Below are 57671 nucleotides of genomic sequence, written 5' to 3'. Positions count from 1 at the left end.
GGGATGCAGTACATCCTGACGATGCAGCCGATCGCCGGCGACCGCTTCATGGAGATCATGATGCAGAGCAAGACCACCGCGGAGGACAAGTCGGACGTCAACGTGGGTGGCAATTCGCTGAACGTCAGCCCCCGTGGCGACGCGGCAGAGAATATGAAAAACGCGATGAAGTTCTTAGCCGCGCACGGCTTGAGGGCGGAGCGTATGATCCTGTCGGAGTATATGCCCGAGATCAACAGCCTTGGTAAGGTCACGCCCGATCAGGCTGAGGCGATCCGACAGAATATGCACAAATGCGCCTACTGGAAGATCACAACGATGGATAAGAGCGTCGCGGTCGACTCTGCTGATCTGAGCAGTGAGAGCTTCGATGTGCAGGCGAATGTAGCGAACGAAACCTTGAATTTGTCCTTGAAGGGCAGAGTCGATACCCTCACCGCGCCGAATCTGCTGGCGCTCTATGAGCGGATCAAGGTGGAGCATACGCTCCGAGCCGTCGCTATCGACTGCGGAGAATTGGCATACATCTCCTCGGCGGGCTTACGCGTTCTGCTGATCATGAAAAAAGGCAGTCCGGACGGGGTCAGGCTGACCGGTATCAATGCGACCGTCAGAGAGATACTGGCACAGACCGGCTTTGATTCCATTCTGGACATTGCCGATTGATCTGCCGCCCCTTTTATCTGTTTTGACATATTCAGACTGTACTCTCACCGGGGGTACAGTCTGTTTTTGCGTCAGCGAGGGCGGTAAGGGTATCGGATCCGTCATCGAAAAAACTCTTGTCAAACCGACAATTTTGTATTATATTTTTAGTGTAAAATTTATCAAGGAGGGATCGTAGTATGTTGCGATTCGGTAAAAAACTGTTAGCGATCGTACTGTCCGTACTGATCACGGTATCCGTTTTCGGTATGAGCTTCAGCGTTTCTGCTTTGGAGACCCCGCAGCTCGCCGCGACGGCAGGCGACGGGAGCTTCGGTCAGTACAGCACGGATGAGCTGGAGACTGATCTTCTGATTCCGCATACCGGCAGCTCCAGCGAGCTGGAGGGCAGCAAGGCGCTCGATCTTGTGCAGCAGGGTCAAGAGGATTATGATGAAAACTTCATTTCTCTTTCCTGTGACAGCAGCGTTTATGATTCGTTGAATTTTGACTCCGCCGCTTTGACGGCGCAGGCGAAGGAATACGCGACCAACGCGCAGTACCAGAACCCGATGGCGGGCTTCACCTTCGTCAATCCGAACGAGCTGCTGGTGAGTGATACCGACCACCATGATCACTATGAAGCTTATATCAATACCTACAACGACGTCGAGATCGGCAACGCGTCGGAATTGAACGACGATCTCATCGATCTTGGCAGAGAGACCGAATACACGCAATGGCATGACGACAGCGATGACTGGGATATCCAGACCAGCAACGGCATGGGGATCGACGTCGACGGCGACGGCTTGGATGAGCTGGTTTATTTCAGCCTGTGCTATAAGGAAAAAGATCCCGATAAAGGCTCCTCGATCCGTGTGAAGCTGTTTGACAGAGTGCAGGACGGCGAGAAATACAAATGGAATCAGGTGGATGAATACACCACCTATATGCAGTCGGGCGACTATGTCCGCGATATCCCGGTCGGTGAGAGCAGAGGCTATGTCCCGCTGGCAGTGGGCGACTATGACGGCGACGGCACACAAGAGCTCGCCTATTATATGCCCGACAAGGGGAACGACAGCAACGCAGCCGACGCGCGCGTCATCATCGAAAAGTTCACCAAGGACGGCAACGGCAATTTCTCTCACGCAAAGTTGAAGGAATTCCATCTTACGGATTTCACTTCCGATTACGGCAAGATGGGCGACGATTGGTTTTTGCCTACCGTGGCGCTGTCCACCACCTCGACCCGTCTGGGCGAGGATAAACAATCCTCTACCGGCGCGACCCAGTATCAAACGCACGACGATCTGGTAATCACGGTATCCGTACCGCGTCACTACAAGGACAAAAACCTGGATCTCAACTCTATTACCAAGATCTTCGGCTATGACGGCAGCGACTTCAACGAGCTGTTCAGGTATGAATACCTGCCCTTTGACGAAAATTCCATGCGCATGAACTATATCAACTCCTGTGACGCCGACCTCAACGGCGACGGCTTCAAGGAGCTTGTTGTCGCGGGTCTCAAGGAAAAGGATTTGCAAAAGCCCGACGGCGGGGAGGATATCAACCGCAGCTACGGCTCCTTCGATCAGTCGCACAACTATGTCAATATCATCACCCATAACGGCACGAAGTATGAGATGGTGTGGTTGACGCCGATGGAGGTCGACGCTCCCGGCAATCTCGGTATCGACCATTACAGCGCGATCGAGCCGACGGCGATGTGCGCAGGCCATTATCTCTATGATTCATCCGGCGTCAAGGATCAGCTCTGCATCCAGGGCGTGATCCTCGACTGTCAGAACGCAAAGGTCACCGGCACGCCGGTCTATTCCGAAAGCAACCCGAGCGGCTCGACGCTCTACTATATCACCGACACGCAGCCGGGTCATGACGATAAAAACTTCCCGCGTGATAGCGTGTCCTTCAGCAAGGAGTACTGCTATGATCTGAGCGAGCATGTCTGCGCCGACAAGGATCCCGAAGACAGCACCATGTGGCTGAGCACCTGCACCTCGGGTCATTTCTTCAACAAATCCGCCGTCGATCAGATCGCGATCGTATCCTCCGACCCTGTCGACGCGAACGATGATAACGTCTATATGGATATCTCCATCATCTCGGATACCGATTCTGACGATGAGGATCATTGGTCGTGCAAAGCGTATAACGACTATTTCAGCAAGAGGGACGAGGATGACTACGGCACCACGCTGTTCGTCAACTTCATGAACACGGAGGAGGATACCTTCTACTACCGCTGGGCGGGCTCCTACGCCACCTACTCCGCTCCGGTGCTGTATTCCGTCATGCAGGTTCCTCCCTATTATCCGGAAGTGAACTCGCTCTACAACTACGAGTTCGATATCACGACCGGTTTGAGCAATTATTCCGGCTTGAATGTCGGTGTGGGATTCGCGTTAGGTTATTCCGAATCGGTGGAGTTCAAGATCGGCGGATTGGTCGGCGGAGAAGCCGAGACCTCGATCGCCGCCGGACTCGACTTTGTTTTCAGCCATTCCTGCGCCCACCAGAGGGAGCTTACCAAGAGCATAATGATCGATTCTCCCGAGGACTGCGTGATATGCTATGTCATACCGGTCATCGTCAACGTCTATGAGGTCGTCAAAACCAAAGATCCTGACGAGGTACCCGAGATCGTGGAGTTCAGCGAAGCACAGGATCCTGTCTTCTCCTCTCTGACGATCGATCAGTACAACACGGCGCTTGAGACTGCCATCGACGGTACGCAGCAAACCGAAGACACCCTGCCTCCCGATACCTCCGCCAAGATGATCGACAGAGAGAAGCTTGCCAAATCCTGTTACGGCGATCCCTCTCTGTATGACCACAATCTGAACGACGCGATCGGCAGAACCACGATCGGTGATGTGAGCGATACTGACCGCGGTATGGTCGCCGTTGACGTCGTCAACAATGAACAGGAAGTCATGAAGGGCGCGAGCCTGACCTTCGCGACCGAAAACGATAACTCCGGCAGCGTAACGGGTAACTTTTCGCTGGGGGTCAAATTCGGCTTCAAGGCGAATGCTTTGATCTTCCAGGGCGGCAGCAGTGTTACGGGCAACTTTACGGCTCAGATCGGCGGTACAGCCGGCAGAACCAACTCCGACGGCGTGACCTTCACCACGATCTACAACTCCCCCGTCCGCACCTTGCCCGACGGCGCGGAGTTTTCCGGCAGCGATAAGGATAATATGTATACTTCGGTCAACAGCCAGATCCGTCACTACGATCCCGAAAACGGTACTCTGTACAATTACAGAGCGACCTCAGTCTGCTACAAGATGGAGGGCTTTGAGATCGACCGCGAGGGGATCGACGATGACAATGTCGATATGAGCGCCAACACAGATGTTTTCGCGCTGAGCTACTTTACGGAGAACTATGAGCTCCCGCCCGAACAGCCCGAGAAATTCACGATCCAGTCGATCGAGAAGAACAGCGACGGCTCCGCGGATATCACCCTGATGTGGAAGAGCAAGAACCGCAATCCCGAGCGCATGGCGACCGGCTATAACGTCTATATGTCCGACTCGAACACCGGCAGCAATCTGATCCATCTCCAGAACAAAGAGAATGTGATCGAACCGGATCCAAACTCCGATTACACGCTCTATACCGTTCATCTGGCTAAGAACACCTACACCGACGAGGAAAGGTTCTATCTTGCTCCCGCAAAGAAGCAGACGCAGCAGGACGGCACGTTGATCGTGACCGAAGGCATCCTGACGGATTCGATTTCGACCGGCAGTATCGAACAGAATACCAACGGCGATATCAAAATCACAAAGCAGCCGAAAACCTACTGGATGGCGGAGAATACCGATGATGAGACCGCGACCTTCGGTATTGACGCCGTCAAGACGGTCGACATCGACGACACGATGGATTTCTGCTGGCAGCGCTATGATGAGGCGACGGATAAATGGCAGACGGTCAAAACCGACACGGTGGCTCAGCCCAACAAGACGGTCGACAGCGAAGATGTGTTCCACAGCGAATTCAGCATTGCGATCGACGGTGAGCATAAGGCGGATTATGTCGATCAGGGCGTGCGCTGTGTCGTTATCTGCGGCAATTTCAGCGTGACCTCCGACATCGTCACCATGCGCTATCTCAGCAACAAGCCGTATGTCCTCGGCGATGTGGACGGCGACGGCGAGGTGACGATCATCGACGTATCGTGGATACAGCGCGCGCTTGCCGATATGAGCGTAACGGCATGTTACAACGAAGCGGCAGGCGACGTCAACAATGACGGCAGCACCGACATTACCGACGTGACGTTTATCCAAAGATATCTCGCCGGCATGACCGTTCCGTATCCGATCAATGAAACGGTAACGCCCAATCAAGCATAATCAACATCATCAATTTCATCAACATGAAAACCTCCCCGTTTGCCATCAGCAAGCGGGGAGATTTTCGGTTAACGATAAGAACCGCATGGGTAGGCTTAAAAAAGGCTTATCCATGCGGTTTTTGATGGAGCTAGAGATGGGACTCGAACCCACGACCTATTGATTACGAATCAATTGCGCTACCAACTGCGCCACTCTAGCGGATATTCTGTTGGGTAAGTACGGGGCAACGAAACAACTGTTGCGGTATCGGCTGCTTCATAGCGAGGCTCGTGAAAGCTCTTTCATGTCGCGGAAAGGTGATCTGTCCTATCGAACACGAGTCGGTTGATATGCCGCGCCGAAAACATGAATCCACCATAGTATTGAGGCGGCGGGCGCGTCATTCGATGACCGTCGTTTCCCGTACCTCAGTATTATAACCTACTTTATCGGATTTTTCAAGATATTTTTTTCGGGGCGGGGAAAGCTATCATAAGGATCTTGTTTTCATGAGGATCACGGCTGTCGGATCCAGGGCGCGGATCGGCATAGCTATGCCGTTTTTCGTGCGAAACGCGAGGCGAAATACGGCGCCCAAGGCGGAGCGGATCCGCGATTTGCCTGACGATGAGGATATATCCTGCCGCGGTCAGACAAAAAACCGCACCGTCAAAACTCCGAAGGAATGAAAAATGAGCAAGATTGCAAGCGTGTTTCGGCGCAGAAAGCGCAGGCGGGCTTGAGGTGTTGTCCAAATCTTTGATTTGGTAAAATCATCCATGCAACAACACTCAAAAGTGAAGCGATCGGTTTAGCGTCAATGCCGGCGCCTGCCAAGATCGATAAGATGAAAATTGCCGAAATACTGCCATTTGCGGCAGATTCTGAAATCGATGGTCATGCGGGGGAGAGGGTGAAAAAAACGCACGGGTTAAGGAAAGTGAAGGTTCTTCACGATATACTGAGAGAAAAGCACATTGTACGCGCCCGCGGATCCACCCGATCACGCGGACTAAGACAATGAACATTGAGTAAACGCCGATCCATTCGGTTGAGATCGCTGTGGGCTGACACGCGTGCCGTGCCCTTGCAATGACGCCGTTGTCATGTCGATATATCGGTATTTACCCGAAACGCGGAAAAGGAGGTCGATCCCGTGTCGCCGAAGAATGATAAGGTCGCAGAAAAGCTCCGGCATTATCGCGAGGCGTGCGTTTTGTCGCAGAAGCAGGTCGCCGACGCGCTGAATATCGAGCGCTCGACCTATACCAAATATGAGACCGGCGATACCGAGCCGAACCTGAGAACCATCGTCCGACTCGCCGCGATCTACAACGTGCCGCCCGCGGAGCTGCTGCCGATGGACGCCGCCGACGATCCCGCCGTGCAGGGGTTGAAGGACACCGCCCGCAACAACAGCCCCATCTATCAGCTCAGCAAGGATGAGCGCGGCCTGATCGCCCGATATCGCGCGCTGGATAAGGCGCAGAAGAAGCAGGCGCGGGAACTGATGGGTAATTTGTCCAAAAAAGACAGCTGATATCCGATAAAATAGGAAGAAGTTCTATCCGATTTTTCTTTACATTTGAGAAGAATTGTGGTATGATAACTCTTGGTATCCGCTGAGCGGATGTTCAGCGTGTGCCGATAACGCCCGATATGGTTCAGGGGCTACGCCTCGATGAGGACTTCACCTGCCCTGTACTATGCGGAGCGCAATAAATAACGAAAGGGTGAAAACAAATGCTGAAGGAAGAAAAGATTGCTATCATGCAGGAGTATGCGACTCATGAGGGTGACACCGGTTCTCCCGAGGTTCAGATCGCTCTGCTCACTAAGAGAATCAACGACCTCACCGAGCACCTCAAGATCCACAAGAAGGACCATCACTCCCGCCGCGGTCTGTTCAAGATGATCGGTCAGCGCCGCGCGCTGCTCAACTACCTCACCAAGGTAGATATCGAGAGATACCGTTCCATCATCAAAAGACTCGGTATCCGTAAGTAATCAAGTAGGCATGAGGGCAGACGGAGCTTTCCGTTTGCCCTGCATTTCGTCATAGGCGATTTGCGAAAACAATCCATTCTCGGGATTTTACAGTTCAGCTTAGCGGTAAAACGAGAGGATTTTCTTGCCTTCCCCTCGGGGCGCCCCCGTTGGGGGAATGTCCGAAGGACAAGGGGGGAGCCGCTTCCGGCGAGGAGAAGGTGTCACCGCAGGTGACGGATGAGGGGCTGACTTGTCCTAATGATTATCCTGACAAAGAGTACGAGACATATCCTCGGTTCTCGGTCAGGACACAGTCTTACCGAATCCTGCATCAACCGGAAAGGGACTCCCCTCATCCGACCTTTTAGTCTGACATGCGTCAGCCTAAAAGCCCACCTTCCCCCCGAGGGGAAGGCTTTGGGTACGTCCCTACGATTGAAATCCTTTGGTTTTATTGCTAAACGGCTGTAAAGATCCTGTACCAATTCATTTCACAGGAGGTAACTCTATGGCTAATCAAGCTATGACTTTTGACAAGTACCGCGTGTTCGAGACCGAGCTCGCGGGCAGACCGCTGGTCGTTGAGACCGGCAAAATGACCCAGCTCGCCAACGGCGCGTGTCTGGTACGCTACGGCGAGACCGTCGTCCACGTAGCGGCTACCGCTTCCGCGAAGCCGAGGGACGGCATCGATTTCTTCCCGCTGTCCGTGGACTATGAAGAGAAGCTCTATTCCGTGGGCAAGATCCCCGGCAGCTATATGCGCCGTGAGGGCAGACCCAGTGAGAAGGCGATCCTGACCTCCCGCGTCATCGACCGCCCGATCCGTCCGCTGTTCCCCAAGGATATGCGCAACGACGTTTCTATCGTCGCCACCGTGATGTCCGTGGATCCCGACTGCGCTCCCGAGATCACCGCGATGATCGGTACCTCGATCGCGATCTCCATCTCCGACATCCCGTGGAACGGCCCGATCTCCGGCGTTTCCGTCGGTCTGGTTGACGGCGAGATCGTCATCAACCCCAACGCCGAGCAGCGCAAGGTCAGCGACATGTCCACCACCGTCGCTTCTACCGACAGCCGTATCGCGATGATCGAAGCCGGCGCGAACTGCGTTTCCGACGAGGTCATGTACAACGCGATCATGGCGGGTCATGAAGCCAACCAGAAGATCATTGAATTCATCAAGGGCATCGTAGCCGAGATCGGCAAGCCCAAGTTTGAATATCCCTCTAACGAGCCGGATCATGAGATGTTCGAGGCTATCAAGGCGTTCGCCGAGGAGGACGTCAAGGCGGCTCTCGACACCGACGACAAGACCGTTCGTGATGAGCGCTTAAAGCCCATTTATGAGGCGGTTCATGAGAAGTTCGACGAGATCTATCCCGAAAGTGAAGCGAAGATCGACGAGTGCCTGTACAAGACACAGAAGTTCATCGTCCGCCGCTGGCTCTTAGACGAGCAGAAGCGCGTTGACGGCAGAGGCATGGATGATATCCGCCCGCTCGCGAGCGAGGTCGGTATCCTGCCCAGAGTACACGGCTCGGGTCTGTTCACCCGCGGTCAGACTCAGGTCCTGACCATCGCCACCCTCGGTACGGTCGGCGATATGCAGCTGCTCGACGGTATCGATGACGAGACCGAAAAGCGCTATATGCACCACTACAACTTCCCCTCCTACTCTGTCGGCGAGACAAGACCTTCCAGAGGTCCCGGCAGACGCGAGATCGGTCACGGCGCGCTGGCTGAAAGAGCGCTGCTGCCCGTGATCCCCTCGATGGAGGATTTCCCCTACAGCTTACGCCTCGTCAGTGAGGTCGTATCCTCTAACGGTTCCACCTCACAGGGCTCCGTCTGCGGCTCCACCCTCGCTCTGATGGACGCGGGTGTGCCGATCAAGGCGCCTGTCGCGGGTATCTCCTGCGGTCTGATCACCGAAGGTGAGCGCTGGATGACCATGGTCGACATCCAGGGTCTTGAGGACTTCTTCGGCGACATGGACTTCAAGGTAGCCGGTACCCATGACGGTATCACCGCGATCCAGATGGATCTGAAGATCAGCGGTCTGCTGCCCGAGATGGTCAAGGAAGCGCTTGAAAAGACCCACAAGGCGCGTAACTACATCCTCGACGAGGTCATGCTCAAGGCGATCGCCGAGCCTCGTAAGGAGCTGAGCAAGTACGCTCCCAAGATGTTCACCACCACCATCGCCGCCGACAAGATCGCCGAGGTCATCGGTAAGTCCGGCAAGGTCATCAAGGAGATCCAGGCGCAGTGCGAGTGTAAGATCGACATCGAGGAAGAGGGCGAGACCGGTCAGGTATTCGTCGCGGGTCTTGACGCTGAGAAGTGCCAGCGCGCGATCGAGATCATCCAGACCATCGCTACCGATCCCGAGCCCGGCGCTATGTATCTGGGCAAGGTCACCCGCCTGATGGACTTCGGCGCGTTCGTCGAGATCGCTCCGGGTAAGGAGGGTCTGGTACACATCAGCCAGCTCGACGTCAAGCGTGTCGACAAGGTGACCGACGTCGTCAACGTCGGCGACGTCATCCGCGTCAAGGTACAGGAGATCGACGACAAGGGCAGACTGAACCTCAGCCGCAGAGATGTGCTGATCGAGGTAGACGGTCTGACCCCCGAGAACAACCCCGATGAGGAGCGCAAGCCCCGTCGTGACGGCGGCAGGGGTCGTGGCCCCCGCGGCGGCAGAGGCAGAAGAAACTAAGCAACCGCTCGTTGTTTGATCGATCAATAACAATCATGAAGAAGCCCGTGACAGGTGTGAAAACGCGTGTCACGGGCTATGATAATGTCAAATTGGTAGGAGTTTGAAGCGAATGTCTGAAATGAAATCATGGAACTGTCCGCATTGCGGCGGCACGATCGTTCCCGATGAGAACGGCAAGCCGGTGACAAAATGCCCCTTTTGCGACTCCCTGCTGGAGCTGGATACACGCTCGACAGAGCAAAAGGCGTATGAGGCCTTTAAGGGTAAGTACAAGGCGGAGGCGGAGTTCAACGACGCCGAACGCAGAGCCCGGCAGGAATATGAGCGCAAACAGGCTGAACAGGCTGAGAAAAGCGCGCGAAACAGAAGGGTGAAGGGTCGTGTGATCGGATGCTTAACCCCTGTTTTGATTTTGATCATTCTCATTGCCATCGGCACGATAATCGTCAAAGTTGTGGACGCCAAGCTCACCGATCCGTCGTCCTATATCGACGTATCGTTTGAGGGGCTCGACGGCAGCGGACACATTGTCTATACCTATCATGATGACGCGCCGTTTGATTCGCGTGATATCAAAACACATTGCTATGAGGACGGCAGACTGCGCAACGGTCAGTCCGTCAAGATCGAATTCAGCCCGGTCGATGACAACGCGATGATCAAAGATGTTACCAAGGCATATACTGTTGCGGGGCTCAAGGGTGTGGAGAAGGATCTTGAGAACTTTACCGCCGATGTGATGGCGGATATCGAAACCAAAAGCAAAGATAAACTAAAAGGCGCGCAGGGTCTCACCGATGAAAGGTACCAATCGATGAAACGCCGTTGTCTCTATCTGCGCTATGACCCCGATACCAACGAGAACGTCGTATGGGACGTTTATCAGGTGCCGATCACCAGCCACGGTGAGGATTTCGGCGACCGCTATGTGAGCGTGTATTATGAGAACCTTGTCATAAAGTCCAACGGCGATCTGGTTTATGACGGCTCCGGCAAGGGCGGACACCTGATGTTTTTCAATTACGGCGAGGGCTTCAACGGCTATGATTCCTTCGATGATTTCCTGTCCGTCGTCAAGAACAATAAAATCAACGACCCGCAGTATGATCAGCATGATTTCTGATCGTGAGCGATACAGCAACAGCACCGCTTCGGCGGTGCTGTTTTTTAATGAGGAATTAGGAATTAGGAGTTAGGAATTAGGAATTAGGAGTTAGAAATTAGGAGTTAGAAATTAGGAGTTAACGTATAATGCAACGTCTATTGTAGGGGAGGGGCGTGTGTACTTAAAACTGAAAATTGAAGACTGAAGAATGAATAATGATTATTGTGAGGAAGAGTATCTGCATATATGTAGGGGAGGGGCTTGCTCCTCCCGTCACCTCTCCGATATATCCCATATAAATGCGGAGCAGATCCATGCTTCCGTAGGGTACGGCGCTTGTCGACGTACCGAGAATGACGGGCGTTTTTGTTATCGAAAGCGTGAGATAGGGGAGAAACGTTTCTGCCATACGGTACGTCATGAATGCCGTACCCTACAAAATGTACATCTCCTCAACTAATGTGGCATCTCGACCAACGCCCTACTGCGGGAGGGGCGTTGTTTGGTGAATGGTGAATGGTTGAGGGAGGGTCTCGCCCGTAGGGACGATCATCGATCGTCCGCATGTCAGGAACGTGTATGTTCTATCTATGGCGTTCGATAACAGCAACGCTCGGCATTCTGCGGATGACCAATGGTCATCCCTACGGAAGCAGACATTTGCTTTGCGGCGGGTGAGATCTGTACAGACGTTTCGGCGGGAGCAAGCCCCCGCCCTACGGGATCTTTGTGACGTTGTGCTCTCTGTAACCTTTCACCAAACAAAAAACTGCCGCCTGAGCGACAGTTTCGTATGCCATCATGATTCAAATAGTCATTGCGAGGGGGAAACACGCGTGTTTATCCCCGTGGCAATCTCAACCGAATAAAATGGGGAATCCTTTTTTGTGCTTGTATCGGGGTAGCTTATTGCTCGTCGGGGACGTAATAGTTGATCTCCACCATGCCGTCATCCGAGGAGGATACGCTGTCCGACTGTGCGGATAATCCGCCGGTCGATGATGAACCCGCCTGTGTATCCGCCTGTGTGGGCGCCTGTGTGGGCGCTTCGGTGGCGGCTTCGAGCTGCGCGACCGTGCTCTTGAGGTAATTCGCCCATACGGTACAGCCGTCCGTGTTGAAATGGATGCCCTGATTGTCGGGATCGCTGCAATAGGTGGGGTTCAGCGCGCCGGAGTCGTCGCATACCTGATGGTATACGTCGATGAAGGAATAACCCTGCGCCTCGCAGTATGCCTTCAACTGATCGTTAAAATCCGTGATCTTGTCGTTGTTCAGCCAGCCGCTTTCCTTATCGGCGAGCATGGGGGTGGTGGATTGAAAATACAGCTTGATGTTCGGGGTGTGAGAGAGGATGCGTTCGGCGAGCTGTTTTGCCTGCTCCATCGTGTCATCCGCGCCGTAGGTGCCGATATCATTGACGCCCAGCATGACAAATACCTTTGTCGCGCCGGTCTTTTCGGCGGCGGTCTCGGAAAGGATCGTCTCGCCCTGATAGGTGGGGTGTACCGCGCCCTCGGTATCCAGATCCCACAGCGCGTTGTGGTAGCCCAGACTCTGCGCGCAGACGAACTGCGCATTGCCGAGCAGGGACTTGTCGCCGCTGCAGGCATAATCCAAAGCCAGCGTGACGCTGTCGCCGACGAACACCGCGTCATCGAACCATGACGCGTCCACCGGCGCGGCGGCTTGTGCCGATACCGCCGCGGCTTGGGTAGCGGGAGCCTGAGTCGGCGCCTCGGTCACGGCGGCGGTCGCCTCGGGAGCTTCTGTTGCCTTATCATCCTTTTTATTGGTTTGGCACGCGCCGAGCGCTGTTACCGTCAACATCGCAAGAAGTAAAGCGATCCATTTTTTCATATTGCACACTTCGATTCTATTTGGACTACCAGTATTTTAGCACAGTAGAGCCGCGATGTCTATAGAAAAAAGGAAGAAAAGGGGATAATGAGGAGTGAGGAGTGAGGAGTTAATGGTGGGCTCCGCCCACACCCATTGGTAGATGACACTGTAACGTTTATTGTAGGGGAGGGGCTTGCTCCTCCCGCAACCTTTCCGATATATCCCTTTTAAACGCGGAGCAAATCTCTGTTTCCGTAGGGATGGTCATCGACCATCCGCAGAATGACGGGCGTATCGTATATCGAAAGCGTGAGATAGGGGAGAAACGTTTCTGTCATGCGGGTCGTCGAGGGCGCCGACCCCTACGATTATCAGTAACGTTTATTGTAGGGGAGGGGCTTGCTCCTCCCGCTACCTCTCCGATATATCTCGTCCAAACGCGGAGCAAATCAATTCCTTTGTGACGGTGGGTTTTCGGCGTCGGATATAACAAAAGCCGCCGTCAATAGCATGACAGCGGCTTGATGTTCATATGGTGATTCGGTTGAGATTGCCACAGCTTCTTGAACGTGTGTTCAAAGAGCTTCGCAATGACCGGTTAGATCACGCCTTGCCGACGGAACCGAACAGCTCCATCTTCTCCTTGACCTTTGCCTTGATCGCCTCGGTACCGGGAGCGAGCAGCTTTCTGGGGTCGAAGCCCTTGCCCTGCTTGTCCTTACCTGCCTCGATGTACTGACGGGTCGCCTCAGCGAATACGAGCTGGCACTCGGTGTTGACGTTGATCTTGGAAACGCCCAGAGAGATCGCCTTTGCAATCATGTCGTCCGGGATACCGGTACCGCCGTGGAGTACGAGCGGCATATCGCCGGTTTTCTGCTGGATCGCGTCGAGGGTCTCAAAGCTCAGACCTGCCCAGTTCTCGGGATAGACGCCGTGGATGTTGCCGATACCGGCAGCCAGCATGGTAACGCCCAGATCAGCGACCATCTTGCACTCTTCGGGATCAGCGCACTCGCCCATGCCGACAACGCCGTCTTCCTCGCCGCCGATGGAGCCGACCTCTGCCTCGATGGACAGATCCAGATCGTTGCAGATACCGACCAGCTCTTTGGTCTTGGCGATGTTCTCGTCGATCGGATAGTGAGAGCCGTCGAACATGATGGATGAGAAGCCCGCTTCGATGCACTTCTTAGCGCCCTCATAGGAGCCGTGATCGAGGTGGAGCGCTACGGGAACGGTGATGCCGAGCTCTTCGATCATCGCGGTGACCATACCGACGACGGTCTTGTAGCCGCACATATACTTGCCGGCGCCCTCGGATACGCCGAGGATGACGGGGGATTTGAGCTCCTCAGCGGTCAGCAGGATCGCCTTGGTCCACTCAAGGTTGTTGATGTTGAACTGACCGACAGCATAGTGACCGGCCTTTGCTTTGGTGAGCATTTCTTTCGCGTTAACTAATGGCATAATAATTCCTCCTTGTATGTTTTGTATAAAACACAATTAGTTATTGTATATTATACCATCGATTTGCTCGCTTCGCAATACGTAAAAAGAAAATAATAGCAAAATAATCGCTTGTTTTGGTTGATTCCGGCGGCGGTATGGATTATAATAGAGAAGCTAAGGAAGTTGATTCGCTCCGTTGGCACGAGGAAGAAAAGGCTCCCTTTGGGAAAGGGAGCTGTCGGCAACGCCGACTGAGGAATTGTATGAATGGAGCGAGATTTCTCGCGACCAACCGAATCAGGTCGTTTTCATGGATAGAATACATAATAAAGATAATCTGCCTTTGGCGAGAACGCTGAGAAACAATATGACCAAGGAGGAAAATCATCTTTGGTATGATTTTCTGAAACTGTACCATCAACAGTATCATATTATTTTTCTCAGGCAAAAGATAATCGGAAACTATATCGTAGATTTTTATTGCCCTCAAGCAAAACTGGTAATTGAGTTGGACGGTTCTCAGCATTATGAAGAAGATGCTGAATTATATGATAAAATACGAACCGATTTTTTGAACAGCTTGGACATAGAAGTATTACGATACACAAACCGGGATATCCATACACGTTTTAAAGAAGTGTGTGACGATATTGATTATCACATCAGAATGAGGATCAAAGAGTTGCAGGGATAAGGTATCTCGCTTACGCTCGTTCGCTTGATACAATTCCTCAGTCAGCCGACACGCGTGTCAGCTGACAGCTCCCTTTCCCAAAGGGAGCCTTTGAGATTGGCAACGTAAGCGTTTTCCTTAATTCCTAATTTCTCGCAGTAGCTCTCAGCCAATCATCGTTCACGGACTTAATCGTCCGTTCCGATTCTTGGGAGAGCCTTGCATGGGTGCTGTTAGCCAAATCAAAGATTTGGACAGCACCTCAATTCCTAATTCCAAATAAAAAAGGAGGACACCATGCCTTATATCAACGCGAAGTTTTCCGCATCCGTATCCCCCGACAAGGAGATCGCGCTCAAGAGCGCCTTGGGCGAGGCGATCACCCTGCTGGGTAAATCCGAACGCTACCTGATGGTCGAGATCTCGGACAACCGCCGCCTGTATTTCGGCGGAAAGAACGACGAGCCGATCGCGTTCTTTGACGTCAGCCTGCTCCACTCCGCGCCCCGCGAGAGCTATGAGGCGCTTACTTCGAGGCTCTGTGAGATCGCCAAGGACATCATGGGCGTCGACGGCAGCCATGTCTATGTCAAGTTTGAGGAAACCGAGAACTGGGGATTTGACGGATTTATGTTTTAAATAAGCCTTCCCCTTGAGGGGAAGGTGGGCTTTACGACTCAATGGAGTCGTAAAGGTCGGATGAGGTGGAAGCCTAACCGACCTATCGATAAATCGGATGTAGTGGAAATGTTTCCACCTCATCCGTCACCGCCTGACAAGCGTGTCCGGTCGGCGGCGACACCTTCCCCTCAAGGGGAAGGCTATAAGGAGGTATTATTATGAAAATAGTTGTATTAGCCGGGGGACTCTCCTCCGAACGCGATGTATCGATCTTATCCGGCTCCAAGGTCGCAGCCGCGCTGCGGTCCAAGGGGCATCAAGTCGTTTTGATCGACGTATATATGGGCTATGAGGGCGACGATTTTGACACCGACAGGCTCTTTGCGCAGAACTATGATTTTGCGGGTGACGCGGTCATCGAGACCGAAGCGCCCGATATCGAGGCAGTCAAAAAAAGCCGCAAAAACCAGTCCGCGGGCTACTTCGGCGACCATGTGCTGGAGCTGTGTCAGGCGGCTGACATCACCTTCTTGGGGCTGCACGGCGGCGAGGGTGAGGACGGTACCGTGCAGGCGGCGTTAGAGCTTCACGGCATCAAATACACCGGCTCCGATCACCTCGGCTCCGCGATCGCGATGCACAAGGGCGTGACCAAGGGCGTGTTCCTCAACAGTAACGTCCCGACCCCGATGAGCCGCCTGTATAAGCGCGAGTTCATGGGCGAGGGCTACCTTGACAGCTGGTGCAAGTTCCCCTGCGTCGTCAAGCCCTGCTCCGCGGGATCCTCTGTGGGCGTGCAGATCGTCGGCGATCCCGAGCAGTTCGTCGCTGCGGTAGGCGCGGCGTTCCGTTATGATGACGATGTTCTGGTGGAGGAATACATCAAAGGCCGTGAGTTCTCGGTCGGCATTTTGGGCGGCAAGGCGCTGCCCGTCATCGAGATCATCCCCAGGGACGGCTGGTATGATTATGAGAACAAGTATCAGGAAGGCGCGACCGAAGAGGTCTGTCCCGCCGACCTGGATGAGAATATCGCGAAGAAGATGCAGGCGGAGGCGGAGCACGCCTTTGAGACCCTGCGCCTCAAGGTCTACGGCAGAGTCGATTTCCTGCTCGGCGACCACAACCGCCTTTATTGCTTGGAGGCAAACACCCTGCCCGGCATGACGCCGCTGTCCCTGCTCCCGCAGGAGGCAGCCGCCGCGGGCATCGAATACGCCGACCTGTGCGAGAAGATCATTGAGCTTTCGCTCTTGAAGTAGTATGAGGCTCCCTTTGGTAAAGGGAGCTCCCGCGGATGAGCGGGTGAGGGATTGCATAAATGGAGCGAAGCGACCAACCGTATGAATAATATGTTTCTCGCTGACGCTCAGTCAATGATGCAATCCCTCCGAGTTCGCGTAACGCGAACCCACCTCCCTTTACCAAAGGGAGGCTTTACACGGAGGAATTTATGAAACCGATCACATTACAAGAAGTCGCTATGGCGTGCTGCGGTACGCTGCACGGTAATCCCGACGCCGTCATCACATCCATCGTCACCGACAGCCGCAAGGCGGGCAAGGGGTCGCTCTTTGCCGCGATCAAGGGCGCCCGCGTCGACGGTCACCGCTTTATTCCCGCGGTCGCCGAACAGGGCGCGGTATGCGTGCTGTGTGAGGAAAAGCCCGACACGGACATCGCCTATATCAAGGTCGAGTCAACGCTTGTCGCGCTCAAGGGCATCGCCGAGTATTACCGCTCGCTGTTCACGATCCCGTTCATCGGCATCACCGGCTCGGTCGGCAAGACTTCTACCAAAGAATTCATCAGCGCTGTTTTAGCGCAAAAATACAACGTCCATAAGACCGGCGGCAACTTCAACAACGAGCTGGGCGTTCCGATCACCCTCTTCGGGCTCGAGGAGGAGCATGAGGTCGCCGTGATCGAGATGGGTATCTCCGGCTTCGGTGAGATGACCCGCCTGTCCAAAATGGTGAGACCCGATATCTGCGTCATCACCAACATCGGCTACTGTCATCTGGAGAATCTCGGCGATCGTGACGGCGTTCTACGCGCCAAGACCGAGATGTTTCAATATCTGAGCGCCGACGGTACCATCATCCTGTGTCATGATGACGACAAGCTGCGTACCGTCACGGATTATCACGGCATCCGCCCGACCTTCTACGGCACCGGCAACGATGAATACCGCGCCGAGAATATCACGGAAAGAGGGCTGGACGGTATCGGGTGTACGCTGATCCACCGTTCACGCACGGATGATCCCGATGATAACGCCCGTATCGACGTGACCATCCCCACGATGGGACGGCATAATGTCCTCAACGCCCTGTGCGCGATGGCGGTGGGCACACAGCTCGGGCTCACTCCCGAAGAGATCAAACGCGGGCTTGAGAGCTTTGAGAACGTCGGCTCGCGCAATCATATCATCAAGACCGACACCCTGACCATCATCGACGACTGCTACAACGCCAACCCCACCTCCACCAAGGCGGGTCTGGATACGCTGAGTAAGCTCGGCGGCCGCAGGGTCGCGATCCTCGGCGATATGAAGGAGCTGGGCACGGATGAGATCGCTCTGCACCGCGAGGTCGGCGCCTACGCCAAAGAGGTCGGTATCGATATGCTGGTCGCGGTGGGCCCGCTGAGTGAAGCGACCGCCGAGGGCTACGGCAAGGGCGCGTATTACTACCCCACCGTGGAGCGGTGTATCGACCGGCTCAAGCGGTATTTGCAGCCCGGCGACACCATCTTAGTTAAGGCGAGCCACAGTATGCGGTTCGAGCGCATCGTGGAAGCGCTTTCGTAATTTGGAATTAGTAATGAGGAATTAGGAACGAAGGGAAAGCCTTCGGCTTTTGATTCCTATAGGATGTCGCAAAAACGTGACAACTCCTTTCTTAAGAGAGCTGTCACGAATTGACTGAGGGTTGACATACCTATCAATCAGGTGCGGACAGCGTCCGCCCACAATTCCTAATTCCTAACTCCTAATTCCTCATTATTTACAGTCCGGAGGATCACCATGAAATTCATCTCTTGGAATGTCAACGGCCTGCGGGCTGTTGTCAACAAAGGATTCAAAGATATTTTTACCGAGCTCGACGCTGACTTCTTCTGCTTGCAGGAAACGAAGCTGCAGGAGGGGCAGATCGACCTGAGTTTTGAGGGCTATGAAAGCTACTGGAACTATGCCGAGAAAAAGGGCTATTCCGGTACGGCGATCTTCACGAAGCACACGCCACTTTCGGTCAGCTACGGCATCGGCGTCGAGGAGCATGACAAAGAGGGCAGAGTCATCACCCTCGAGTATGAGGAGTTTTACCTCGTGACGGTCTACACGCCGAACAGTCAGAATGAGCTCAAACGCCTCGATTACCGTATGCGCTGGGAGGATGACTTCCTCGCTTACATCAAATCGCTCGACGAGAAAAAGCCCGTCATCTTCTGCGGCGACCTCAACGTCGCGCATCAGGAGATCGACCTCAAAAATCCCAAGACCAACCGTAAGAACGCCGGCTTCACGGATGAAGAACGCGCCAAGATGACCGTCGTGTTGTCGTCGGGCTTTACCGATACATGGCGCAGCCTCAATCCCGATACGGAGGGCGTGTATTCATGGTGGAGCTACCGCTTCAACGCCCGCAAGAACAACGCCGGATGGCGCATCGACTATTTCATTGTGTCCGACCGTTTGATAGACAAGGTGGAGGACGCGCGTATCCATACCGATATCATGGGCTCGGATCATTGCCCTGTGGAGTTGGAACTCTCCATTTGATTCGGAGTATACAAATCGTCATTGCGAACCCCGTTTACGGGGTGTGGTAATCTCAACCGAATATAATATAAGGCACAGCGGTTTCGGCGCTGTGCCTTTGTTTTATGATTGCGTTTTTGTCAGCTTGCGTTTACGATGGAGCACTGCCGTCATGTAGATGAACAGGATCTCGACCGACAGCAGGGCGAGCGTGCTCAGTGTCACATTGGTCAAATAGCTGCGCAGCTGTGCCGTACCGATGACCGCGATCAGACCGAGTACATAGTCGATCAGCGTAAACAGCATTTCCAGTCCTGTAAAGACGTATACCGGGATTGGACTGCAGGGGTTTTTGGCGCGGAAGAACCGCAATACAATGATGATAAACGCAACATTGACCGCGACAGCTGCGATAACGGCTGATCCGCGCAGCGCTGTATAATTGCGCCAGCTCAGATAATAGCGGAACAGAACGCCCAACAGATTCAGTACAACAATGGACAGCATGATCCGCTTTGCCGCTTGTGGGGTGAATTCGTCCTTGACGGATTTGATGAACCCGTAGAACAGGATGACGGTGACCAATGTCAAAAAGACCATTCTGCTGATCAGAATCGTCGATTCATATACCGTTCGAAACGCCCGGGCGTCGGTCAGATAATAGAATGTATTCCAGAGCGTCAGGATCAGATTGACGGAACACGCCACCGCGAACAAGGCGGTCAGGACGCGCTTGTGTACGGGGTACTCGATCACGGGATTGACCTCGGGATAGGTGCGCATATCGTCGTCCGTGAGCAGGTCGTCGAGCGAGGTATCAAGCGATTTGGCAAGCGCCTTGGCGGTCAACAGGTCGGGATAGCGCGAGCCGTTCTCCCATCGCGACACTGCCTGTCGTGTCACATATAATTTGTCCGCGAGCGTCTGTTGGGTGATACCCTTTTCTTCTCGCGCTTTGCGGATGTTTTCTCCGAATTCAGCCATGGTACTGTTTTTCCTTTCTTTTTATATTCTATGTTCCTTGAATATCGCCTCTGAGGTATCTGTAGGTACCGGAGGCGTATTCTGTCTGTCAGCCCTAATGCCGATGATGATCGACAGGATGAACACCACCAGCAAGGGTCCGAAGATGATGGTCAAGTACCAGTTCCTCGTTGCGAGCCCGATGATCAGTATGATCAGATCGATCGCGGCAAGCACCACTGTCAGCGTCGTGCGTGTAGAATGTTTTTGGGTGCTGTATACGTCCTTGATTTGATTGGCATAGGCGGCTACGGGACGGTTTTTCATAAAGTCAGGTTTGTTGTTTTCCATGTTGCTCATCCTTTTGGTTGCTTTGATTGCCTTCATCATACGACGGCGTTGTTCAAAAAGCAAGCACCACCCTGCAAAACGATGTTGACAGAGCGGTGCGTTCAGGTTTTAAGCCGTTTTTGCGCTTACACCGGAAAAGTTTATTTGATCCCGTAGAGGCGTTTGGCGTTCTCGGTGGTAAGGTCGATCAGCTCCTGCGCGTCCAAGCCGCGGATCTCGGCGATCCTCGCGGCGGTGTAGGCGATGTTGGTGCTGTCGTTGCGCTTGCCGCGATAGGGCACGGGGGAGAGATAGGGCGCGTCGGTTTCGAGCAGGAGTCGGTCGAGCGGTACCGCCGCCGCGACCTCGACAGGGACGCGGGCGTTTTTGAAGGTGACGGTGCCGCCGAGGGAGATACTCATGCCGAGCCTCAACACCTCTTTGAGCATTTCGACACTGCCCGAGTAGCAGTGCATGAGCCCTTTCGGCTGATACTTTCGCACCAATGCCATCACATCGCCGTGGGCTTCACGATCATGGATGACGACGGGCACATCCAGCTCGCGCGCAAGTAGTAGCTGTTCTTCAAAGACACGGTTTTGAACATCCCGCGGGATGTCCCAGTGATAGTCCAGCCCGATCTCGCCGAGCGCGAGCACCCGCGGGTGCTTTAATAACTCAGTTAAACGCTCGAGATAATCGGCGGGCAGTCCCTCGAGGTTTTCGGGGTGGATACCGGCGCAGGCGTATACATGCGGATAGGTCTCGGCATATGAGATCGCTGTTTCGGCGGTCTCGAGATCAACCGCTGCGTTGACGACGTAAGCTACGCCGTTTTGAGGAAGCGAGGATAGGAGCGCGCTCCTGTCGTCGTCAAACCATTTGTCGTCATAATGCGCGTGCGCGTCAAAGATGTTGTGTAGCATGATCATTACCTTTCAAAGGAATGTAGGGTACGGCGGTTCCCGACGTACCGCAGAATGACGGGCGTTTTTGTAATCGAGATCGTACGATAGGAACGAAACGCTGATGCCAAGCGGTACGTCGCAAGCGCCGTACCCTACAATTATTTATTAAACCAGTTGTCCTCCGGGAAGGATGCTGTCGTCGATGGTGACGACCTTGAGTCCGTCGCCGCTCTCGGCGGAGAGGATCATGCCGCAGCTCTCGATGCCCATCATCTTGCGGGACGCGAGGTTCGCGACGTAGGCGATGTTCTTGCCCACGAGCTCCTCGGGATCGTAATACTCCGCGATACCGGAGAGGATGATTCGCTCACCCTCACCGTCGTCAAGGGTGAATTTGAGGAGCTTCTTCGACCTCTTCACTTTCTCGCAGGCGAGCACCTTCGCGACGCGCATTTCGACCTTTTCGAATTCGTCGAACGCGATCTCGGGCTTATGCGCGGGCATATCAAAAGCAGGCTCTTCCTTAGGCTCATTATTCTTGATAATGGCGTTGAGCTCTTCAATCTCCTTGTCCACGTCGATACGCGGGAAGATTGCCTCGCCGCGGTTGACCTTGACGTCGAGCGGCAGTACGCCGAACTTGTCCGCGTTCTCATAGGTTGCGTACTCAGCCGCGCCGATCTGCTCAAATACCTTGGGCATGGTGGTCGGCATGAAGGCGGACAGCAGGGTGGCGGCGATACGGATGCTCTCAAGCAGGTTATAGAGCACGGTGGCTAAGCGCGCGCGCTTGCTCTCGTCCTTGCCGAGGATCCACGGGGTGGTCTCGTCGATATATTTGTTCGCGCGGGATACGAGCTTGAAGATCTCCTCCAGCGCGTTGTTGAGCTGGGTGTTCTCGATGTAGTCGTCGACCTTCGCCTTGAGCGCGGTGGCGACAGCCTTCAGATCGTCGTCAAAGTCGCCGTCCTCACGCTCGGTCGGCAGGGCGCCGCCGAAATACTTGTCGATCATCGCGACGGTACGGCTGACCAGATTGCCCAGACCGTTGGCGAGGTCGGTGTTGATGCGGTTGATCATGATCTCGTTAGAGAACGAGCTGTCAGCGCCCAGCGCCATCTCGCGCAGGATATGGTAGCGGATCGCGTCTACGCCGTAGCGCTCACCGAGGATAAACGGATCGACGACGTTGCCTAAGGATTTACTCATCTTCTGACCGTTGAAGGTGATCCAGCCGTGTACGGCGAGGTGCTTGGGCAGCGGCTGTTCCAGCGCCATCAGCATGGCGGGCCAGATGATCGCGTGGAAGCGCATGATATCCTTGGCGACCATGTGGACGTCGGCAGGCCAGTACTTCTTGTAGTCGTCATACGCGCCGTTCTCATAGCCGAGGGCGGTGATATAGTTGGAGAGCGCGTCGATCCAGACATAGACGACGTGCTTGGGGTCGAAGGTGACGGGGATGCCCCAGGTGAACGAGGTACGCGATACGCACAGATCCTCGAGTCCATAGGTCTTGTTGCCGTTCTCGTCGACAGAGGGCTGTAAGAAGTTGTTGACAAGCTCTGTCGCACGTGTGCGCGGACGCAGGTAGTCGGTCTCGGTCAGCAGCTTTTCGATGCGCTCCGCGAACGGCGCCATCTTGAAGAAATAGGCTTCTTCCTTTGCCTCGATGACTTCTCTGCCGCAGTCGGGGCACTTGCCGTCGACCAGCTGAGATTCCGTCCAGAAGCTCTCGCACGGGGTGCAGTACTTGCCCGCGTACTCGCCCTTATAGATGTAGCCGCGGTCGTACAGCTCCTTGAAGATCTTCTGTACGCTCTCGACATGGTAATCGTCGGTGGTGCGGATGTAGCGGTCGTAGTTGATGTTCATGTACTCCCACAGCTTCTTGAAGATCGCGACGATGTTGTCGACATACTGCTTGGGGGTAATGCCCTGTTCCTTTGCCTTTTCCTCTATCTTCTGACCGTGCTCGTCGGTACCGGTCAGGAACATCACGTCGTAGCCCTGCATTCGCTTGTATCTGGCGATACTGTCACACGCGACGGTGGTATAGGTATGCCCGATATGGGGGTTGCCCGAGGGGTAGTAGATCGGGGTCGTGATGTAAAATGTCTTTTTGTCACATTCCTTGCACATGGGTGGTCACTCCTAAATCTTTTTGTTTTGCGGGGATACGGGTGGATTGTCGGTGGTTTTCTCCCGCAAAATGTCCATACATAATAAGTATATACCATAATAAGGAAAAATGCAATCCCACATTTTGGTTAGTGATCAGTGGTCAGTGGTTAGGAGTTAGTGGTCAGGGGTCAGAAGTTGGTAGTTGAGGAAAAAGGCGCACGCGCCCCGAGGGGAAGACTTTTTCTGCCTCTACAAACGTCGTCGGTGGCAGGGAGATTACCGCGTCGTCGCCATTGGCGGCTTCTTTCAATGATGCTGTTACTGTTAAATGAAGAGTTGGTGGTTGCAAAAAACAAGGAGCCGTCATATGACAGCTCCTGCTCTATCGTCATGATTCCGTTGTCGGTCATCTCTCGGGGGTGAAGGGAGTGATCGTTTCGGGGATGTTGGCGGTGTTGGAATACATCGACCAGTATGTGCTGCCGTCGATCGTTTTCTTTTCCATGACGGCATAGAGGGATTCGATCGTGTTTTTGGAATAGGGGTCGCATCTGTCGTAGGTGACATAATAGTATTGACCGTCGGTCTTGACATCGCGCACATTAACCCCGTATCCGATGAGCCCTCTTCCGTAAATGACAGCGCAGTAGCTTGTTCCGACGGACGCCTCCGCTTTCCAGAGCTTTTGATTGGCATAGCACTGCTCATAAAGCGTCGGAAGATCGCCGGCGTTGACATTGAAGATATTGGTGCAGATCCAGTCGGCGGTGTCGCAGCGATTTGCGACAACGCCCGTCGCGCCGTTGACCATACTTTCATCCACCCAAGGGGCGTCGGATAAAGAAACACCGGTGGTAGTGCTGTCTGTACCCCATCCCTTGACACGCGCATTGACGGAATAAAGATCCCAGTCGACGATTGGAAACTGTTCGCAAACCTTTTCGAGGATGTTCGTACCCTGTCGGTTGGTATAGTCATATTCAAATTCACCGACGTTATAGGCGTAACAACAGACAAAAGTGGTCAGGAATTTCTCCATCGCCTCGTCCGACTGCGCGTCGACGATGGTACGCGCTTCGGTAGGCGCGGCAGTCGGCGCCGCGGTCGGCGGTACGGTCGGCGGTACGGTCGGCGGCAGTGTCTCGCCGGCAGTCAGGCTCTCTTCATCGAGGCGGACGATGTAGCCGTCGACGTCCTCAAAGTCGTTCGCGGTCTTGATCTTGTCATAGGAGATGCTCTCGGTGTGGATCAGCTTATCTCTGTAGGTGGTCTCGATATCGAGCATACGGTCGGGGTCGCGGTAGGTGTACTGCTGTTCATAGGGCTTTTCGTTCGCCTTGTAGGTACACGATAGGATCCGCGCGCGGTCGTCGTATTTGAATTGGATGTCGCTGTTTGAGGGATCCTTTTGCGAGGTGTCGATCGTGACTGCCTGCGCGGGCGGCAGATACTTGTTCTTCGCGTCTCTGAGCTCAGAGGCGCTGACGGTGTTGCGGTTGACGAAGAAGATCACGCCCGCGAGGATCGCGATCACCAACACCAGCGCGATGATCGAGATGATCAGCGCCTTTTTCTGGTTGTTCTTGCGACGTTTGCCGTCGACATTCCGTCTGTCGGGGCGCTGCTCTCTGCGTGCGTCCTGCTCATAGGAGCCCCTGTCGGAGCGGGGGTTCTCACGACGGTTTGAGTCGTGATATCCGTAGCGGGTGTACTCGTCGTCATACCGCGGGCGGCGGTCATAACGAGAACGGTTGTCAAATTGATCCGCAGGCGCATAACCGCGGTATTCGTCGACGAAGCCTTGCTCCTCTCCGGGTTGGAGGGGTACATTCGTTGTTCTGTTCGTATCGGCACGCTTTCTTTCTTCGCGGTAGCGGCGGTGCATGGCGATATTCTCTTCAAAGCGGTTTCGCTCTGCCGTCGGCTCATTTTGCTCGGGGAGCAGCTCGGTTTTGGCGGCGTCATCCTCAACAGGGAATCTGTCTGCCTGCGCTCGTTGCGCGGGTCGTGCCGGGATATCGGAGTCGGGCGTGCCGTTGCCGGGGAGCAATACCGTCTTGGCGTCATCCCCGATGACAGACTCGGGGGTGTGCCGCGCAGCCGAAGCGGGTGCGCTGTCATCGGAGAAAACGCTCAGATCATAGCGGGGATCGACCTCGGTCGTTTTGTCCGCGACCAAGGTCGGCTCTGTGCCGACGGGCTTGCCGCAAATCTCACAAAAACGCGCGTCGTCGGACAGTTCGCGTCCGCAGTTGGTACATTTCATAGGGTTACCTCGTTATCATAGATTGTTTGCGAATAAGGAAAACGGATCAAGCTTTATTCGAAATTGCGGATGTATTCGGTCAGATCGGATTTACCGCATGCGTCGTCCTCGGCGTCGGTCTTTAATCCGTATCCGTCGACGATCTCAAAGTATTCTTCTTCGGTGAGCTGATTGTCATCGATGAAGAATTCATCGTTGCCGAAGGAGAAGGAGTAGCTGTGCTTGGTGGTAACGCTGCTGCCGTCAAAGTAGTAGATCATACCGGTCTGATCATATTTGCCGGATGAGAAGTAACCGCCGTGATCCGTGTAATCCAGACTGTGGCTGTCGGCAGTCTTAAAGGTCTGCACTTTGCTGTTCTTGATATAGCATACATAGTGCGGCACCTCGGCACCGGAGGCGTAGAGAACCAGCTCGGGTGTTTCATCGTCATTGAGGTAGATCAGCACGCCGTAGTCGTAGGAGATGCTCGTGGTGTTGAGGAAATTGATGTAGAGCTTTTTATAGCCTTCGAGCGGCTTTTCGGTTTCCTTGACCTTCACAGTCGGCGCTGGCTTCTCCGTGGGCGTCGGCGGCTCGGTAGGCGCTTTGGGCGCTTTGGGCGCTCTGGGTGTGGTAGGCTCGGGCGCGGCGGTCTCGATCTTCACGGCAGAGGATGAGGAGCTGTTCCCCAGCGAGGTGTCGTCAAGACGGATATAGTAGCCGTCGACAGCGACGAATTTGTTCGCCTCATCGATACGGTCATATTCGATCTCTTTGGTGAAGATGGTATGGCTGCGGTATTTGGTGTCGATCTTGATGATGCGGGATTTATCGTTATAGCCGTAGCTCTGGTCATACGTCTTCTCATTTACCGCATAGGTGCAGGAGGAGATACGCGCGCGGCTGTCATATTTGAATTTGATGTTGTCGTTGGACGGATCATCCAGCGTGGTGTCGATCTCATAAGCCTGTGCGGGCGGCAGGAAGTTTTCCTTCGCCTCATCCAGCTCTTTTGCGCTGACCTTGGTGCGGCTGACATAAACGATCACGCCCGTGAGGATCGCGATCACCAGCACCAGCGCGACGCCCGAGATGATCAGCGCCTTTTTCTGTCCGCTCATGCGCGGCTTTTGATCGCGTGGATAAAGGTTGGGATCGTTGTACCGCGGGTCGTCATACCTTGGGGCGTTGTACCCGGGTGCGTCGCTGTAATAGCGGCGATCATCGGGATAGCGGTCGTCATAGGGGCGGTCGGGATAGCCGCTGTTCACATAGCCACCCTGAGGGATATTGTTTTCGCGGGCGTTGAAGTTGTTGTAATCGTCACGGATATCGTCCTCAGCCAGCTGTGTTTGTTCGATATCGGCGGGAGTGCCGCACATCTCACAGAACTTGGCGTTGGCGGGCATCTCGTGACCGCAGTTCTTACATTTCATAATCTTACCTCTTTGTTTCGTGATCAGTGGTTAGTGGTCAGTAGTTGCGGATATGGTCGGGGAGGGCGTCGATCTTTGTCAAAGTGTTGTCCGGAGCGTACATCAGCTCCCAACTTTTGTATTCATTAAGCGCAGCTTCATATTCTTCCTTTGTGACGTCCTCGTCGTCGATTTTATATTCTTGACCGTTCACAAAGCCGGATCGGTATTTAGTGAATGACGATCCGTCAAATTGCGATACCTGCCATGCGTTGGAAAACTCATAATCATACCGACCCGTATTGATGAATCCGCTTCGTTCTTGATATCTCGGTATTCCTCCGAAGATCTGCTCATGCTGAACAGTATCATCGTTGATCCAGCATATTTCAAAATGAGATACCGCCGAAGGGTATTTGTATTCCAGAAACAGTTCGGGTATATCATCGTCGTTGATGTTGAACAGCCTTCCCGAAGAGAATTCTGTTCCTCCGTTGTTGATGTAATCGATATACAGCTCTCTCCAGTCGGCAGGCGGATCGGTGGGTTCTTCTGTGGGTTCCTCCGTCGGCGGTTCGGTCGGGGGTTCGGTCGCTTCGGGAGCGGCGGTTTCCTGCGGCAGTTCGGTCGCGCCGGTGTCGGCGAGATCTTCCTTGCTCAGGCGGATGTAGTAGCCGTCGACCTCTTCAAAGATATCGGGCTTGGTCACGCGGTCGTAGTCGAGCTCCTTGGTGAAGATCGGATGCGCGCGGTAGGTGGTTTCGACGTTGATCTTGCGCTGAGTATTGTTGTAGGTGTAGCGCTGGTCATAGGTCATTTTGTTGACCGAATAGGTGCAGGAGATGATCCGCGCGCGGTCGTCGTAGGTGAATTTGATCTTGTCGTTGGACGGATCGGTCAGCGTGGTGTCGATGGTGACCGCCTGCGCCGGAGGCAGGTAGTTTTCCTTTGCCTTGGTCAGCTCCTTGGCGCTGACCGTCTTGCGGCTGACGAAGAAGATCACGCCCAGTACGATGGCGATCACGAGCACGAGCGCGATGATCGCGATGATCAGTGGTTTCTTCTTGCTGTGATCCGGCTTTTGATTGTGCCTGCCCGCGCGGCGTTGGGCGCGGTTGCTTTGATAATCTACGGCAGTGTAGTCGTTGTCGGGAATCTCGTAGCGGCGTTCCTCATCGGCGGCGCGAAAGATATCGGCGCTGTTCCCGGGATCGGTAGGGATAAACTCGCTTTCTCCGTTCGTCGAAAGTCCGGTGTTATCGGCGTCGATAGGCATGCCGCATTGGGGACAAAATCTCGCGTTGTCGTTCAGCTCAGCCGAGCAGTTGGGACATTTCATGGTCGTACCTCTTTGGATAGTGGTCAGTGGTCAGTGATCAGATATTATTAAGAATCGTTATTGGGTGGAACTCTCCGCGGTATTTATCAATAGATGATGTGGGAGCTGTAGAAATTCGGGTTATAGTTTTCGTTGGTGACCGTACCGCTTGCGTAATCGAGCGTGCAGCTGTAGTATTCCGAATTGTCGATCATAATGCTGATCGACGCGTCCTTGGGAGAGGCGATGGTAAATTCATAGGTGCCGCTTTGGGTGATAGACTGCGCTTCACCCGAGGCTTCTCCGTCTGCATAGCCCTGCAGTGTCACGGCAGTGTCGAAGCCGTTTTTGACATTCACCCGGATAGTAAAGGTCTTTTCGGGATTCAGCGGCGAGTTGCCGACCGAAGAGGTGACGGAGCGATCCTCCTCCACCGCAACGCTGTCGGCGGAATCGCGGTTGAGCAGGGCGAAGATCGTTACGCCGCCGCCGATGAGCACCAGTACGATCAGGATGATGACGACGGCAAGTCCCGCTCTGATCCCGGAGGGACGGTCGTCATAGTCGTCTTCATAGGCGGGTCGACGGCGGATCGGGCGCTCATATCTGTCATCTACGCGAGATGGATACGGCGCTCTTGACGGCTCCTGATAGGAGCTTTCACGGCGCTGATAGTACGATACGTTCTGCCGCGGCATTTGGGGCGACGGCGCGGGCGTATACTCGTCACCGGGGCGATAGCGCTTTCCGGTATCAGCTCGCAAAGGCATCTCGACTGCATCCGCGCGCTGTGTGAGATAAGACGCGGCGTTAGCTGCCCCGACGGTCGGGAAAGTCGGCTTGGGCGGATCTTGGAGCGCTTTTTTCATTTTTGCGGCGGAATCATAGCGATCCTGCGGCAGATAGGCGCATGCCTTGAGTACCACGCCGACCAGCGCGTCACTGCCGTGAGCGGGTCGGGGGAAGGGATCGCCCATCAAACGCCTGGTCATTGCCTCATCGCGATCCTGTACAGTGACGGGCGTGGGGTAGGGCGGCAAAAACGGATTGCGGTTATCGTTGAGCAGGCGATAGAGCAGGATGCCCAGTGAATAGAGGTCGGCGCGACGGTCGTAGCTCTGTCCGCGGTAGGCCTCGGGCGCCATATAGGAGTTGGTGCCGATGCGGGTGCGCACGTCGGCGGTCTTTTCGACCGTGCGGGCGATGCCGAAATCGCCGAGCTTGAAGGTGCCGTCGTTGGCGACAAAGATGTTATCCGCCTTGATATCGCGGTGCAGGATGTTCTTGCTGTGGCACAGGCTCAGCGCGTCGCATAGATCCATGCCGAGCTTTGTGACCGTATCGTCGGTGAGGGGATGCGTTTCGATCCATTCGGGCAGCGGGGTGAGCAGCTCCATCATGATGAAGATATCGTAGCCTACGCCGTCCTCATGCTCGACGACCTTGTAGTCGTCATAGGTGACGATGTTGGCGCTGCCGCGCAGCTCGGACAAAAAAGCGATCTCTTTGATGAACTCGTTGACGAGGCTGCGGTAGTACGCCTGTGTCGCGTCCTTGTCCATGCCTTCGCCCATCACTTTTTTGACGTCATCGTCGCTTGAGGGGACACGGATGACCTTCAGGGCGCGGTGTTCTTCGATGGAGTAGCGGTTGCGCACGATCTCGTAGACCTTGCCGTAGCCGCCCTCGCCGAGTTGTTTGACGATCTTCCATTCCTGCTTGTTGTTTGATTCTTCTGCCATAACGAATCCCCCTTTTGAGGCACTGTTGATGTCGGTCGGTCACAGGCGTCTGTGACACAAAAGGGCAGAATATCCCTATTTTTTGATATATATCAATATTGTAACATATTATTTGGATGTTTTCCACTCTTTTTGTGAATTATTTTCAGTGCTTTTGATACATAATACCCGAAAGTGACGATTAAAAAATTGACAACAGTGGGGTTTATTGGTATAATCGATATGTATAATGCCCATGGTGTATGCTCCGATCGGATCCCGCATCATGGCTATGAGGAGGTTTGTGATGATAAAATCGCGCAGAACATTCAATCTGTTCACGATCAGTGAAGCCCGCAATGTGATCTTCGGTCTGGCGACGTTGTGGATCGGCTTGTTCCATTCCGATTATCTGTCGCTGGAGCGGTATACCGATAATCAATTCCTGATCGATCTTGTCAAGAATTTCCGCGGCTCGGGCAATATCGGCGTCGATATGTTCCTGTTCCTGTCGGGCGTGGGCTTGTTCTTCTCATTCTCGAAGGACAGCCGTGTGGGCAGCTTCTGGAAGAAGCGCCTGATGCGTGTACTGCCCTCGGCATTTTTGATCGCGGTGGTCTATTTCTCACTGCGCTATGTCCACGGCAGAGAGAGCGGTTTGCTGGCGTATTTCAGCCGCATAACGTTTACCTATTTCTTCATCAAGGGTGAACGCGTATTCTGGTTCATCTCGCTGATTCTGGCGCTGTATATCGTGTTCCCGATCTTCTACAAGATCATCGAAAAATTCCGCCTGTGGGGTATGCTCGGAACGATCGTTGTTATCGTCGGGCTCACCTTCCTGTGCAGAGCGGTCGCGCCCGGCTTCTATACGATGTGGGAGATCGCGCTGTGCCGCGTGCCCTCGTTCGTCATCGGTATCTGGGCGGGCAAGTTCATCAAGGAGAAGAAAGAGATCAACATCAACTGGCTGTGGGCGTTCTTCGCGCTGTTCGTCATCTTCATAACGCTGGTGCTCAACTATACGCCGATCATCAAGGCGTTGGTGCCCGGCTACACCAAGGAGCAGGAGCCGATGTATATCTTCTTCTATCGCTACTGCGGTTCGATCGCGGCGATGGCGCTGGTGGTGCTGCTCAGTTGGATCTGTACCTCGATCCGTCACGCCGGCAGAGGCAATGTGCTGCGCAACTTCTTTGAGTTCGTCGGCATGTATTCGATGGAATACTACATGATCTACCTGAACCTCAACCACTATCTGGAGCGCATCTACAAGATCCCCGCGGAGCATCCCGAACGCCAGATCATGCTGTATTTCGGCAGCTTTATCGCCTCACTGGTACTGTGCGCGCTGACCAGAAAGTTCTGTGATTTCTTCATGGATTATATGCAGAGAAAGCCGAAGAATTATGAGGAACTCAGAGCGGCGAGGAAGAAGAAAAAGGCGAAGGACACGGTTGAAGGTTAACGGAGAACGGAGAACGGTGAAGGGAGGGCTGCGCCCTCACCCATTTATATTTGTCATTGCGAGAAAAAGACGCACGTGTCTGATCTCAACCGAATAAAAACAGTAACGCTCGTGACTTTTCAAAGAGTCACGAGCGTTATTTTCATTGCTATGTTATTTCAATCCAAAACGCGTCAGCGTTTCCCACAACCGTTAACCGTTCTCCGTTAACCGTTAACCATTCACCATTCACCTTAACTTATCCTTATCCACCTGCTGCTGGAACTTCATGATCTCCTCATAGATACGTTCGCAGTTGCTGTGGTCGTCGTAGTGGTAGAAGTCGTCGACGCGGGCGATGTACTCGGGCTTCATCTGACAGCCGTTTTCCATGTATTCGCACAGGGTGTCGACCAGCTGTGCCGAGGTGGTGCAGATCTCGCCGAAGCCCATCGTGTCGTAGAAGAATCCGCCGTCGTCGTAATGCGCGGGCAGCTCGTCGGGATGGAAGTAGACCAGCGGCTTTTTCATGTACGCGAAGTCGAACTGTACGCCGGAGTAGTCGGTGACCATCAGGCTGGATTCGGTGAGGATCTTTTCATAGCTCATGTCGCCGACGGAGGAAATGACGTCCACGTACGGGTCGGGCGTGTAGTCGTCCACCTGCGCACTGAGGATCGGGTGCAGCAGATACTTGATCTTGTAGCCGGTGCGCTTGGCGGTCTCGATGAGCTTTTGGTTATTGATCAGGTCGTTGTAAATGCGGTAGTAGACCGTGTTCTTGAAGTCGGGGTTGTACGAGCGCTGTTCACCCTCGCTGGTGGTGACGGGCATCGCGTTGTACATACGCCATGTCGGGGTGATGAGGATCTGCTTTTGATCGTTGTTGATCAGTCCGTCGTACCTGCCGATACCGGTCATCTTGATGATACCGGTGTCCTTGTAGCCGTAGGCGTGGTTGTTCAGGTTCTTTTCCTCATACTTCGAGGCGATGAAATACATGCGGGTGTTATCGATGATCCGCTGCTGCGCCATCGCGCACTTCTGTACCGAAAGACCGTGCTGCAGGCACATGGTCGGGAAGTTGCACAGGTCGCGGATAAAGCGGCTCTTGTCCAGACTGTAGCCGTTGAAGGGGAAGGTCTGGGAGTTGGTGATCAGCGCGATGTCCGCGTTGAGGAACGCCATCTTGTGCTTGATGGAACCCGTCTTGACGGGATGCAGACCGTCCTGCTTCATCTGACGGTAGTCGGAGGTGTTCTTGTCGATGATGTAGTAGCGGGTGATGCCGTCCTTCTTGTCCTTGCAGAAGCGGTACATATACTCGCTGCTGTCGCCGCCCTTGTAGAGCTTGTCGTACATCAGCCAGATGCGCTTGTTCTTGTAGAACGGACGGGTCAGCCAGTACTCGATACGGGTGATGAAGGTACGCTTGCTCTCCATGAATACGCGCGGCAGATATTTCAACTCGCGCTTGAGGGTCTTGCCCGCGGATGCGTGCTCGATGACCAGTTCACGGTTGTTGTTGATGGTCGCCATGTATTTGTTGAAGCGCCAGTAACCGCCCACGGGAGAAGCGGCGAATTTTGCCCAGTGGTGCAGATAGGAGAACTGCAGCGGCACGCGGGTATTCTTGTACTTTGCGAAGAAACAGAGCTTTTGCGTGGAGCGCTGATCGTCGAACGAAAGCTCCAGATGGAAGGTGAATTTTTTGTAGGCGCTGATGCCGAAATACTTGGTCAGCGAGTAGCGGTCGTTATCCTCCAGATCGATCCGCTCGCCGTTCCATTCGGCGTACAGCTCGATGTTTTTGAGGTTGAATACCTGACGGAAGGAGCCGTCCAGCAGCAGCTTGCCGTCGGTGTAATCCAGTACGTGCAGACCGACCCTCTGCCCCTGCATACGCGCGATGACGACGTCGTTGCAGTCGAGGGTGACGTCCTCGTTGCCTTCGCTCAGATGCTGCGGCATCCGGTAGAGGTCGGTATCGTATTTGAGCATATAGAACATCTCGGCGGCTTCTTCGCTGTAGCCGAGCGCCTTGTACTTGCCCGCGTTGAGGATAATGGTGTCGTCGAGCAGGTCGAGTACCTTTTTGCACGCCTTTAAGAACAGATCCAGCTCTTCTTCGCTCATATTGCGCTTGTTGCGGTTGTTCATGTTGGCGAGGAATCGCGCGGATACCGCGTACATCAGGTAGAACTGGATGAAGTAGGGGAGGGTACCGTCGCTGTTTTTGAAGCGCTCGGCAAGCGGCAGCATAAAGCTCTCGATGCTGTTGCGGTACCAGTCGATGTCGTTGGAGGGGACGAAGTACGCCGAGTCGTCGCTCAGCGGCATGAAGGTGTTGAAGTTCGCCTCTTCCATTGCGAAATACGTGGGATGATCCTGTTGCAGGCGGAGCATCACATCGTGGAAGAATTCATATTTCAGCGAGGTATCGGCGGGGTACTGCTTGAGCACCGCGCTCTCGATGATATTGCCGTCGATCTCCATTTGCAGGAGGTTGGGGTAGCTGCGGATATCCGCCTCCTTGTTGAGCATGAGCGGCGGAACATTGGTGCGGCTGATGTATTTATAGCGCGAGTAGACGGGATTGATGCAAAAACGGTTCGGCGCCGCGAAGCACCACGGCTTGTTCGCGCCTACCGCCTTGAGGGCGTTCATAAAGTAATGACTGCCGAACACATCGCCCGGACGCGCCACGATCGCGTAATCGGCGCTGAGATTCTCCAGCGCGATATTGTATGCCGCCGCTTCACCGCCCGCGCCGGGCTTTTGGATCACGCGCGCGTTCGGATAAGCGCTGAGCTTTTCGGCGGCGTTCTGCGCGTCGGAAACATCGACGACCAGCAGATCGATCTCGCCGGTATTGACGCTTTTCTGATTCTTGACGGAATCGGCTGTTTTCAGGATCAGGTCTGAGCTCTCGATATATGGAATGATAACGGAGACTGACATTTTCTTACCCCTTTCACAGGAACATTCATACGCTCCTTTTCAACTATACATCATACCATATACAAGCCCTTTTTGTCAATAAAAGCACACGTTTTTGAGGGAGGAGTTGAGGATGCGTCTAATCGGAATCAGGAGAGCCTTCCCCTCGGGGGGCGCGTGCGCCCATTTATCTGACTATCGGAAAGGATCTGCATATAAAAGCCTTCCCCTCGGGGGGAAGGTGTCGACCAACGGGAGACGGATGAGGGGACAACCTTTCCTATAGATGCAGGATTCGGTGGGGCTGAATGATTACCGAGAATCGTGAAAAAGCCTTACTCTCTTTGTTAAGATGATCTTTCGGCTGACTCAGCCCCTCATCCGACTCGGCATACACCGAGCCACCTTCCCCCCGAGGGGAAGGCTTTTTATTTTCAACGAAACGTTTCAGTAACACAGAAAAAGGCGCACGCGTCCCGAGGGGAAGGCTTTTGTGTTTTGATGGATCATTCCTCGTGATTATACCTATAATTATGCGCGTAAGGTTACGATTATTTGACTTGATAAATGACGGGAATTTCGCTATAATAGTATACGGATTTTGTCAAGGATGACGGAAAATGCAGAAAGATGAAAAAATATGCAAATAACCCTTGACAAATATGCAGAATGATGTATAATAAGTGCATAAACTTCAAAAATCAACGCATATTCATTCGGAGGTATCACCATGCAAGCTATCAACAAGGAAAACATCAAGAAAGTCGTTCTCGCTTATTCGGGCGGTCTGGACACATCCATCATCATCCCGTGGCTCAAAGAGAACTACAATAACTGCGAGGTCATCGCGGTATCCGGCAACGTCGGTCAGAACGACGAGCTCGAGGGTCTGGAGGAAAAGGCGCTCAAGACCGGCGCGTCCAAGCTCTATGTCCTCGACCAGACCGAGGAGTATGTCGACGATTTCATCATCCCCACCATGAAGGCGGGCGCAGTATATGAGGAATACCTGCTGGGTACCTCGACCGCGCGTCCCTGCATCGCGAAGGGCCTTGTCGAGATCGCTCTCAAGGAAGGCGCCGACGCGATCTGCCACGGCTGTACCGGCAAGGGCAACGATCAGGTTCGTTTCGAGCTGGCGATCAAGCACTTCGCTCCCAACATGCCCATCATCGCTCCGTGGCGTATCTGGGACATCAAGTCCCGTGAGGAAGAGATCGAGTATGCCGAGGCGCATAACATTCCCCTCAAGATCAACCGTGAGACCAACTACTCTAAGGATAAGAACCTGTGGCATCTGAGCCATGAGGGTCTTGACCTCGAGGATACCAACAACGAGCCGACGTATGAGAAGCCCGGCTTCCTCGAGATGGGCGTATCCCCGATCGACGCCCCCGACGAGCCGACTTATGTCACCATCGAATTTGAACAGGGCACTCCCGTCGCGCTCGACGGCGAGAAGATGTCCGCGAAGAATATCATCCTCAAGCTCAACGAGCTGGGCGGCAAGAACGGTATCGGTCTGCTCGATATCGTCGAGAATCGTCTGGTCGGCATGAAGTGCCGCGGCGTATATGAGACTCCCGGCGGCACCATCCTGTACAAGGCACATGAGACCCTCGAGTCCATCTGCCTCGACAAGATGACCATGCACGAGAAGCAGCGCCTGTCCATCACCTTCGCCGAGCTGGTCTACAACGGTCAGTGGTTCACCCCGCTGAGAGAAGCCCTCTCCGCGTTCGTCGACAAGACGCAGGAGAAGGTCACCGGCTATGTCAAGCTCAAGCTGTATAAGGGCAACATCATCAAGGCGGGCGTCGACAGTCCCTACAGCCTGTACAGTGAGGAGATCGCGACCTTCGGCGAGTCCGATTATGACCAGACCGATTCCGCGGGCTTCATCAACCTCTTCGGTCTGCCCATCAAGGTGCAGGCGGTCGTGGACGAGAAGAATAAATAATTTCGGAGAACGGTTAACGGAGAACGGTTAACGGTTAAGGGAAACGCTGACGCGTTTTGGATCGAAATAACGTATATCGTAGGGCGGGGGCTTGCTCCCGCCGTTACGTGTCTATATGACCCTGAGTATGAGGAGAGTTGATTATGGCTAAAATGTGGGCGGGTCGTACCGCCGGAGATACCAGTAAGCTGGCTGACGAGTTCAACAGCTCCATCGGCTTTGATTCGCGGATGTTCAAGGAGGACATCACGGGCTCTATCGCGCACGCGCAGATGCTCGCCAAGCAGGGCATCATCGAGCGCAAGGAGGCTGACACCCTCTGTGACGAGCTGTTAAAGATCCTTGAGGACATCTCCTCGGGCAAGCTCCCGATCGATATGGACGCCGAGGATATCCATATGTTCGTAGAGGAAGAGCTGACCAAGCGCGTCGGCGACGTGGGCAAGAAGCTCCATACCGCGCGCTCCAGAAACGATCAGGTCGCGCTCGATCTGCGTATGTATCTGATGAACCGCGTGGATGAGCTGTGTGCCGATACCAAGCACCTGATCGCCGCTCTCACCGATAAGGCGGAGGTGTACAAAGAGGCGATCATGCCCGGTTATACCCATCTGCAGAGAGCGCAGCCCGTCATGTTCGGTCATCATCTGCTCGCTTACGCGATGATGCTCCTGCGTGACGTCGACCGCATGACCGACTGCAAGCGCAGGATGAATATCTCTCCGATCGGCTGCTGTGCTTTGGCGGGCACTACCTATGACACCGACCGCTATTTTGAGGCGGAACAGCTCGGCTTTGAGGGCATCGCGATGAACTCGCTCGACGGCGTGTCCGACCGTGATTTTGTCATCGAGCTGCTGTCCGATATCGCGATATTGATGATGCACCTCTCGCGCCTGAGTGAAGAGATCATCCTCTGGTCAAGTTGGGAGTTCGGCTTTGTAGAGCTTTCCGACGCCTACACCACCGGTTCGTCCATCATGCCGCAGAAGAAGAACTCCGATATGGCGGAGCTGGTACGCGGCAAGACGGGTCGTGTATACGGCGATCTGATGGGCGCTTTGACGGTGCTCAAGGGTCTGCCTCTCGCCTATAACAAGGATATGCAGGAGGATAAGGAGGGTGTGTTCGACGCGGTCGATACCGCCTCCATGTCCGTGAAGATCTTCATCGGCATGATCTCCACCATCAAGGTCAGAACCGAGAATATGAAGAAGGCGGCTCAGCGCGGCTTTATCAACGCGACCGACCTCGCCGATTACCTGACCAAGAAGGGGATGCCCTTCCGCTCGGCATATAAGATCTCCGGCTCGATCGTCGCCTATTGCATCGAAAACGGCGAGGTGCTCGAGACCCTGCCTTTGGAGAAATACAAAGAATATTCAGACCTGTTCGAGCAGGATCTGTATGAGGATATCGATCTGCTTACCTGCGTCAACAAGCGCAATTCCGTCGGCGGCACCTCGGTGCAGTCGATCGAACAGCAGATCCGATTTGTGAGAGAGAAGTTGTAAATAGCCTTCCCCTTGAGGGGAAGGTGTCACCCGGAGGGTGACGGATGAGGTGGATGCGTTTCTGCTTCCGCCTATGAAATGAATTATCGGTGAGGCTTCCACCTCATTCGACCAATTTGCAAGCAAATTGCCCACCTTCCCCTCAAGGGGAAGGCTCTGATTTGCTCTACCCGGAAGGAATATGACAATGCACAAAATATTCATCGACGGCAGTGCCGGTACCACGGGGCTTCGGATCCGTGAGCGCTTATCCGAGCGCCGGGATCTCGAGCTGATGATCCTGCCCGACGAGCTCCGCAAGGATACCGCCGCGCGCAGTGAAATGCTCAACAAAAGCGATATCAGCTTTCTCTGTCTGCCCGATCAGGCGGCGATAGAAGCGGTATCGTTGATCGAGAACCCCGACACGGTCGTGATCGACACCTCCACCGCCCACCGCACGGCGGACGGCTGGACATATGGCATGCCCGAGCTGACAGGGCTGCGGGAACAGCTCAAAACAGCGACCCGAATCGCCAACCCCGGCTGCCACGCAAGCGGCTTTATCGCCTTAGTCCGCCCCCTCGTTGAGTTGGGGATCATCCAAAAGGACATCGCGCTGTCATGCTTCTCGCTGACGGGTTATTCCGGCGGCGGCAAGAAGATGATCGCGGAATATGAGGCGCAGGATCGTGATCCGCTGTTCGACGCGCCGCGCATCTACGCGCTGGGTCAGTCGCATAAACATCTGCCCGAGATGAAGCGGGTATGCGGACTCGATCAGGATCCCGTATTCAGCCCCATCGTCGCGGATTATTACAGCGGCATGGAGGTCAGCGTCCCTGTTACGCGTGACATTTTATCCGCTTCGCTGAAAGATATCCAAACGGCATATCGGGATTACTACAAGAGCGGTCTGATCCGTTATGACGACAGCACCGAGGGCGGCTTGATCAGCGCCTCGGCATTCAGCGGTCGTGATGATATGGCGGTCGCGGCTTACGGCAACGATGACCGCATCACCCTGATCGCGCGTTTTGATAACCTCGGCAAGGGCGCTTCGGGCGCCGCGATCCAGAACATGAACATCCGTCTGGGTCTGGATGAAGCAGAGGGCTTGATCGTATAGGCTCCCATTGGTAATGGGTCGCGTGCGACACGCTGTCTCTCAAAAAAGGCTCCCTTTGGTAAAGGTGCTCCCCGTTGGGGAGACGTCGCGAAGCGACAGAGGGGGAGCCGCTTCCGGCGAGGAGGCTGTCTCCGAACGGAGGCTGAGGGATTGCATAATTGTTTGAGCGTTAGCGAGTAACCATTTTATAATAAGGTTGCCATGGTAATTGGCGATTCATACAATCCCTCCGAGCTTGCCTTTGGGCAAGCCCACCTCCCTTTACCAAAGGGAGGCTAAGTTTTCCGAAAGAAGGAATATGAATATGAAATTGATTGAAGGCGGTGTGACCGCGGCTCAGGGCTTCAAGGCCTCGGGCATCCATTGCGGCATCCGCAGGAATACATCGAAAAACGATCTGTCGCTGATCGTCAGCAGTACCCCAGCCTCGGCGGCGGCAGTCTACACGACCAACCTCGTCAAGGGCGCTCCCCTGACCGTCACCAAGGCGCATATCGCCGACGGTAAGGCGCAGGCGATCATCTGCAATTCCGGCAACGCCAACACCTGCAACGCCGACGGTATCGAGATCGCCGAGGGCATGGCTGCTTTGGTCGCGGAAAAGACAGGTATCGCGACAAATGACGTAGCAGTGGCGTCTACCGGTGTCATCGGTCAGCCGCTGAGTCTCGAGCCCATCCAAAACGGGATGGACGAGCTGGTCGACAAGCTGTCCGAAAACGGCAGCTGTGACGCGGCGCTGGGTATCATGACCACCGACACCGTGCCCAAAGAGGTCGCGGTGGAGTTCACCTGCGGCGGCAAGACCTGCCGTATCGGCGGTATCGCCAAGGGCAGCGGCATGATCCACCCGAACATGGCGACCATGCTGGTGTTCATCACCACCGACTGCGCGATCGCTCCCGCACTGCTCCAAAAGGCGCTGTCGGGCGACATCCAAAATACATTCAACATGATCTCTATCGACGGCGACACTTCCACCAACGATATGGTCGTGGTGCTCGCGAACGGTCTGGCGCAGAATGCCGAGATCACCGCACAGGGTGAGGATTACACCGCCTTTATGCAGGCGCTCAACACGGTCACCGTGGGGCTGTGCCGCATGATCGCCGGTGACGGTGAGGGCGCGACCAAGCTGCTCGAATGTCAGGTCAGCGGCGCAAAGACCCTCGCTGTCGCCAAGACGGTCGCAAAGTCCGTTATCTGCTCGAGCCTGCTCAAAGCGGCGATGTTCGGCGCGGACGCGAACTGGGGTCGTGTGCTGTGCGCGATCGGTTACTCCGGCGCGGATGTGGATGTGACTAAGATCGACGTATCTTTCAGGAGCGATAAAGGCACGATCACCGTCTGTGAAAACGGCGCGGGTATCCCGTTCAGCGAGGAAAAGGCGAAGGAGATCCTGCTCGAAAAGGAGATCGAGATCCTTGTCGCCCTCAACGACGGTGAATATGATTCTACTGCGTGGGGCTGTGATCTGACCTATGATTACGTCAAGATCAACGGAGATTACAGGACATAATCGGAGAACGGTGAACGGAGAACAGTGAACGGTGAAGGGTGGGACACCCACACCCGAAAGAAATAGTAGTGAGGACATATGAACAACGAGATTTCAAACGCGGATAGGGCGGAGGTACTGACCGCCGCTCTGCCGTACATCAAAAAATATAACGGAAAGATCGTCGTCGTCAAATACGGCGGCAACGCGATGGTCAACGAAGAGCTCAAACAGCAGGTCATGCAGGACATCGTCCTCTTGTGGCTGATCGGCGTCAAGGTCGTGCTGGTGCACGGCGGCGGCCCCGCGATCAACGAGGTGATGGAGCGCGTAGGCAAGAAGCCCGAGTTCGTCGACGGCTTGCGCGTGACCGATCAGGAGACCATCGACATCGTCCAGATGGTGCTGTCCGGCAAGGTCAACAAAACGCTCGTCAACCTGATCGAGAGCAAGGGCGGCAAGGCGATGGGCATCTCCGGCATGGACGGCAGACTGATCGAAGCGGAGCAGAAGGATCCCCGCCTCGGCTTTGTCGGCAACGTCACCAACATCCGTCCCGAGCCCATCATGGATCTGCTCGAAAAGGGCTATATCCCCGTCGTGTCCACCATCGGATGCGATAAGGACGGCAACGCCTATAACATCAACGGCGACACCGCCGCGGCGTATATCGCGGGCGCGATCGAAGCGGAACGTCTGATCATGATGACCGACATCGCGGGCATCTTAAAGGATAAGGATGACCCCGAGAGCCTGATCCCGCAGATCACGGTATCGGAGGCACAGACCCTCTATCGCGACGGCGTGATCTCCGGCGGCATGATCCCCAAGGTCGGCTGCTGTATCGAGGCGATCTATAAGGGCGTGCAGAAGGTCATCATCATGGACGGCAGAGTGCCCCATTCCATTTTGATGGAGCTGATGACCGACGAAGGCGCGGGCACGATGGTGCTCGGGGATGATAAACAGTGATCAGTTGTCAGTGATCAGTGATCAGCTTTTGGTTGACGCTGTCCACATCTATTGATATACAAACTGACTGACCACTGACCACTAAACACTGACCACTAAGGAGTAATTATGAGTATCAAACAGACCGATGAGCGCTATATCGCGCATACCTATAAACGCTTCGATCTCGCGATCGTCAAGGGCAACGGCTGCCTTTGTTGGGACGATAACGGCAAGGAGTATATCGACATGACGTCGGGCATCGGCGTCAACGCCTTCGGTTATTCCGACCCCGTATGGGCGGACGCTGTCGCGAATCAGGCGAAGCTGTTACAGCACACCTCCAACCTGTACTATACCGCTCCCTGCGCGGAGCTGGCGGAGATCCTCTGCACCCGCACCGGGATGAGCAAGGTGTTTTTCTCGAACTCCGGCGCCGAGGCGAACGAGTGCGCGGTCAAGGTCGCGCGTAAATACGCCGCACAGCATAAGGGCGCTGAGTATTACAACATCATCACGCTGAACAAGAGCTTTCACGGCAGAACGCTGACGACTCTCGCGGCGACAGGTCAGGACAACTTCCATCATGATTTTCTGCCGCTGACCGACGGCTTCCTTTACGCTGAGCCGAATGATACCGAGGGGCTGCAAAAGCTCGTCAAAGAGAACAAGGTCGCCGGTATCCTGATCGAGATCGTGCAGGGTGAGGGCGGCGTCAATTCGCTCGACGCGGACTTTGTCAAGGCGGTCGACGCGATCTGCAGGGAGAACGACATCGTCCTGATGGTCGACGAGGTACAGACCGGCAACGGACGTACCGGCAAGCTCTATTCCTATATGCATTACGGCATACAGCCCGATACGGTCAGCACCGCCAAGGGGTTGGCGGCGGGTCTGCCGATGGGCGCCACCCTGCTGAGTGAAAAGGTCGGCGAGGTGCTCGGCTACGGCGATCACGGCTCCACCTTCGGCGGCAACCCTGTCTGCGCCGCCGCCGCGATCTCGGTGATGAACCGCATGGATGAGGATTTCCTCGCGGAAGTCGCCGCAAAGGGACAGTATGTCAAAGAGCGTGTCGAAGCGGCGGGCTTTGCCGTCAGCGGCATGGGCTTGATGATCGGTATAGAAACCAAGAAGCCTGTGGCCGAGGTGATCGCCGCGTGCATGGCGAACGGCGTTCTGTGCCTGTCCGCTAAAGAAAAACTGAGATTATTACCGCCGCTGAATATCCCGATGGAACAGCTTACCAAAGCGGTGGATGTGATATTAGCCTCCCTTTCCTAAGGGAGGTGGGCTCGCCGCAAGGCGAGGTCGGAGGGTTGCAACCCCCAGTCGCGGGACACGCGTGTCCGCGACAGCTTCCTCGCCGGAAACGGCTCCCCCCTTATCCTTCGGATATTCCCCCAACGGGGGCACCTTAGGAAAGGGGTTTTGAATCAATCATACCGAGGTGCTATCATGAACTTACAAAACCAACATTTCCTGAAATTATTAGACCTGACTCCCGATCAGATCGGCGGGCTGATCGACCTTGCCGCTGACTTAAAGGCGAAGAAGAAGGCGGGCACTCCCCATCGCCTGTGCGAGGGCAAAAGCATCGCGCTGATCTTTGAAAAGACCTCGACCCGCACCCGCTGCGCGTTTGAGGTCGCGGCGGCTGACCTCGGTATGCACCCGACCTATCTCGATCCCTCGGGTTCGCAGATCGGCAAAAAGGAGAGTATCGCCGACACCGCCCGTGTGCTGGGCAGGATGTATGACGCGATCGAGTACCGCGGCTACGGTCAGGCGATCGTCGAGGAGCTCGCGAAATACGCGGGCGTTCCGGTCTATAACGGACTGACCAACGAGTTCCACCCGACCCAGATCCTCGCCGACTTCCTCACCATCCGTGAGCATTTCGGCTCTTTGCGGGGCAAAAAGCTCGTCTATATGGGCGACGCGCGCTATAATATGGGCAACTCCCTGATGGTCGGCTGTGCCAAAATGGGAATGCACTTTGTCGCCTGCGCGCCGAAAAAATACTTTCCGGACGCGGAGCTGGTCAAAGAGTGTCAGGTGATCGCGAAGGACACCGGCGCTACTCTCGAATTCATCGAGGATCCGATGACCGCGACAAAGAACGCCGACGTGATCTATACCGACGTATGGGTTAGTATGGGCGAGCCGGACGAGGTATGGGAGGAGCGCATCCGTGATCTGAGTCCCTATCAGGTGAACAAGGCGCTGATGGATAACGCCGGCGAAGGGTGCCGCTTTATGCACTGCCTGCCCGCGTTCCATGACCTGAACACCACTATCGGCAAGCAGATCCACGACAAGTTCGGCATCGACTGTATGGAGGTCACCGACGAGGTGTTCGAGAGCGAGCAGTCCATCGTCTTTGATGAGGCGGAGAACCGTATGCACACCATCAAGGCGGTCATCGCCGCGACGCTGGCATAATCATTGATACAAAAGCTGTTGTATTTCGGTACGGCAGCTTTTTTCGATCGTTTACGAAAGTTGATAAAGACTGATAAAGGCTCCCTTTCCTAAGGGAGCTGTTACCGTAGGTGACTGAGGGTTTCTACAGCTTTTTAACCGATTTTCGCTATTATGTGACCAAACGGCGCAAAAAGGTAGTATACAGATAGAGGTGATAACATGGAGGATGAAAAAATTGTTGCGCTGTACTGGGCACGAGATGAGCGTGCCATCACGCTCAGCAAAGAAAAATATGAACACTATCTGTATACGATCGCCCTCAATATCCTCGCTTCCCTACAGGACGCGGAGGAGAGTGTGAGCGATACCTATGTCGGCGCGTGGAATTCTATTCCGCCGCACAAGCCCGTTGTCCTACGCACCTATCTGGGCAGGATCACGCGCAATCTTTCGCTCAAGCGCTACCGCTATCTGCACGCTGAAAAGCGATACGGCTGTGAAACGGAACTGGCGCTGGACGAGCTATCGGAGGTCGTCGCCGATACGCAGACGGCTGAGAGCGAAGCCGAGCGCAGGGAGCTCATACGGAGCATACATGTGTTCTTGGCGAGCCTGTCGAGCGATCAGCGCATGATCTTTTTGATGCGGTACTGGCATCTGCACCCTGTCGCCGTGATCGCGAAGAAGCTCGGCTACTCGCAGAGCAAGGTCAAGATGACCCTCAAGCGCACCCGTGACAGCCTGCGCGACTCTCTCAAAGAGGAGGGATTGCTGTGAAGAGGAACGAACTCTTGCTCGATGTGATCGGCGAGGTCAAGGATGAGTATTTGCAGGAGATCGACAGCCGTATTAAACGCGTACGCCGCGGGCGGAGGTGGAAGCGCGGCTTGGTTGCCGCGTGTATGCTCCTGCTCGTGGGCGTCGTGGTACAGTTCGCTGTGCTGTTCGGCGGCGGTCTCGGATCGAGGGGCGGAGGCTTTTCGGCGGAGGGGCTTGTCGCAGGAGGATACTATTTTCATCAAACAAGAGATGGAGATGTTTTCCGTTATACACCCGAGGAAGGAGCGGTTCGCTTGCTCAAGGGTGGCGTCTTTGACCGATGGAAAAGCACGCGGTATTCCATAACGGCGAATGACTACGGCTTCTACTACTCCAAGGGCGATTGGATCTATCGCATCAAGAACGGTGAAACAAAAAGCGAAAAGCTCTATCATTATGAGAGCAAGCCGCAATATCCCTCTTTATATCCCGCAGGCGCGAACGATATCGCGGTGCGTGTGACTTACAACAGGTCAGATGTGATAACGCATGATGAAGTGCTCATTATTGACGGTATCACGGGTGAGTGCAAGACGGTCGTGATGGAGCAGGATGATCCGTATTATGAGTCGAATTATCCACTTGATGATCCGGGGTTTATCGACGAGCGTGAAGAGCAGAGAAGCATGAACACTGTCTATGCCGATACGGTGACCTATACCGTCGGCGACAGAACACTGGAGCTGGTTTATCAAGAGGGCAAGGAGTGGTATGACTACGCCTACCGCCTGACCGAAAACGGCAAAACGCTCTATAACGGCTATGTCGAGCCGTATAATGTGCGGACGGTGGGCGACAGTCTGGTGTTTACCGTCGGACGAGGCGGCAACAATATCGACAAAGACCTGAACGGTTATGTGATCGTATCTCCCGACGGTTCAAATCATGTGGTCAATGTTCCGTCTGTACCGGGTAACGAGAAGTTCTTCTTTACCGTCAAGGATATGGATGACGGACAGGATATTCTCGCGGTACGCGTCAGCGATAATGAGAAGTTCAAGCTGAAATGGGACAGAACGGAGGAGGATAATGTTTGGTATATCCATTCCGACGGATCGTATCTTTGGGCAATGGGATTTAACGGGATGAAGGACGATTTTGTGACATCCTGCTATCGGATCGAGTATGAAAACGGTATCCCGACTTCCCTGACCCTGATCGACGACGATATCACCGACAACAATTAATAATCCTTTTTTAATAAAAACCAGACATTCTTGTCGGTCTTCTTTCTATTGAAAACCAGTATAAGACAAAAGACTCCTTCCCGGAAGGAGTCTTTTTCCGTTTATGCGCAAATTTCTTCCGTATTTCTCGGCCTTGCGCCAGTGTTCCTTATCCGGCGGCAATCTTCCGTAGGATGGGATGATTTCCGTTTTGTCTTACGATAATCCGTGAAAACATTACCGAAAAAACCATCCACACCCCGACAAACGCGCGCAGTCATTTCCGCTATACTTAGGACAAGATCAATCTAAAAAAAGTAGGGACGAGCAGTGCTCGTCCGCAGTCGGACGGGCGTTAATTGTTTTCGATCCCTTAGATAGGGATACAACGCATCTGCCGACGGACGACCAATGGTCGTCCCTACATTTAAACTATAAAGGAATGATTCAATGTCTGTTGTACAAGCTGTTCGGGGCAGAAGCGCCCGCGGGAAGGAGCTTTCGGCGCGGAATGTCGCGCGGGAGGCGGTCATCCATATCTCCTGCTTTTTGATGGGCGGCGTGGTTTCGCGCGGAGCGACCCTGGGGGAGCTGTCGCCGTTCGGCGCGTCGGTGGTGGCGGCACTGCCGTTCACCTATATGCCAGCGGGGATGCTGGGCGCGGCGCTGAGCTACCTATTCGCGTCGCCCGTATCGTCGTTTCGGTACATCGCGGTGGTGGTATCCATCGGGGCGATCCGCTGGGTGCTCAATGAGATCAAAAAGCTCTCCGACAGCCGATTCTTCGCGCCTGTGGTCGCCTTTCTCCCGATCTTCGCGACCGGGATCGCGCTGACCTTTTCGGCAAAGAGCGAGATGACCGAGGCGGTCGAGTGCGTGATCGAGGGGCTGATCGCGGCGGCGGGCGCGTACTTCATGAGCCGTACCGCGCAGTTGTTCACATCCAAAAGGGCGCTGTCGGGATTCTCTCAGCAGGAGCTGAGCTGTCTGTCGATGAGCGGATGTATCCTGCTTTTGTCGCTGTCGCGGGTGATGATCGGCACGGTGTCGGTCGGTCGGATCCTCGCCGTGCTGTTGGTGCTGTTATTCGCGCGCTACGGAATGGTCAAGGGCGGCAGTATCGCGGGGATCGCGACAGGGGCGGTGTTCGCGCTGTCGGACGCGAAGCTCCTGTTTTTGGCGGCGGGGTACTCGCTGTCGGGGCTGATCGGCGGACTGCTCGCGCCTATGGGGAAGGCGGCGGTGATCTTCGCCGCGATCATCTGCGATACGATGTTCGCGTTCACCTCACCCGATCGGGCGATGGTACTGTCGGTTCTGATCGAAAGCGCGGTCGCGTCGGGACTTTTCCTGCTGATCCCGAAGGATGCGGGCAACTTCCTCTCGACGGTGTTTGCCGATGACGGCGCGCGTACCTCGGAGGAGGCGATCCGCCGCAATGTGACCATGCGTCTGGAGCACTGCTCCAAGGCGCTCGAGAACGTCAGCTCCTGCGTCAACGCGGTGTCGGACAGGCTCGCGAAGCTCTATGAGCCGAACGCGGACAGGATCTATGAGCGAGCCGCCGACTATACCTGCAAGAGCTGCGGACTGCGCGCCTACTGCTGGGAAAAGGAGCGCGCGCAGACGATGGATGACTTCCGCCGCCTGACGGACGCGTTGAAGAAGCGCGGCTTTGTCAAAGAGAAGGATATCGAGGATCACTTCACCAAGCGCTGCTGCAAGTCTTCGGAGCTGGCGCACAGCGTCAACCGCAGTTACCGCGAGTATCAGTCCGTGGAGGCGGCGCGTCATCGGATCACCGCCGTGCGCAGTGTGGTGGCGGGTCAGTTCGCGGGACTGAGCGACATTTTGCACGACCTGTCGCAGGAGTTTGCGGCGGTGGAGGGCTATGATGAGGCGCGTGCCGAGCGGGTGATCGAGGCGTTGTCGGCGGAGGGGCTGACAGTGGCGGACTGCTCCTGCCGCACGGGTGAGATCAGCGGTATGATCGTAGAGATCGAGATCGTCGTCGGCAAAAAGACCGCACTGTCCAAGACGCTTTTACTGCGGGTCGTCAACCGCGCCTGCGGACGGTATTTTGAGGATCCCGAGCTGAGCTTTGAGGGCGATCGCGCGCGCGTCGTGATGTGCGAGATGCCGCTGTATGATTTGGAGATCGGCTCGGCGCAGCATGTGTGCGACAACGGCGAGCTGTGCGGCGACTGTCTGAACTACTTCCGAGGCGGCATGGGCAGTACCGTGGCGCTGATCTCGGACGGTATGGGCTGCGGCGGCAGAGCGGCGGTGGACGCGAACATGGCGGTCAGCATCATGTCCAAGCTCTGCAAGGCGGGGCTGAGCTATGACTGCGCCTTGGCGGTGACGAATTCCTCGCTGATGATCAAGAGTGAGGAGGAGTCGCTCGCGACGATGGATCTGATCGATTTCAACTGCTTTACCGGCAGGGTCAAGCTGATGAAGGCGGGCGCCTGTACCACTTATGTAAAGAAAAACGGCAAGCTGCTGCAAAAAGAAATGCCCTCCCTGCCGCTCGGGATCCTGAATGAAGCCCGATTCAGCAAAGAGGACGTGGTTTTGACAAAGGATGACTGGATCGTGATGGTGTCGGACGGCGTGATGATCGGCTCGCCCGAATGGATCGAAAAGCTGATCCTGAGCTGGCGCGACGGATCTGCCGAACAGCTCGCCGCGCGGATCGTCAACGAAGCGCAAAAGCGCAGGCGCAACGATCACGACGACGACATCACCGCTATCGCGATGCGGGTGGCGGAAAACGGATAAAAGTGAGGAGTCAGGAGTTGAGGAGTCAGGAGTTGAGGTTTTTCCCTTCGGTCGATCAAGTGTTGTATTCATCTCTGAGGATCGCGCGTATGACGGTATCGCACACACCCTGATTATTGCGGATCGCCTGCCGCATGGTGCCCTCGTACCGCATCCCACACTTTTCCATGACTCTGCCGGAGTTGGGGTTGTTGACGTCATGGGTGGCTTGGATGCGGTTGAATCCGACGGTTTCAAACAGATAGCGGATCACGGTGCGGAGCGCTTCGGGCATATAGCCCCTGCCCCAAAAATCGTCGCTCAGACAGTAGCCGACCTCGGCGGACGCGACCTCCTCATTGAGCCATATCACACTGATACTGCCGATGACCTGACCGACGGACTTTTCCTCGATCGCCCAGTAGTAGGTATCGGGATTCTCATAGGCAGCGATGACAGACTGTATGTAAGCTTTGACGTCATCCGTGTTTTGATACGGCGGCCATGTCATGCAGCGCGTGACCTGCTCGCGTGACATCCAGTTGTCGAACGCCTGCTGCACGTCGTTGAGTGTGAATTGGCGCAGGATCAGCCGCTCGGTTTCGAGCGGAACGGTTCCCGTATGTTTCATAAATAATCCTCCATATAGACACAGGGACGGTGTTGACCGTCCCTGTTTTTTGCATATTTATTATCCTTCCTTTCGCAACAGCAAAAAGCTGCGGCTGCGGATGATGACGGAATCCTTGCCGATCTCATAGCCGCCGAGGAAGTAATACTCCTTCATGCCGTCGGCGTTGAATTCGACGGTCTTGTCCTCGTCGCTCGGGTTGATGAACGCCGTGAAGCTGCCTCTTTTGTAGACAAAGGGATATTCCTTCTCCTTGGCGTACACGATCTCAAAATCGCTCTCGTTCATCAGCTCGGGGTTGGCTTTGCGCAGCGCGATCAGGGATTTGAGGTTCTCATAGATACTGCCGCCTACGCCGACTTGATCCTCGACGGTGGGGTAGCCCTCGCTGTAGTCGAGAGGCAGATAGAGCATATCCTCGTCCGCGTCGGAGAAGCCGAGGTTCTTCTCATGGCTCCACTGCATCGGGGTGCGTGAGCCGGTGCGCGAGAAGCCGCCTTCCTTGGAGATCAGGTCGGTGCGGTAGCGCATACCGATCTCGTCGCCGTAGTAGACGAAGGGCACGCCGGGCATCGTCATGATGAAGGCGTGGCTGAGCTGTATCATCCACTCGCTCATGTAGAACGGCGCGCGGGGCATATCGTGGTTGTTGGTGATGAAGCTGATATAGCCGTGGTTCTTTGAGCACATATAGGCGGGCACATAGTCGGCTAAAAAGGCGGTGATGTCACCGTGAGCGCCGTCGGCGAAGAAGCTCAGATTATCGCCGTCGGGGGTGGCTCTCTTGCGGAAGAGCTCGTTGAAGCCGTTGCCCGGATGGTCGAGGTAAAAGTCCGCGTGGAAGCCCGCGTTGACGATCGCGCGCAGGGGGTTGCTCCATTCGCTCACCAGCACCGCGTCGGGGTAATCGCTGTCCATCATCCCGCGGATATCGCGCCAGATCTTGGCGGTCGCGATCTTATCGTCGTCGTTCTTGACCAGCGAATCCGCCATGTCGACGCGGAAGCCGTCGATGCCTTTGTCGAGCCAGAAGCGCATGATATCCTTGAGCGCGTCCACGGTCTCCCATGCTTCCTTGGAGTCGGACGAGAACTGCCACTCGGGGTGGGTGATCTCGTAGAAGCCGTAGTTGAGCGCCGGCTGAGAGGAGAAGTAGTTGACCAGATAGTTGCCGTCGCGCTCGCAGATACCGCACATCATGCGGTATTCGGACGGCGCGTCCCAGACGCATTTGGTGAAGATATAGCGGTCGTCGTGAGGGGTCGGAAAGCCCGTCTTGGCACTTTGGAACCACTCGTGCGTGTCGCTGGTGTGACCGGGTACAAGGTCGAGCAGGATCCTGATATCACGCCTGTGAGCCTGCTCCAACAGATGCTCAAAGTCCTCCATCGTGCCGTAGCGCGGGGCGATCATCTTGTAATCGCGCACATCGTAGCCCGCGTCCATGAACGGCGAATCATAGATGGGGTTGATCCAGATCGCGTTACAGCCGAGATTCTTGATGTAATCGAGCTTGGTCACGATACCGCGCAGATCGCCGATACCGTCCGAGTTGCTGTCGCAAAAGCTCTGGGGGTAGATCTCATAGAAAACGGAATTTTTCAGCCAGCTTGTACTCATGTCATTCACTCCTAAATATGTATTGTCGGTCGGGTCAGCCCCGAAAATATCCTTACCAAAATATTACAATATGTGGCGGGAGGTGTCAATGATTTTTTGATGAATGGTTAACGGTTAACGGAGAACGGTTAACGATGTAGGGAAACGCAGACACAAGTGTCCGCGTTTTGGATTGATAGGATGACTGTTCTCAAAAGCTCTATTCTCCTGCCTTTTGCCCCCAATTACATACACGCCCGTTATTTTGCGGTACGTTGCAAGCGCCGTACTCTACAGTAAATGCTTTGACACCTCATAAAATCGGGTGAGGGCAACGCCCTCCCTTCACCGTTATCCATTAACCGTTAACCGTTAACCGCATAGAATAAGAATGCCAATCCTTTCCATCCAACAACTTTCACTTGCCCGGGGACGGGTTTTATTCTATGATGGTAACAGATATGAGGTGTGCGTATGACGGTTGAGATGATCGGAGAAAAGACGATATTGGTATCATTGCGCGAGGGGGATATGCGGCGGTATTCCCTCTGTTTGGACGATAACGCCGACAGGGTACGGTTAGGGCTGAAAGACCTGCTCTGCCGCGTGGGGGAGATCTGCGGACTGGATCACCGCGGCAAGAGCTATCTGATCGAGGCGCTGCCCTCAAAAGGCGGCTGTCTGCTGATCATCTCGGTACATACCGTCAAGCGCCGCAGAAAATTCCGCATCAAGCGAAAACAGCTGTGTGAGCTTTGCGTGTTCTTCGACGCTGACGCGATGCTGGATTTTCGGCGGTCGTGCGCTCAGGGCGGTTATGCTGTTTATGATTATGACGGCAGATACATCCTCCTGCCCGGCGTATCGTTGGACGAGAGCAGTATAGCGCGGCTGAGTGAATACGGCGAGCTGTATCCGGTGAGCGAGGCGGTTTTCGCGCGGATACGGGAGCACGGCAAACTATTGCTGAAAAGCGGTTATCCGATGACTGCGTCCAGAGAGGCCAGATAGGCGGCGGGGGAGTGGCTGTCCGCGACACTGCACCTCGGGATCGCGCTCGACGAGGTGATCAGGTCGTTCAGATCGGCGCCGCTCGACAAAAAGTTGAGCAGATCGGCGTAGTCGGACGCCATCGCCGAGAGAAAGATATCCGCGGCGTCGTCATCCATATTCTGTGACAGCATGTGCGCGACCGAGGTCATGAATTCATAGAGGCTGAGCTTGCGGTCGCCGACCTGTCTGCGGCGGCGATAGTAGGCGTTGACGTTCGGCGCGAGATCATAGACAGCGGCGATAAAGCTGTCCACGGCGCTTTGGCGGGTGAAGCCGATATAGTCCTCGCCCGTGAGCCGACGGTAGCCCGCGGTCATATCGCCCTCATGCGACAGCGAGATGTTTTTGCCGTATTTGGTGTAGCCCCAGCCCTCGGGCGGTACGCGGGTAAAGAGATCCTCCTGCCGCACGAGGTTGAAGACGCTGTTATAGCGGTTGGTGCGGCGGCTGAGCGTGGTAGAGGGAGAAGCGAAGGTATAGGCGCAGACGCGTTCGAGCCCGTAGCGGTCGCACAGGCGCTTGGCGAGGATATTGGCGACGGCGCCGCCGCGGCTGTAGCCGGTCACAAAAAATTCCGGTTCCGTCCCGATCGCATGGGTGAATACATAGTCGCCGAGCCTCAGCTCCGCAAAGTCGGCGGCATTCGCAAAGCCGCTGTGCTCCGCTGAGTAGCCGACGTCGAAATTAGAATACCATTCGTCGCCCGAGGTGCCGCGCAGTACCACGGCGATCTGCAGGCGATCATCCCTGACGCGGCTCGCGATACACATCCCCGCCTTATCGCGGTCGGTGTTCTCATAGGCGATCGTGACGATATCCCCGTAGCCCAAGGCGCTCAGATTATCACGCAGCAGCTTTTCGTCATCGGTGCTCATGCTCAGCGCCGCAGCGACATGACAGGTCGTCGGGCTGAAAAAACAGCTGTTATCAGGCAGAAAATCACGCGCGGCAGTGATCCGCCGCAGGACGGATCGGCGCGGTGAAGTTGACAGCTGACAGCGCAGCAGCCATTCTCTCTTTTCGGATTCGATGATCATAATACCCTCCATCGTGTTGACTAAATCGTAATTTGTGCTATAATAGCTAATGTCAAATCACGAACATCAAGCGTGCCGTTCATACGGACGCTATGTATAAGGAGAGATACTATGAAACGAATCATTTCGTTAATACTCGCAATCATGCTCATTCTGTCGGTTGCCGCGATGGTCGGCTGCAGTAAGGGCAGTAAAAAGACTGACACCGGCAGTACGTCGAAGCCGTCGAGCGCTTCAAGCGTAGCAAGCGCGCAGAGCGCGGCGTCTGTCCCCGAGGGCGCGGCGCCTATCGCCACTACCCCGGACGGTAAAGCTACCGGCTATACCAAGATCGAGAAGGATGAAAACGGCAACGTTACCCGCGACTATACCTACGACTCACTCGGCGAACTGCAGGGCTCGGTCGGCTATGAATATGACGATAAGGGCAATGTGGCTAAGGAGATCCATTATAATGCCGACGGCACTGTTGCCGGTCAGATCGTTTTTGAACGCAATGAGGACGGTCTTGAGATCAGACGTATCACGATGGACGCGCAGGGTAATGTGAAATCGAGCGTTGTGACCTCTTATAACGAGGACGGTTCCTCCACCCGCACCAAGTATGACGCCGAGGGTAAAGAGATCAGATAATCATCGCTGATACAAATATAAAAAAAGAAGCAGGAGTTTGCGCTCCTGCTTTTTATTATGTCCGTTTTTTTATGTAATATGAGTATTATGGATCGATCAGTATGCGATTTATCCGCACAACGCGCGCAGCTCGGTGATCGCTTCCTTCGCGTTGGGAGCGCCGAATACCGCCGTGCCCGCGACGCAGATATCCACGCCCGCCTTTGCGGCGGTGGCGATGGTATCCTTGGCGATGCCGCCGTCCACCTCGATCAGAGTGGAAAGCCCGCGCTCCCCGATCTCCTTTTTGAGAAAGGTGACCTTGTCCATCATATCGGGCATGAAGCTCTGTCCGCCGAAGCCCGGCTCCACCGTCATCACCAGCACCATGTACAGCCTGTCGAGATACGGCAGGACGACCTCGGGCGCGGTACCCGGCTTGATCGCCAGGGCGGGCTTGACCCCGCGCGCTTCGATCAGCCTCAAGGTCTCGTCGATGTCGCTGTCGGACTCGGTATGGAAGGAGATGATGTCCGCGCCCGCGTCAGCAAAATCGTTGATGTAGCGGTGCGGTTCACTGATCATCAGATGGACGTCAAAGGGCTTGTCGGTCGCGTTCCTGAGCTTTTTGATGACCGGCGCGCCGAAGGTGAGGTTCGGTACAAAGTGACCGTCCATGACGTCAAGGTGCATGATATCCGCGCCGCCTTGATCGATGCGGACGATCTCGTCACGGAACACGGAAAAATCACAGGATAACAGGGAGGGTGCAATTAACATAATGAAACTCCTTAAGAGATTGTGTAGGGGAGGGTCTTGACCCTCCCGAAAACCTATACTGAAATAATTGTTTTGTCCATTATTCAGTCTTCAGTATTCATTTCTAATGGTTGCTTGACCGATTATGCGATGATTACGCCCCTACAGGGTGCGACCGTATTGGTTAAGAGAAACAGGCATACGTGCCCTATGGTCGCCTGACTAATTCGGCGATCAGGGTCGCGGCGACCCAGAAGCCGATGTAGATCAGCAGCTCAACGATCGACAGCCGCGCGACAGAAGCGTACAGCGCGAGGGTCGCGCACAGCAGCAGACCTAAGATCATGCCGAAGATCTCGATCACGATGCCCAGACTGATGTTGGACTTGACGCTGATACAGCCGCCCACGGCGCGAGCCAGAGAGCCGATGCGTCCGCGCGTCGCGACATAGGCGCGGGAGGCTTCCTCGACCTTTTCGGTCGCCTCGTCGATGACATTGGAATAGCCCGGAGCGGTGACCTTGACCGAACGGTAAAAGATCTCGTAGCGGGTCGCGATCAGCTCGGGAGTGATGTTGGCGTCGGTGGTGCTCACGATCAGCGCCAGACCGCTGCTTTCGGCACGCCGGATCTGTGTTTTGAGCGGATCTGCGGCTTCATAGGACAGTCCCAGCACCGCGACCGCCTGTCCCGCGACCGCGACATACGTGATCTCAAGACCGTTGCCCCGCTTGTTGAAGGGCACCTCGGTGGTGGGGATGGTGATGTGGTAGCGGTTCATCAGCTTCATGTTGCCGACGAGGATACGCTCGCCCTTGATCCATCCGACCACACCGCTTTTGTCCTCATACATTACGCTCTCGACAGCGGGCAGGACATTGTTGTTCTCCATCACCAGCTCGTCAAAGACCGGCGCGATGGGCGAATTCGCCTCGCGCAGTACCGCGGTGGCAAGCAGCAGGTTCTCGCTGATCCTGTACTGCAGCAGGGGGTACATCTCTTCGAGCTTGACAGAGCCGTTGGGGAAGAGGTCGGATGCGTTCATCATTACGGCGTTGGTGTCACAGAACTGGCGTACCGACGGATAGCCGGCGACCATCGCGTCCTCACGCAGCATCTTGCGGCTGAACAACAGCATCGGCAGATTGCCCGCGAGCATACCGGTGAACGGGATGCCGATGCACAGCATGACCGTCAGCGCCGAAACCGCGCCCTGCACGCTCTTGAAGATGATCGCGTAGATGACGGTGACGACAAGCGAGCTGATGATCGCGATCGGCGCCATCTTGCCGCTGAGCTCCTCGCTCGGATCGGGCGCGTAGGAGATCTTCAAAAAGTCCGACAAAAAGCGGGTGACATGCTGGTAGGCGATGATCCCCTTGGAGGAGGTCGTGCCGCTGATCATCCGACGCGCTGTTTCAACGTCGTCATATATCTTTGCCGCGTAAGCGGGAGAATGTGCGCTGATAAATTTAAAGTTGCTCTTGACCCTCAGCGCCATCAACAGTCTGCCCGTAGCGTTCAAAATCAGCGCGAGTGCGACGACAAAGCTGTACAGATGGTGGTCGCCTCCGACAAAGGAGGTCGAGGTGAAGAGGGATACCAGACATTGGATGAAGCACCCCAGATACGCGAGCGCGATCACGGTGCTGCAGTTGGATTTGAACCGTGCCAGCGGCTTGAGCCCGTCGATCAGGGTGTGCCGCGCGACCAGTCCCAGCGCAAAGGTCAGGATCAGGTACAGGCCGCAGAAGGTGAACGCGCTGCCGGGCCCGTTGGCGGCGACGGTCGCCGCGCCTGCCATGCGTTCCCAGATGGTCAGTCCGAGCATCGCGATGCCGATCAGCAGTCCGAGCAGCAGATGGGTGAGCTGACGCTTGATGTTCTGGCGGGTGGTCTCAAAGATGTATTGCTCATCTTCGTTGCTGTTGTAGTCCATCGAGCGCACCTGCTCGTCCTCGGACGGCGAGTTGAAGCCCGACGAGATGACCGCGCCCAGTACGCGGAAGAATTTAGCGACACGCGAACGCTTCTTTTTCTTGGGCTTCGGCGCCTGTTCGTCGAAGTTGTTGCGCATGATCTCTTTATTCTTCTGCTTCTGCGCCGATTCGGCCTTGTGCCGCGCGGCGATCTGCGTGAGGGTATACAGCAGGCTCTGGTGCGGTCTGACCATCGGCTTGGTCGCGTGATAATTTCCCGATATGGTGGGATCGGTGGATTTGAGGTATTCGTCATATTCGCTTTCGACTACGTCGGTGAAGCGACCTGCCTTGAGGTACAGCTTATCCACGCTTTCCTCGTGCTGGTACACGGGGATGGTCTCCACGATCGTGTCGCCCGAAGGGGTGTAATTGGACGATGGCTTTTTGGCGGAATGGAATCCGTGCTGCGCCGTGCTTTGTGCGGACTTTTGCGGCTCAGGCGCCTTGGCGGGATCAAGGCTGACATCGATCTCATCGATATCCTGCACATAGATGTTGCGCAGCTTCTTGACGTCCACGACGTCCTCAATGATGTCTTCGGCGACGGTGGCATTGGGGTCGAGCTCGGGCTCGAGCTTGACCTCGGGTGCGGTGATCTTTTCGGGCATGCTGAACTCCAGCTTACCGCGGATCAGCTCGTCCTTGGTGACCTCCTTGCGCCGTGCCGCGGCTTCTTCCTCCAGCGGCTGTTGACGGCGGAATTTCACCTGTTTATCTTTTGTGGAGTAGATCTCCTCCATCTTGTTGTCGAGAGACTGTGGGGATGAGTCGTATGCCGCTTCGTTGATATCGGTCAGCTCGTCCTCTGTCGAATCCTCGACAGGCAGCTCGATGATACCGTCGGATTGATCCTTGTTATCTCCTCTGTCCCAGCGGAATATGCTCATGTTTCTCATCTCCTTTCTATAGGCTGCCTTTGGTAAAGGGAGCTGTCACCGAATGGTGACTGAGGGATTGTATCAATGTCGGCAAAGCCGACCACCTTATTCTTGCAGGGCGTTGGTTCTTCTATTTACATAAGAATCAATGTCATCACATACTTCTTTAAAGCGTGTATGAATATCCCTGTTGGTATATCGTAAAACTACAATCCCATGTTTGTCTAAATATGTTGTTCTCTTTTTATCGTAGCATAGCGCGTCCTCTTCGTAATGTTGAGAACCGTCCAACTCAATGGC

Annotated in this window: 42 protein-coding genes and 1 tRNA gene (1 of these 43 running past the window's edge); 24 read left to right on the top strand and 19 right to left on the bottom strand. The window is 54.9% G+C overall.

The features are described 5' to 3' along the window. Positions 1-666, top strand: the 3' portion of a protein-coding gene (locus JKK62_RS14695; protein WP_201428559.1) for an STAS domain-containing protein. The gene continues 594 nt to the left of window position 1, outside the view; 666 of the gene's 1260 nt are visible here — the last part of the coding sequence; its start codon lies beyond the left edge, outside the window; its stop codon occupies positions 664-666. A 179-nt stretch (positions 667-845) separates the two neighbouring features. Beyond that, positions 846-5042 carry a dockerin type I repeat-containing protein gene (locus tag JKK62_RS14690; protein WP_201428558.1) on the top strand — a complete coding sequence of 1399 codons (4197 nt, stop codon included), beginning with the start codon at positions 846-848 and terminating at the stop codon, positions 5040-5042. Positions 5043-5167: 125 nt separating this feature from the next. On the opposite strand, the gene JKK62_RS14685 is transcribed toward JKK62_RS14690, so the two are convergent. After that, positions 5168-5243: transfer RNA gene (locus tag JKK62_RS14685), tRNA-Thr, on the bottom strand. A gap of 937 nt (positions 5244-6180) precedes the next feature. On the opposite strand from JKK62_RS14685, the gene JKK62_RS14680 reads away from it, so the two are divergent. The 4 genes from JKK62_RS14680 to JKK62_RS14665 all read left to right on the top strand — a co-directional run bounded on the left by JKK62_RS14680 (position 6181) and on the right by JKK62_RS14665 (position 10867). Continuing rightward, entirely contained in the window at positions 6181-6564 is a 384-nt protein-coding gene (locus JKK62_RS14680) for a helix-turn-helix domain-containing protein (RefSeq protein WP_201428557.1), read from the top strand. A gap of 203 nt (positions 6565-6767) precedes the next feature. Continuing rightward, positions 6768-7031: a 30S ribosomal protein S15 gene (rpsO, locus tag JKK62_RS14675; protein ID WP_201428556.1), complete on the top strand. Its 264-nt coding sequence runs from the start codon at positions 6768-6770 to the stop codon at positions 7029-7031. Positions 7032-7521: 490 nt separating this feature from the next. Then, the gene (locus tag JKK62_RS14670; protein WP_243411872.1) at positions 7522-9741 is read left to right on the top strand and encodes a polyribonucleotide nucleotidyltransferase; all 2220 of its coding nucleotides are present in this window, start codon (positions 7522-7524) and stop codon (positions 9739-9741) included. A 112-nt stretch (positions 9742-9853) separates the two neighbouring features. Continuing rightward, positions 9854-10867: a TFIIB-type zinc ribbon-containing protein gene (locus JKK62_RS14665; RefSeq protein WP_201428555.1), complete on the top strand. Its 1014-nt coding sequence runs from the start codon at positions 9854-9856 to the stop codon at positions 10865-10867. Between the two features lie 163 nt (positions 10868-11030). On the opposite strand, the gene JKK62_RS14660 is transcribed toward JKK62_RS14665, so the two are convergent. The 3 genes from JKK62_RS14660 to fba all read right to left on the bottom strand — a co-directional run bounded on the left by JKK62_RS14660 (position 11031) and on the right by fba (position 14161). Next, on the bottom strand, positions 11031-11258 hold the full coding sequence (locus tag JKK62_RS14660) for a hypothetical protein (RefSeq protein ID WP_201428554.1): 228 nt from the start codon (positions 11256-11258) through the stop codon (positions 11031-11033). Positions 11259-11755: 497 nt separating this feature from the next. Next, positions 11756-12709, bottom strand: a complete 954-nt coding sequence (locus JKK62_RS14655) for a GDSL-type esterase/lipase family protein (RefSeq protein ID WP_201428553.1) — start codon at positions 12707-12709, stop codon at positions 11756-11758. A gap of 585 nt (positions 12710-13294) precedes the next feature. Beyond that, the gene (gene fba, locus JKK62_RS14650; RefSeq protein ID WP_201428552.1) at positions 13295-14161 is read right to left on the bottom strand and encodes a class II fructose-1,6-bisphosphate aldolase; all 867 of its coding nucleotides are present in this window, start codon (positions 14159-14161) and stop codon (positions 13295-13297) included. Between the two features lie 178 nt (positions 14162-14339). On the opposite strand from fba, the gene JKK62_RS14645 reads away from it, so the two are divergent. The 5 genes from JKK62_RS14645 to JKK62_RS14625 all read left to right on the top strand — a co-directional run bounded on the left by JKK62_RS14645 (position 14340) and on the right by JKK62_RS14625 (position 19221). Further along, the gene (locus tag JKK62_RS14645; protein WP_243411871.1) at positions 14340-14837 is read left to right on the top strand and encodes an endonuclease domain-containing protein; all 498 of its coding nucleotides are present in this window, start codon (positions 14340-14342) and stop codon (positions 14835-14837) included. A gap of 276 nt (positions 14838-15113) precedes the next feature. Beyond that, a complete protein-coding gene (locus JKK62_RS14640; RefSeq protein ID WP_201428551.1) occupies positions 15114-15455 on the top strand; it encodes a phenylpyruvate tautomerase MIF-related protein in 342 nt (113 codons plus the stop codon). 200 nt (positions 15456-15655) lie between these two features. After that, positions 15656-16699, top strand: coding sequence for a D-alanine--D-alanine ligase family protein (locus JKK62_RS14635; protein WP_201428550.1), 1044 nt, complete (start codon positions 15656-15658; stop codon positions 16697-16699). Positions 16700-16890: 191 nt separating this feature from the next. Beyond that, the gene (locus JKK62_RS14630) at positions 16891-18249 is read left to right on the top strand and encodes a UDP-N-acetylmuramoyl-tripeptide--D-alanyl-D-alanine ligase (RefSeq protein WP_201428549.1); all 1359 of its coding nucleotides are present in this window, start codon (positions 16891-16893) and stop codon (positions 18247-18249) included. A 216-nt stretch (positions 18250-18465) separates the two neighbouring features. Further along, the gene (locus JKK62_RS14625) at positions 18466-19221 is read left to right on the top strand and encodes an exodeoxyribonuclease III (RefSeq protein WP_201428548.1); all 756 of its coding nucleotides are present in this window, start codon (positions 18466-18468) and stop codon (positions 19219-19221) included. Positions 19222-19323: 102 nt separating this feature from the next. Here the strand turns inward: JKK62_RS14625 and JKK62_RS14620 are convergent, their stop codons facing one another. From JKK62_RS14620 to JKK62_RS14585, 8 genes are all read right to left on the bottom strand, one after another. Then, on the bottom strand, positions 19324-20184 hold the full coding sequence (locus JKK62_RS14620; RefSeq protein WP_201428547.1) for a helix-turn-helix transcriptional regulator: 861 nt from the start codon (positions 20182-20184) through the stop codon (positions 19324-19326). 21 nt (positions 20185-20205) lie between these two features. Then, positions 20206-20514, bottom strand: a complete 309-nt coding sequence (locus tag JKK62_RS14615; RefSeq protein WP_201428546.1) for a hypothetical protein — start codon at positions 20512-20514, stop codon at positions 20206-20208. A gap of 140 nt (positions 20515-20654) precedes the next feature. Then, entirely contained in the window at positions 20655-21425 is a 771-nt protein-coding gene (locus tag JKK62_RS14610; RefSeq protein ID WP_243411870.1) for a TatD family hydrolase, read from the bottom strand. Positions 21426-21566: 141 nt separating this feature from the next. Beyond that, positions 21567-23543: a methionine--tRNA ligase gene (metG, locus tag JKK62_RS14605; RefSeq protein ID WP_201428545.1), complete on the bottom strand. Its 1977-nt coding sequence runs from the start codon at positions 23541-23543 to the stop codon at positions 21567-21569. 388 nt (positions 23544-23931) lie between these two features. Next, complete coding sequence (locus JKK62_RS14600) at positions 23932-25791, bottom strand: zinc-ribbon domain-containing protein (protein ID WP_201428544.1); 1860 nt, start codon at positions 25789-25791, stop codon at positions 23932-23934. Positions 25792-25844: 53 nt separating this feature from the next. Continuing rightward, a complete protein-coding gene (locus JKK62_RS14595; RefSeq protein WP_201428543.1) occupies positions 25845-27209 on the bottom strand; it encodes a zinc ribbon domain-containing protein in 1365 nt (454 codons plus the stop codon). Positions 27210-27246: 37 nt separating this feature from the next. Next, a complete protein-coding gene (locus JKK62_RS14590; RefSeq protein ID WP_201428542.1) occupies positions 27247-28527 on the bottom strand; it encodes a zinc-ribbon domain-containing protein in 1281 nt (426 codons plus the stop codon). Between the two features lie 86 nt (positions 28528-28613). After that, positions 28614-30248 carry a serine/threonine protein kinase gene (locus JKK62_RS14585; RefSeq protein WP_201428541.1) on the bottom strand — a complete coding sequence of 545 codons (1635 nt, stop codon included), beginning with the start codon at positions 30246-30248 and terminating at the stop codon, positions 28614-28616. Positions 30249-30534: 286 nt separating this feature from the next. Here JKK62_RS14585 and JKK62_RS14580 point away from each other — a divergent pair, with 286 nt between their 5' ends. Further along, on the top strand, positions 30535-31695 hold the full coding sequence (locus JKK62_RS14580; RefSeq protein WP_201428540.1) for an acyltransferase family protein: 1161 nt from the start codon (positions 30535-30537) through the stop codon (positions 31693-31695). 228 nt (positions 31696-31923) lie between these two features. On the opposite strand, the gene JKK62_RS14575 is transcribed toward JKK62_RS14580, so the two are convergent. After that, on the bottom strand, positions 31924-34635 hold the full coding sequence (locus tag JKK62_RS14575; protein ID WP_201428539.1) for a CDP-glycerol glycerophosphotransferase family protein: 2712 nt from the start codon (positions 34633-34635) through the stop codon (positions 31924-31926). Positions 34636-35344: 709 nt separating this feature from the next. Between JKK62_RS14575 and JKK62_RS14570 the strand changes: the two genes are divergently transcribed. The 10 genes from JKK62_RS14570 (at position 35345) to JKK62_RS14525 (ending at position 48841) form a co-directional block, all read left to right on the top strand. Further along, the gene (locus JKK62_RS14570) at positions 35345-36574 is read left to right on the top strand and encodes an argininosuccinate synthase (protein ID WP_201428538.1); all 1230 of its coding nucleotides are present in this window, start codon (positions 35345-35347) and stop codon (positions 36572-36574) included. Between the two features lie 143 nt (positions 36575-36717). Then, positions 36718-38088 (top strand): argininosuccinate lyase, encoded by a 1371-nt coding sequence (argH, locus tag JKK62_RS14565; protein WP_201428537.1) that lies wholly within the window; start codon positions 36718-36720, stop codon positions 38086-38088. A gap of 181 nt (positions 38089-38269) precedes the next feature. After that, entirely contained in the window at positions 38270-39196 is a 927-nt protein-coding gene (gene argC / locus JKK62_RS14560; protein WP_201428536.1) for an N-acetyl-gamma-glutamyl-phosphate reductase, read from the top strand. A 298-nt stretch (positions 39197-39494) separates the two neighbouring features. Then, positions 39495-40715: a bifunctional glutamate N-acetyltransferase/amino-acid acetyltransferase ArgJ gene (gene argJ / locus JKK62_RS14555; protein WP_201428535.1), complete on the top strand. Its 1221-nt coding sequence runs from the start codon at positions 39495-39497 to the stop codon at positions 40713-40715. Positions 40716-40793: 78 nt separating this feature from the next. After that, entirely contained in the window at positions 40794-41666 is an 873-nt protein-coding gene (gene argB / locus JKK62_RS14550; RefSeq protein WP_201428534.1) for an acetylglutamate kinase, read from the top strand. A gap of 108 nt (positions 41667-41774) precedes the next feature. Beyond that, positions 41775-42929, top strand: coding sequence for an aspartate aminotransferase family protein (locus tag JKK62_RS14545; protein WP_201428533.1), 1155 nt, complete (start codon positions 41775-41777; stop codon positions 42927-42929). A 174-nt stretch (positions 42930-43103) separates the two neighbouring features. Beyond that, a complete protein-coding gene (gene argF / locus JKK62_RS14540) occupies positions 43104-44090 on the top strand; it encodes an ornithine carbamoyltransferase (RefSeq protein ID WP_201428532.1) in 987 nt (328 codons plus the stop codon). Positions 44091-44291: 201 nt separating this feature from the next. Then, positions 44292-44849, top strand: coding sequence for an RNA polymerase sigma factor (locus tag JKK62_RS14535; RefSeq protein ID WP_201428531.1), 558 nt, complete (start codon positions 44292-44294; stop codon positions 44847-44849). Then, complete coding sequence (locus tag JKK62_RS14530; RefSeq protein WP_201428530.1) at positions 44846-46078, top strand: hypothetical protein; 1233 nt, start codon at positions 44846-44848, stop codon at positions 46076-46078. Before JKK62_RS14535 ends, JKK62_RS14530 begins: the two co-directional genes overlap by 4 nt. A 429-nt stretch (positions 46079-46507) precedes the next feature. Further along, entirely contained in the window at positions 46508-48841 is a 2334-nt protein-coding gene (locus tag JKK62_RS14525) for a SpoIIE family protein phosphatase (RefSeq protein WP_201428529.1), read from the top strand. 55 nt (positions 48842-48896) lie between these two features. Here JKK62_RS14525 and JKK62_RS14520 read toward each other — a convergent pair whose 3' ends face one another. Both JKK62_RS14520 and JKK62_RS14515 read right to left on the bottom strand, forming a co-directional pair. Next, on the bottom strand, positions 48897-49451 hold the full coding sequence (locus JKK62_RS14520; protein ID WP_201428528.1) for a GNAT family N-acetyltransferase: 555 nt from the start codon (positions 49449-49451) through the stop codon (positions 48897-48899). Positions 49452-49511: 60 nt separating this feature from the next. After that, on the bottom strand, positions 49512-51071 hold the full coding sequence (locus tag JKK62_RS14515; protein ID WP_201428527.1) for an alpha-amylase family glycosyl hydrolase: 1560 nt from the start codon (positions 51069-51071) through the stop codon (positions 49512-49514). Between the two features lie 453 nt (positions 51072-51524). On the opposite strand from JKK62_RS14515, the gene JKK62_RS14510 reads away from it, so the two are divergent. After that, the gene (locus JKK62_RS14510; RefSeq protein ID WP_201428526.1) at positions 51525-52061 is read left to right on the top strand and encodes a hypothetical protein; all 537 of its coding nucleotides are present in this window, start codon (positions 51525-51527) and stop codon (positions 52059-52061) included. Here the strand turns inward: JKK62_RS14510 and JKK62_RS14505 are convergent. Further along, positions 52028-53140: a lipase family protein gene (locus JKK62_RS14505; protein ID WP_201428525.1), complete on the bottom strand. Its 1113-nt coding sequence runs from the start codon at positions 53138-53140 to the stop codon at positions 52028-52030. The two genes, JKK62_RS14510 and JKK62_RS14505, sit on opposite strands and share 34 nt — an antisense overlap. Positions 53141-53251: 111 nt before the next feature. On the opposite strand from JKK62_RS14505, the gene JKK62_RS14500 reads away from it, so the two are divergent. Then, a complete protein-coding gene (locus JKK62_RS14500; protein WP_201428524.1) occupies positions 53252-53773 on the top strand; it encodes a hypothetical protein in 522 nt (173 codons plus the stop codon). A gap of 108 nt (positions 53774-53881) precedes the next feature. Here the strand turns inward: JKK62_RS14500 and rpe are convergent, their stop codons facing one another. The 3 genes from rpe to JKK62_RS14485 all read right to left on the bottom strand — a co-directional run. Then, a complete protein-coding gene (gene rpe / locus JKK62_RS14495) occupies positions 53882-54532 on the bottom strand; it encodes a ribulose-phosphate 3-epimerase (protein WP_201428523.1) in 651 nt (216 codons plus the stop codon). A 187-nt stretch (positions 54533-54719) separates the two neighbouring features. After that, the gene (locus JKK62_RS14490; protein WP_201428522.1) at positions 54720-57380 is read right to left on the bottom strand and encodes a hypothetical protein; all 2661 of its coding nucleotides are present in this window, start codon (positions 57378-57380) and stop codon (positions 54720-54722) included. Between the two features lie 96 nt (positions 57381-57476). Then, the coding region (locus JKK62_RS14485) for an endonuclease domain-containing protein (protein WP_201428521.1) at positions 57477-57671 on the bottom strand (195 nt) is incomplete at its 5' end.

It is taken from the genome of Ruminococcus difficilis, assembly GCF_016680995.1.
Note: the sequence above shows the minus strand (reverse complement) of the source record. Positions and strands in the feature narration are given on the sequence as shown.

Coding starts and splice junctions, on each gene's coding strand:
- JKK62_RS14660 (WP_201428554.1), bottom strand. CDS start 11,258: ATGGCAGAAACGTTTCTCCCCTATCTCACGCTTTCGATAACAAAAACG.
- JKK62_RS14625 (WP_201428548.1), top strand. CDS start 18,466: ATGAAATTCATCTCTTGGAATGTCAACGGCCTGCGGGCTGTTGTCAAC.
- argC (WP_201428536.1), top strand. CDS start 38,270: ATGACAATGCACAAAATATTCATCGACGGCAGTGCCGGTACCACGGGG.
- JKK62_RS14505 (WP_201428525.1), bottom strand. CDS start 53,140: ATGATCATCGAATCCGAAAAGAGAGAATGGCTGCTGCGCTGTCAGCTG.
- argJ (WP_201428535.1), top strand. CDS start 39,495: ATGAATATGAAATTGATTGAAGGCGGTGTGACCGCGGCTCAGGGCTTC.
- JKK62_RS14575 (WP_201428539.1), bottom strand. CDS start 34,635: ATGTCAGTCTCCGTTATCATTCCATATATCGAGAGCTCAGACCTGATC.
- argF (WP_201428532.1), top strand. CDS start 43,104: ATGAACTTACAAAACCAACATTTCCTGAAATTATTAGACCTGACTCCC.
- JKK62_RS14610 (WP_243411870.1), bottom strand. CDS start 21,425: ATGATCATGCTACACAACATCTTTGACGCGCACGCGCATTATGACGAC.
- metG (WP_201428545.1), bottom strand. CDS start 23,543: ATGTGCAAGGAATGTGACAAAAAGACATTTTACATCACGACCCCGATC.
- JKK62_RS14545 (WP_201428533.1), top strand. CDS start 41,775: ATGAGTATCAAACAGACCGATGAGCGCTATATCGCGCATACCTATAAA.
- JKK62_RS14600 (WP_201428544.1), bottom strand. CDS start 25,791: ATGAAATGTACCAACTGCGGACGCGAACTGTCCGACGACGCGCGTTTT.
- rpe (WP_201428523.1), bottom strand. CDS start 54,532: ATGTTAATTGCACCCTCCCTGTTATCCTGTGATTTTTCCGTGTTCCGT.
- JKK62_RS14615 (WP_201428546.1), bottom strand. CDS start 20,514: ATGGAAAACAACAAACCTGACTTTATGAAAAACCGTCCCGTAGCCGCC.
- JKK62_RS14665 (WP_201428555.1), top strand. CDS start 9,854: ATGTCTGAAATGAAATCATGGAACTGTCCGCATTGCGGCGGCACGATC.
- JKK62_RS14635 (WP_201428550.1), top strand. CDS start 15,656: ATGAAAATAGTTGTATTAGCCGGGGGACTCTCCTCCGAACGCGATGTA.
- JKK62_RS14580 (WP_201428540.1), top strand. CDS start 30,535: ATGATAAAATCGCGCAGAACATTCAATCTGTTCACGATCAGTGAAGCC.
- fba (WP_201428552.1), bottom strand. CDS start 14,161: ATGCCATTAGTTAACGCGAAAGAAATGCTCACCAAAGCAAAGGCCGGT.
- JKK62_RS14520 (WP_201428528.1), bottom strand. CDS start 49,451: ATGAAACATACGGGAACCGTTCCGCTCGAAACCGAGCGGCTGATCCTG.
- argB (WP_201428534.1), top strand. CDS start 40,794: ATGAACAACGAGATTTCAAACGCGGATAGGGCGGAGGTACTGACCGCC.
- JKK62_RS14690 (WP_201428558.1), top strand. CDS start 846: ATGTTGCGATTCGGTAAAAAACTGTTAGCGATCGTACTGTCCGTACTG.
- JKK62_RS14510 (WP_201428526.1), top strand. CDS start 51,525: ATGACGGTTGAGATGATCGGAGAAAAGACGATATTGGTATCATTGCGC.
- JKK62_RS14570 (WP_201428538.1), top strand. CDS start 35,345: ATGCAAGCTATCAACAAGGAAAACATCAAGAAAGTCGTTCTCGCTTAT.
- JKK62_RS14490 (WP_201428522.1), bottom strand. CDS start 57,380: ATGAGCATATTCCGCTGGGACAGAGGAGATAACAAGGATCAATCCGAC.
- JKK62_RS14535 (WP_201428531.1), top strand. CDS start 44,292: ATGGAGGATGAAAAAATTGTTGCGCTGTACTGGGCACGAGATGAGCGT.
- rpsO (WP_201428556.1), top strand. CDS start 6,768: ATGCTGAAGGAAGAAAAGATTGCTATCATGCAGGAGTATGCGACTCAT.
- JKK62_RS14640 (WP_201428551.1), top strand. CDS start 15,114: ATGCCTTATATCAACGCGAAGTTTTCCGCATCCGTATCCCCCGACAAG.
- JKK62_RS14585 (WP_201428541.1), bottom strand. CDS start 30,248: ATGGCAGAAGAATCAAACAACAAGCAGGAATGGAAGATCGTCAAACAA.
- JKK62_RS14670 (WP_243411872.1), top strand. CDS start 7,522: ATGGCTAATCAAGCTATGACTTTTGACAAGTACCGCGTGTTCGAGACC.
- JKK62_RS14500 (WP_201428524.1), top strand. CDS start 53,252: ATGAAACGAATCATTTCGTTAATACTCGCAATCATGCTCATTCTGTCG.
- argH (WP_201428537.1), top strand. CDS start 36,718: ATGGCTAAAATGTGGGCGGGTCGTACCGCCGGAGATACCAGTAAGCTG.
- JKK62_RS14620 (WP_201428547.1), bottom strand. CDS start 20,184: ATGGCTGAATTCGGAGAAAACATCCGCAAAGCGCGAGAAGAAAAGGGT.
- JKK62_RS14595 (WP_201428543.1), bottom strand. CDS start 27,209: ATGAAATGTAAGAACTGCGGTCACGAGATGCCCGCCAACGCCAAGTTC.
- JKK62_RS14525 (WP_201428529.1), top strand. CDS start 46,508: ATGTCTGTTGTACAAGCTGTTCGGGGCAGAAGCGCCCGCGGGAAGGAG.
- JKK62_RS14590 (WP_201428542.1), bottom strand. CDS start 28,527: ATGAAATGTCCCAACTGCTCGGCTGAGCTGAACGACAACGCGAGATTT.
- JKK62_RS14630 (WP_201428549.1), top strand. CDS start 16,891: ATGAAACCGATCACATTACAAGAAGTCGCTATGGCGTGCTGCGGTACG.
- JKK62_RS14515 (WP_201428527.1), bottom strand. CDS start 51,071: ATGAGTACAAGCTGGCTGAAAAATTCCGTTTTCTATGAGATCTACCCC.
- JKK62_RS14655 (WP_201428553.1), bottom strand. CDS start 12,709: ATGAAAAAATGGATCGCTTTACTTCTTGCGATGTTGACGGTAACAGCG.